The following is a 47,062-nucleotide window of genomic DNA, read 5'->3' on the forward strand; positions in this document are numbered from 1 at the left end:
AGAGGTATATATTATCAAGCTTCTATAGAGTATGTCAAAACAGCGGTGTAAATGCATTTTGCGTGCACTCTGCTTGTCGTTCTCTCTCGCTCGGGGGGGGGGGGGCAGTCGTCTAAGTGTTTTGACGCTCTCTGCGTTGTTGAAGCATCTCTCATTTCCAATCGAAAACATTCAGCGAAGGCTCTGCCTGCATCTTCTCTGTAAGGAGGTGCGGGCGGGGCCTTTTGCTTTGCGTGCCCTTTGCATTAAAGGTGAGCAAAGACAAACAAAATTATCTATCCAATTATCAAATATTAAAAACAAAAGAATTATGAAGAAAAAAGTATTATTTTCGCTCATTCTCGCCATTATGGCGACAATGTGGGCAGGTACTGCGCAGGCGCAGACAAAGTACTACCTTTGGGTTGCAGGTACGCAGGTAACTTCCGAAAATTGCGGAGACCTATCTGTAATTGATGGCGTATCGGGTACAGCAAAGTATGATGATGCCACCAAGACCCTCACCCTTGAAAATGCCACCATTCACAGCACGGCAGAAAAAAATGAAACTATAAATAGTGGCATCTGTAGTGGTATCAGTGGTCTGACTATCCGTCTCGTTGGCAATAACACCATTACAGCAGAGAAGAATATAGGTATGGCTAATAGTCATGAGAGAATTCTCACCATTATGGGTGAGGGTAAGCTCACAGTGAAAGGTTCGACCACGGCAAGCAATGAGTCCTACCAAGCTGGCATTTCAAATAGTGGTACCATTACCGTGAGCGGTTGCACTTTGGAAGTAAGCGGTGGTGCGTGTGGATTGGCTTATGGCTACTGGAAATTCGACCGCTGTACCGTGCGTGCCAAGGGCAGCGGTCGCAGCAATGATAGCGACGCAGGCAGTATCAACGCCCTATTTGGTAAGCCTGAATTTACCGACTGCGCCATTACCACTCCTGAAGGAACGTACTGGAGGCAGTCCCGTGGTGGTGGCAATTGCTATCTCTATGGTGCAGATGGTAAGCCTGTAACGGATTGGGTAACCATAGAGAAATCGGATGTAACCATCTATAACTTCAAGATTGCCGGCACACAGGTAACTTCAGCAAACTGTAACGACCTTTCCGTGATTGACGGTGTGTCGGGCAAAGTGAACTACGACCATGCGACCAAGACTCTCACGCTTGCCAATGCCACCATCAGCAATAAAGATACAGAAGATGAGCATGGTTGGGAAAAAGGCACTCTGGGAAAATCCGCTGGCATCTTTAACGAGGTCGATGGACTAACCATTCGTCTTGTTGGTAACAATACCATTACTTCTGAAAAGAGTATAGGCGTATGGAATGCTGACGGCAAAATTACTTTTATAGGTGACGGCAAACTCGCTGTGAACGGCTCAACCACATCGAACGACAATTTTTATAAAGCTGGTATTTTGAACAATGGTAGTATCATCGTGAGAGGCTGTACTTTGGAAGCGAGTGGCGGAGTGTACGGACTGACTCAAGGTGGCTGGAAATTTGACCATTGCACGGTGCGCGCCAAGGGTGGCGGTAGCAGCGATAATGAGAATGCGGGCAGTATAGGTGAGGTATATAGCTATTGGTTCGCTAACTGTGCTATTACAGTTCCAAAAGGAACCTACTGGAAGAACTTCCTTCTCGGTTACGCCTCTTTATCCTCTCTTTTCAGCGCAGACAACAAGGTTGTAACCGACTGGGTAACCATCGAGCCCATAACCGAGTACGAACTCTGGGTAGCTGGTACAAAGGTTACTTTGGACAACTGCAACAACCTTTCAGCGATTGATGGTGTATCGGGCACTGTGAAGTACGATGATAATACCAAGATTCTCACTCTTGAAAATGCCTCTATTCTGAACACGGCAGAGGAATACGGTGATGGTAGAGGTAGTGGTATCAACAGTGGAATAGACAACCTGCTTATCCGTGTCATTGGTAACAATACCATTACTTCTGAAAAGAGTGTGGGAGTATGGAATGGCAATCGCTGCCGACTTTTTATAGATGGTGATGGCAACCTCAAGGTGAACGGCTCAACCACGGAAAATAAAAATGACCTTTCAGTGGGTATTCTTAATCATGGCACCATTACCGTGCAAGGTTGCAGCTTGGAAGCAAGTTCCGGAACATGCGGATTAGCTGGTGGCAACTGGAAATTCTACCGCTGCACGGTGCGCGCCAAGGGTGGCGGAAGCAGCAATGATACGTATGCAGGCAGTGTGAGTTGCTTATACAAGAAACCTAAGTTTAAAGGTTGTGCTATAACCGCCCCCGATGGACTCTACTGGAAAGAGTCCTCAAAAGACAACGGCGACGTTCGTTATTCTCTCTTCGGTGCAGATGATAAGACTGTAACCGACTGGATAACCATTGAACCCATAACCGAGTATTACGACCTCTTTATTGCTGGCAATAGGGTACATCCTGGCAATCTCTCTTTGAATGATGGTATAATGGGCAAGGTAATGTACGACCATGCGACCAAGACCCTCACCCTTGAAAATGCCACCATTCACGACACAGAAAGATTTGGTACTGGTTGGTATGAACCATGTGGGATCGGAAACTATATCGATGGATTAACCATTCGCCTCATCGGAAATAATACCATTATCTCAGAGAATGGTGCGGGAATATTTAATAAAGGACGTAACGCTTTTCTCACCATTGTTGGCGATGGTAAACTTACAGTGAAAAGCTCAAACGAATACGATGTGGGAACCATTCGCAACTTGGGTACCATCACTATGAGCGGCTGTACTGTGGAAGTGAGTGGAACATCCTACGGAGTTACTGAGGGCTCCTGGAAGTTCGATCGTTGCTCTGTGCGTATTAAGGGTAGCACTCTTGGTCATGTGTTTCGCGATAGTTTCTATTGGATATGGGATAAACCAAAGTTTACTGGCTGTGCTATCACCGAACCAGTGGGAGCCTATTGGAATTGGGAAGAGGAGTATGGTGTCTACATTCTCCGTGATGAATTAGGCAATAGGGTAGCCGATTGGGTAACCATTACCCCCGACCCCAATGCCATCGAAACACCAACTGCCGACACTACCGCCAAGCAAGGCATCTACAGTCTTAGCGGTGTGCGCCTGCAAGGCGAACTGAACAACTTGCCGAAAGGTGTGTATATCGTGAATGGACGAAAGGTTGTGAAAAAGTAGCTGAAATACATCACTCGTGGTATGCGATTGTATACCACGAGTGATATACAGGCATATATCACGAGTGGTATATAAGAGGTACTATTATATAACCCGTTGGCGGAATTAATTTAAGTTGATAAACATAAATAAAAAGTTGTACATATCATTGATTTTTAGTAACTTAGTAGCATTAAAAACGTTAAGTTCAAACCATCGTATGTGCAACCTTTATACAAAATTCGTCAAAATACTTGAGATATACAAGCAACTCTCTGAAAATCTCGTCTACGAATCGGGTAACGTTCCACGCCGTGGTCCTGTTCCTAAATTTTCGGACTTAGAAGTGGTAGCATTGTCCCTGAAGGCAGAGGCAGAGAGCATTGATAGTGAGAAGTGGCTGTTCGACTATAAATTGCAAGAGTACAAGGATAGCATTCCCAATCTCATATCAAGGAGACAATTCAACCCAAATTGGTCGTTAGACTTCTTCGAGATTTGCGAGCTAATGGCCGATTTGGGTTAAAGGAAAAACCAACAACCTAAACAGAATAAATCTAAGCCATAAAAAACTACCATTAGAAAAGAGTAACTAAAAATAATAGAAAACTCTTGCATAAATAAAATAAAAACGCTAACTTTGCATCAGTTTTAAAATACCCAAGGTTTCCGTTCTGGAAACCAACAATATCACAACAACATTAAAAAATTCGCACACATATTAATTTATGTATAGTAAAGAAGAATTATTGAACAAAGATATTTCCGAATTGGAAAATATCGCTAACGAAATTGAAGCTGAATATAAAAAAAGCGATGATAAGGAATCTATTATCTACGCTATTTTAGATAGACAAGCTATTGATGCCGGAGCAACACACCCCCTTTCGACAGCAAAAAGAAAACGTACAAGGATAGCACGCAAAGAAACTGACAAGGTTTACACCGTAAAAGGCAAAGAAGGCGAAAACTTTGATGTACAAAAGAATAAGTCTGTAGGGACACCACAATTAGGGTTGTTCAAGGATATGCCAATAGAAGAAGCAAGCATAGAGGAACAACCAACAGAAGAACCTGTGGAAGCACCTAAGAAAAGAGGTAGAAAAAAGAAGGAAGAAACCACCGAAGAGCGTGCCGAACCAAAGAAAACAACACGCAAAAAGGCTGTAAAAGAAGAAGCAATAGAGCCTAAAAGCGAACCTATGGCAGAAGAAACAAGTGCTGAACCAACAGAAGCGGTGGCTGAACCAACCCAAATGGCAGAACCTTCTGAAGCATTTGTACAAGAAGCGGTAGCTGAAATGGCGGAGGGGGAAAACATAGAAAACGAAGCCCCTATATATAATAATGTGGAAGCGGAAGGAGCCGACTTTATTCCAGAAGCGCAATTTGCAGCACAATTAGAGACGGAAACAAATACTGCTGATGAGGGACTGATAGCCCAATTGCAAGCAAAAGTAAATGCACATAACGAGCAAAAAGAAGAGGCTCCTATGGCAGTAGCTGACGGTGTATGGGAGGGAGACCCAGGCGATGGAACCGATTTCATCACCGTTGTGGATATTCCAATCGAAGATCAAGGCGTAGTGCCTAACTATGATATGTTTGATAGACCAACCAATGCAATGGCGCAAGTTGCTCCATCATTCTATCAAGAACCTGCTCCACAAACTCCAGCCGAAGCTTACGACTTTGCTGATATTATCAAAGCCAATGGTGTGTTGGAAGTAATGCCCGATGGATATGGATTTTTGCGTTCAAGCGACTACAACTATCTTTCGTCACCTGACGATGTATATGTTGCAGCCAATCATATAAAGAGTTATGGATTGAAGACAGGTGATGTAGTAGAATGTCACGTGCGCCCTCCACACGAAGGCGAAAAGTATTTCCCACTCACAAGCATTGATAAGATAAACGGACGACTTCCTGCCGAAGTACGTGACCGTGTATCGTTCGAACATCTTACTCCGCTCTTCCCTGAAGAGAAGTTTACACTTTGTGGAGATGCTCGCACAACCAATCTTTCTACACGTATCGTAGACCTTTTCTCGCCTATCGGTAAGGGACAGCGTGCGCTAATCGTGGCACAACCTAAGACGGGTAAAACCATACTGATGAAGGATATTGCCAACGCCATAGCTGCCAATCACCCAGAGGCTTATCTGATGATGCTCTTGATTGATGAACGACCTGAAGAAGTTACAGATATGGCACGCACAGTCAATGCTGAAGTTATTGCTTCTACCTTTGATGAACCTGCTGAACGTCACGTGAAGATTGCAGGAATTGTATTGGAAAAGGCAAAAAGAATGGTGGAGTGTGGACACGATGTAGTCATCTTCCTCGACTCTATTACACGTCTTGCACGTGCCTACAACACTGTTGCGCCTGCTTCGGGTAAGGTGTTGACGGGTGGTGTTGATGCTAACGCATTGCAAAAGCCTAAGCGTTTCTTCGGTGCAGCTCGTAACATTGAGAAGGGAGGGTCGCTTACCATCATCGCAACCGCATTGATTGATACAGGTTCGAAGATGGATGAGGTTATCTTCGAAGAGTTCAAGGGTACAGGTAATATGGAATTGCAGCTCGATCGCTCATTGAGCAACAAGCGCATCTTCCCATCTGTCAACCTTGTACAGTCAAGTACTCGTCGAGACGACTTGTTGCAAGACCGCACAACCATCGATCGTATGTGGATACTCCGTAAGTACATCGCTGATATGAATCCTATCGAGGCAATGAACTCTATTCACGACAGAATGGTGGGCACACGCAATAACGATGAGTTTTTGATGTCGATGAACGGATAAGAGATACAAGTTTTTTTTAATAATATGATAGGCATTGACTGCTTGAATAGTAATCGCTGTTCGGTAGTCGATGCTTTTTTATAACCGAAAAATAGCGACCAACTGATGGAGGTATAGCGAATGAAAAACTAATATCAAAGGAGCATAGCGGGCGATATGACTGCGGAGATAGGTGAAATAAAGCCAAAATAAGGTGCAAAGACGAAGAAAAGCATAACATCTAAACGCTTTAAAAAGCCTTTGAGGGCTAATGACCGATTTGGGTTTAAATTGATATAGATTAAGAATATCTCCTAAAAGGGCTGAAACCGCTGCTTTTTACATATATTTCTTTAGAAACATTTGGTAGTTACATAAAAAATGACTACCTTTGCATCGCAATTCAGGAACAAGATAACATAAATGCTTATTTCTTTATTGTATGGTTAATATCGCGGGTTGGAGCAGTTGGTAGCTCGCCAGGCTCATAACCTGGAGGTCGCATGTTCGAGTCCTGCACCCGCAACTACTGATAAGATAAGTCACTCATTTGGGTGACTTATTTTTTTATCTATTCGTCAAATGCTGCGAATAGATTTAGCTGAGCTCTATTTGTAATTTGATTTGGTCTTCCACTTCTTATCAAATTGGTAAGCGAAGTATGTAATTGCTGCAATGCAGATAATATCTAAAGCAAAAACTAATGTGCTTTCTTGCGGCTGTAATATACTTCCATAAGATTGAGAACCTAAGACTTGAGTACATAAAAGAGAGACGATGGGGAAATGGAATATATAGATATACAGTAAGCATCCAATATTAGCCGACTTTCACACCAACAAATAACCCTTATATGTCTGGCAGCATATAAGGGTTATTTGTTATTTGAAGTTTGAAGGTAGCATTTTCGTGAGTTCCTCCTCCGTCATGTCGGGCAGGGGTCTTGAAAGAACTTCCTTCATCCATTTGTATGGCTCTNGTGAATTCAACAAGCAAGTGCAAATTTACTTAATTAGTTCGTAAAAGCACTCATATGGTGTTCTAAATTCTAATTTCTTTCTTGGTCTCATGTTAATTTTCTTTGAATACTTTGTTATTTGTTGATGACTGACATGTTCAAACGTTTCTTTTTTTGGCACGTATTGTCTAATCAGTCCGTTAGCATTTTCTATAGCCCCTTTCTGCCATGAAGCGTATGGGTCAGCAAAATAGACGGTGACACCAAGGCTTTTGCTTATCATTTCATGGCAAGCGAATTCTGTGCCGTTGTCCGTTGTAATAGACTTGACATACTCTTTGAATGGAGATAGCAAATGTATTACAGTGCGTGCTAACTCCTTGGCATTCTTTCCCTTTTTAAGTTTTCTCATAAATAGCATATTTGTACTGCGTTCTATCAGTGTCACAATAGCACCATGATTTCCTCTTCCAACAATTGTATCCATCTCGAAGTCCCCAAAGCGTTTTCCGTCAACTTCAGTAGGTCTCTCGCTGATACTTGTTCTATTGGGTATGGATATACGTCTGCTACCAACAGGCTTGGCACGATGCTTTAGCTTGTGACGACAGTGTTTATATAGTGTTCCACCTTTTGCCTTGTCCTTACGTATCGTACGATATATGGTTTCATGGCTAATACGTTTACCTTCCTTAGCCAACACGCCAGATATTTGTTCAGGAGACCATTGTTCTGTAATAAGAAGACGTATCGCTTCATCCATAACATCCTTTTTGATTGAATGATTGCCTGGCTTTTTTCGCTTTGTGAGAGCTGCATTTGCTTGGGCAGTTTCCCAATTATACTGTCCTTTGGTCCCACTATTACGTTTTATTTCACGAGATACTGTACTTGGACATACTTTTATCGCTTTCGCAATATCTTTTAATTTAATTCCATTTTGGAGTAGCACAGAAATTGTGTACCTTTGCTCCGAGGTTAATTGTTTGTACATAACAATGCAAAATTAATTAATCTTTGGGAGACAGAGGTCTCCCTTTTTTATTTTTTAAGCATTGCTTGTTGATTTTCCACTCATGGGGGCTGCTCGCCCCCAAACCCCTCGGTGTTTTCTGGTATAGATTATTAAGCTAAACCTACACCTGAAATTGCAGTTCTATGTTGAACTTGTGTTCCACCTGAGCCAGGGAACCCTCTTTGGCCCACTGCTCGTCAAAAAGCGTACCCGCCCAGCCGCTTGCACTCTCAGGCAGGCGTTTCTCGCTGCGCCTGCCAAATACCATGCGCTCAAGTTCAAGAATACGACGGGACTTTCGTTCCAGCTCAGCATCCTTAATCTTAAGCTCNTATACATGGATATATTGCCAAGGACAACAAGAGTTTGCGAGTGGAATAAGCGTGATAACTTTCCACCTTCAAATGCAAATACATAGAGCAAAAGGGCTGCAAAAAATATATCTAATGTGTATTTTACTTCTTCATAGCGTTCCCATAAAATAGCATTTCTGCCTATCCACCATCCTATGGCTAAGGCGAAGACCATAGTTTCGGCAAGCGTTCCATTTGTTTTCTTTGCTGTTATAGGGGCGTGTTGTGGGGCTGAAGTGTTGTAAACAAACAAGTAGCAAAGCAAAATTCCGATTTCAAAATCGAAGATACGGAAGAAAGGAGAGGCGTGTGCAAAGAGATCAAAACTACTATTTGCAGCTATGAAGCGGAAAGGAAAGAGCAATAAAAGACGGAGAACAAAAACGATTAAGAGGTATTTTTGTGCTTCTGAACGTGTTGTTATAAATTTTCTGTTAAGGTGTTCGAGCAAGGGATACAGCGCATAAAGAAGGAGTAGGGTGGACAAAAACCACCACGGATTGTTGAAGGCACAACTTATGCTCGACATACTTGAGGCACTTTGAAGTAAGGTAAGCCGAAACCATAAACTTAGCACAAGTGTTTGGAATAACCGTTATGCCCTGTGTGTGCCAACGAATGAGCAATGTAGATGGTAGCATTAAGAGAAGTGAAAGTACATACCACTTGTATAGTTTTTGCATCTTTCGCATACCAAATTTATAGCCTCTCCATAGCGTCCACGTTCTTTCCATACAAGGAGTGTGGGTTGTTTGGTATTTGTAAGTGAGCCCAAAACCCGACATAAGGAAAAAGAAATGGACGGCTAACGACCCATTATGAAAATAAGAAGCATATAGATTGGGAGTTTCTATGCCCAAAAACTCGAAATGAGAGATGACCACCGTAACCATCATAAGGAAACGTAATCCCGTTAACGCATCTATTCTTTTTGGGTGCATTGCTGTCTTCTTATATTCTATTGGCTAAATTTTATGCTTTCTTCAGTCGCATTAAGAAAGTATTTTTCTTAAGAATGGGGTAGTGTAGCTCACCTTGTTGGCTGCCACCTCTTCGGGCGTACCTGTTACCAATACTTGTCCGCCACCTCGTCCGCCTTCAGGACCGATGTCGATAATGTGGTCGGCAAGTTTTATAACATCAAGGTTGTGCTCGATAATGAGCACGGTATTGCCTTTATCAACAAGTTTTTGAAGCACACCCATTAGTACTCTAATATCCTCAAAATGAAGTCCCGTTGTGGGTTCGTCAAGGATATAGAGCGTTTTACCTGTATCTCTTTTCGACAATTCAGTAGCCAATTTTACACGTTGGCTCTCACCACCAGACAGGGTAGTGGAACTTTGTCCCAGTTTGATATAACCTAAGCCCACATCTTGTAAAGCCTTTATCTTAGGTAAGATGAGTGGAACGTTTTCAAAAAACTCTACTGCCATATTTACAGTCATGTCCAATACATCGGCAATAGATTTACCTTTAAAGCGCACTTCCAAGGTTTCACGATTGTAGCGTTTGCCGTGACAAACTTCGCAAGGTACCATTACATCGGGAAGGAAGTTCATCTCTATGGTACGATAGCCATTTCCGCCACACCCTTCACATCGTCCTCCCTTAACGTTAAACGAAAATCGCCCTGGTTTGTAACCACGAATTTTAGCTTCTGGAAGACTTACAAAAAGGCTGCGTATGTCTGAAAACACGCCTGTGTAAGTTGCAGGATTGCTGCGTGGTGTGCGCCCTATCGGGCTTTGGTCTACATTCACGACCTTGTCAATGTTCTCTATTCCTTCGATAGCATCGTAAGGCATAGGCTTTTTAAATGAGCGATAGAAGTGCTGCGAGAGGATAGGTTGGAGCGTTTCGTTGATGAGTGTACTCTTTCCAGACCCTGACACACCTGTTACAACAATAAGTTTGCCAAGCGGAAACTCTACATCTACATTTTTCAGATTGTTACCTTTGCAACCTCTCAGCCAAATGCTTTTGCCGTTGCCCTTGCGTCTTTCTGACGGAATAGCAATGCTTTGTTCACCATTAAGATATTGTGCTGTAAGGGTATGGGTAGCCATCATATCGGGATAAGACCCTTGAAAAACCACTTCGCCACCACGTCGTCCAGCCTTAGGACCAATGTCCACAATCCAGTCGGCAGCTTTCATCATATCTTCATCGTGCTCTACAACAATTACGGTGTTGCCAAGGTCGCGCAAGTCTTTAAGCGACTTGATTAGGCGGTCGTTGTCACGCTGATGAAGTCCGATAGAAGGCTCGTCAAGAATGTAAAGTACGTTCACCAATTGCGAACCTATTTGGGTTGCCAAACGTATGCGTTGGCTTTCTCCGCCCGATAATGTGGCACTCTGACGATTGAGTGCAAGATAATCTAAGCCCACATCTAATAGAAAATTGATGCGTTTACGAATTTCCTTTACTATCTCTGCAGCAATGCGTTGTTGCTTCTCGTTCATGTGTTCTTCTACCTCTTCCACCCACGCTTTTAGGTCGGTGATGTCCATAGAAGCGATTTCGGCAATGTTTTTATTCCATATCTTGTACGACAATGCTTCACGATTGAGGCGTTGCCCCTTACATTCTGGGCAAGTACGGTCGGCAATAAACTGGTCTGCCCATTTCTTTCCTGCTGCCGTATCATCGTTTTCCATTACGGTACGGAGATATTTTATCACGCCATCAAAGGCCACAAAGTAGTCGGAGTTGGTATGTACCAACTCTTTAGCTATCTTTACTTTCTCTAACGACCCATAAAGTATTTCGTCTAAACCCTCCTTTGGAATGTTCTTAATAGGAGTCTTTAGCGTGCAATTATATTTCTCTAAGATAGCCCTAATCTGCCAAAAAATCATTTGATTTTTGTATTTCCCAAGGGGTATAATACCGCCTTCGTGGATGTTTTGTTTTGTGTCGGGGATAACCTTATTTAGGTCTATTTCGCTGATGACACCCAAGCCTTTGCAGTGAGGGCAAGCCCCTTCGGGTGAGTTGAATGAAAAGATATTAGGTGCAGGGTCTTTGTAAGCGATGCCAGTTACGGGGTCCATTAATCGTTTAGAGAAATATTTTGCCTCGTTCGATTCTTTTTCCATCACCATAATGAGCGATTCGCCTTGTTTCATAGCTATTGCCACGGTGTGCGAAACTCGCTCTTTTATAGCGTCTTCTGCCGTTTCGGGCAGTTTCATTTTGTCGATTACTACCTCTATGTTGTGGTTTTTATAGCGGTCGACTTTCATTCCGCGCGTTATTTCCAATACTTCTCCATCTACCCGTATATACAAATAACCCTTTCTACGCATCTGTTCGAAGAGTTCACGATAATGACCTTTACGATTGCGCACCAAAGGGGCAAGAATGTAAATAGCCTTGCCTGCATATTCGGAACATATCATTTCCACAACACGCTCTTCAGTGTATTTTATCATTGGTTCGCCACTCATATACGAGTAGGCTTTACCCGCACGAGCATAGAGCAAGCGCAGATAGTCGTATATTTCGGTTGTTGTGCCGACAGTGGAACGTGGGTTCTTGTTTGTAGTCTTTTGCTCAATGGAGATAACGGGCGACAACCCAGTAATCTTATCTACATCAGGGCGTTCCATTCCTCCAAGGAAATTGCGCGCATAAGCCGAGAATGTTTCTATGTAACGGCGTTGTCCTTCGGCGAAAATGGTATCGAAAGCCAGCGAACTTTTGCCCGAACCAGAAAGTCCTGTAAATACAATCAAGGAGTTGCGTGGCATTGTTACATCTACATTCTTAAGGTTGTGCACACGTGCTCCCAATACTTCTATCTTATCGTTCATTCTTAAAGTCTAAAGTCTTAAATCTTAGTTGTAGCCAAAAGCCAATTGCAAACATTCAGAACGATGCTTACAACTTTGCTTTATTCTTCTTTTTTATGGCATACTATTTGTGGTTTCGGTGTATGAGCGGAGTAGATTTATATCCCGTTTGATGTGGAAATCTCTTCCATCTGCGCCCTTTGCTTTTACATTCACAAAGTAGACACCTTGCGCCACAGGTTTACCATTATATGTTCCGTCCCATCCTTTATTGGGGTCGTCCCATTCGTAAATCTTATTTCCCCAACGATTGAATATTACGGCGTGAAACTCTACAATACTCTTAAATCCCTTTTTGGCTTTATAAACATCGTTGATGCCATCACCATTGGGCGAAAATGCGTTAGGAAAAACCAATTCGCTTTCGCTAATTGATACCGTGATAGGGTCGTACACGTTCACCGTATCCGAGCCAAGTATCTCATACAGACGCACTTGGAACGAACCTGCTTGCGTGAATGTATAATCTGTATTTTCCTCATAGCGCACAAGAAACGCTTGCTGCATATTCTTTTGGTCGAAGAAATGCCATTCAAGTTGAGTACCAGCAGGCAATCCGTTAGTGGGGTTAGCGACAAAATGAACCTCTAATGGCGCAGACCCTGAGAACCCTTGCGCTGGAGTTAGCTTTTCTTCGTTTCCATCTTCAGTTTTGTACGTTCCGTATGGGTCGCACGATTGTGCCAAACTGCTATGTACAAAAAGCATTGCTACCATAGCCAAGGATATTTTGATGAATATTGATTTCATATTATGTTTATCTTATTGTTTCTAAGTTTTCTATCCATTGATTAAATCGTGGAGACTTGTTTCTTATCTTTTCTAATCCAATAGCCTCTGCAAGACAACATATAAGGAGCAAGCAATTGATTACAAAACTCTTGTTCTGTTTGCCCTTCGCAAATGATAATTAGTCGTTTCATAAGCTATAATTGGGTTGCCCTCCTGTTATCATATTACGTTTCCACAAGTCACCTATGGTGTAATAATCGTTCAACCACACACTTAATTGCTCCCTATTTTGTCTGCAAAAGCGTGTCTCTCCATTTATTTGGTCAACCGTAATAATATCTTCGGGTTCAAAATTGCTAATGAGCTCGGGCGATTGGGTAGCTACAATCACCTGACAATCACGTTTAGATGCCGACTTTATCATACCTGCCAATTTGGTTATGGCGAATGGATGCAAACCCAATTCAGGCTCATCAATAATAATAGTGTCAGGCAAATTGGGTTGTAAGAAAAGCACCGATAAGGCAATAAAGCGCAATGTACCATCAGACAAGTCGTTCACACCATATATGACATCGCTAAATTTATCACGCCACTGCAAGCGCAAGAGCAATTCGTCATTGGGAATAAGCTCAAAATCAGAGAAGTATGGAGCTATCGACTGAATGTTTTTAACAATTCTATTGTAAACTATCCGATTGGTTTCACGAATATGATATAGATAAGCTGCAATGTTTCGCCCATCTGTATAGAAATATGCTGTATCGTTTCTTACACTGCTATATTGTGTGAAAGGCGACTTAGAACTGGTATCGTGAAAATGGTATTTCCTAAAACCATTCAAGTATTTCATTACATACGGCGCACAAAAGTTATCTGTACTCTTTATTTTAGATTCTTTTGCTCCAACATTAATATTCCTCTTATTGCCTTCATAAATGAGATTTTCTTCAAGAAAGATGAAACCTTCGGTGCCCACCTTTAGCAATGCAGAATAGCCATTCACTTCTCCATTAAATTCTAAATGGAAATAAAGCTCGTCTGTTGTTTTTTTTCCTTGAAACAAAACTTTATCTTCTCCACCTTTCAAGCCCACGTAAATAGATAAGCTTTGATGGTATAAACTGTTTAAGAACTCGAAAAAGGACACGAAATTACTCTTTCCGCTGCCATTCGCACCTATTAGAATATTAATAGGAGAAATGTCTATTTTGGCATCTTTGATAGATTTATAACCTTTTATTTCTATATAGTCCATACGTTCTTACATTTATATTCTTTGCGGTTGATATGCTACAAAAGTACTGTTTTTTTTTGATATAAATGATGCTTTACGCATATAAAATTATGTTATTTAGGGCGTAATAAACATTTGGTAAGCTAAAATAGAGGTGGCTTCTTTCTTTATTTTATATTTTCAGACCATTTGGTTAGTGTGCCAATCATCACTTGTTTGGCCCCTTGTAAATATTGTTCTATTTTTCCTTTTACCATCTTAAAAACCAATACATCAATCTTTTAGTTGCAATACATATATGTTTGACACACCCAAAGTTCAACTTTGAGACCGTCAAACATATATGTTTTGGGTAGTGAAACATATATGTTTTGGAACGCATTTGTAATAACTTTATAATCAGATAGTTATATTTAGTGTTTTTCAAAGTTTTGCTAAAGTCTATATTGTTCTATTTTTCCATACTCCCTCTTGTAATGTTTTGTCCCTAAAAGACCTATAGCAGTTTATAGGATTGGGTTTAATGTACACTTTGTTGTAGTTTTTGTATTTCGTTTACCATCTTTCAGCCTCGTTATTTTGTGGTAGACTACTCAACTGCTCAATGAAAAATGGGCTCAAAAAACGTGTAAGATTTTCTTTTATGGGGCAAAGGAGCTGAATTTTTACTCGCATTTATCATCTTTTTACATTAAATATTGTACATTATTATCTCTTTTCTGCAAGAATTAAACAAATAGTTTGTATCTTTGCAAAAGATAGGTCGCACTCTGTAAAAGACGATAGGGGACTTGTTTTTGTTCCATTTTTCAGGGTTTAGAATAACTATCCATTTCGGGTTATGATACGGAATGCCATTCTCGACAACTATCTTGCGTAGTGTTAAACTTAGGACGTAAATTATGAAACATTATTTTAAATATATCGTTTTATTATTTGTTTTGGCATTTGCTGTTCGTGCTGCTGCACAAACCACAATATGGAGAGACATCCATAAAGTGAAGAAGAAGGAAACCATCTTTGGCATTGCTAAGGATTATGGTATCAGCATACAGGCACTGCTTGATGCAAATCCTGAAATGAAAAAGGAGGGCTATGAGCTTAAAAAAGGTACGTGGATATTTGTGCCTTTTGCAAAAAAAGGCGATAAGAAGTCGGAAACAAAACAAGTAGAAAAGGTAGCAACCACTGTTGCAAAAAACACAATAGCAGCTCCTGCAACAAATGTTATTCGTGTGGGGGTAATGCTTCCATTGCACAATCTTGATGGAGATGGTAAACGAATGGTGGAATACTATCGTGGTATATTGTTGGCTCTCAACCAGATGAAAGCCGAAGGCATAACAACCGATATTCACGCTTGGAACGTGCCAAAAGAGGCTGATATACGAACCACTTTGTTAGAAAAGAATGCAGCAGAACTTGACATTATCTTTGGCCCATTGTATTCTAATCAAGTAAAACCTTTGGGCGATTTCTGCTTGAAGAATGGCATTAAGATGGTTATTCCTTTCTCTATTGAGTCGAAAGAAGTGGAAACCAATCCTAACATCTTCCAAGTTTATCAAGACGATAATCGCCTCAATAATAAGGCAATAGCTTGTTTCTTTGAACGTTTCCAAAAGTCGCATCACCCTGTTTTCATCGATTGCAATGATGCCAATAGTCAGGTAGCAATATTCACAAGCGGACTTAGAAAGCAATTAGAGCTGGCAAATATAAAGTATGATTTGACCAATGTAAACTCTACACAGGCCGATTTTGTGAAGCATTTTACAGCCTCACAACCCAATGTTGTGGTGATTAATTCTGAAAAAAGTCCACAGCTCAATCGTGTTTTTGCAAAGTTGGATTCGCTTAGACGCACCAATCCTGGTATTGCCATCTCAATATACGGTTATAACCCGTGGTTTATTTATCAAGATTACAACCTCTCCAACTATTTTAAGTATAGCGTTTATGTGCCTTCCACCTATTATTATAATAAGGCTGCAAAGCGTACTGAAGCGTTAGAAAAGCTCTACATTGAAACCTATGGCGAAGCTATGAGCAACACCTATATACCTCGTTTTGCTATTGTGGGATACGACCAAGCACAATTCTTTGTCAGAGGTCTCAAGAGTAAAGGCAAGAACTTTAAGGGTATGGGTAACGAGGTAAAATATATTCCACTACAAACACGTTATAACTTTGAACGTATTGGACAAGGAGGATATGTGAACAATCATTTCCAGCTGATACACTTCAAAGTTGACCAAACATTAGAAAATTTGGTTTACTAAGATAAGTTTCAGCTTGTTACGTGTCGACCTTACACACCATCAATATCAATGTTAAAGAACATAATCTATACTTTGCTAATGCTCTTCCCACTTGTTGCTAATGCGCAGGTGGGCGACCATCGTAGCGATTTCTCCATAGGTGTAAATGGAGGATACGCCTTATCGTCTGTAGGTTTCGACCCAAAGGTTTCGCAAACAATGCACGGTGGGGTAACGGGTGGACTAAGTATGAGATACGTATGCGAGAAATATTTTAATACCATTTGTTCTATCTATGGCGAGGTAAACTATGCTTCCTTAGGTTGGAAGCAAGATATAAAGACCGCTACCGACCAAAAGGTGACCAATGTAAATGGAAATATCGAAGCGTATTCGCGCACACTGAATTATTTGCAAATTCCCGTTTTTGCGCATTTAGCTTGGGGACGTGAGCAGAATGGGTGCAACTTTTTTGTTCAAGCAGGTCCGCAAATAGGAATTATGCTTGGCGAATCGACTACCAAAAACTACGATGCTCCTAACCTCTCAACTGATGGTACAGGGCGTAGCAATCGTGTTGTAAAGCAAGAAGATATGCCTATTGAGAAGAAGTTCGATTATGGTATTGCAGCGGGATTAGGCTTAGAATATAACAACCGACACGTAGGTCATATTCTTTTAGAAGCGCGATATTATCTTGGCTTAGGCAATATCTATGGTAACACAAAGCGCGATTATTTTGGTCGTTCAAACTTGAGCAACATCGTTCTAAAAGCGACCTATCTATTTGATATAACGAGAAGTAAATAAATAAAAATTAATTAATAACAAACCAAAAATTTTAAAATTATGTTCGAAGGACAACCTAAAAGTCTTTATGCATTGGCTTTAGCCAACACAGGAGAGCGATTTGGTTACTACACCATGATTGCAGTATTTGCCCTTTTCCTTAGAGGAAATTTCGGGCTTGAAGCAGGTACGGCAGGTGCTATTTATAGTACTTTCCTTGGCTTAGTCTACTTTTTGCCTCTCGTGGGTGGTATTTTAGCAGACAAGTTCGGTTACGGGAAAATGGTAACAACGGGTATTATGATTATGTTCATAGGTTACCTCTTCCTCGCTGTGCCATTAGGTACAGGTACTGTAGCGTTTACAAGTATGCTTGCAGCTCTGCTTCTTATTTCATTGGGAACTGGTCTGTTTAAGGGTAATCTCCAAGTTATGGTAGGTAATCTTTACGAGTCTGCTGATATGGCTGACAAGCGCGACTCAGGTTTCTCTATTTTCTATATGGCTATCAACATTGGTGCTTTGTTTGCTCCTACAGCTGCTGTGAAAATTCACGATTGGGCTGTAACTTCATTGCAGATGGATCCAAATGCTGCTTACCACTTGGCATTTGCCGTAGCATGTGCTTCGTTGATTCTTTCTATCGCTATTTACTATGCTTTCCGCCCAGGATTTAAGCATTTGGAAGGTGGTGCTAAGAAGAAGGATGATAAGACAGCAGCCGATGTTGAAGAACTTTCACCAGCTGAAACTAAGGAACGCATTGTGGCACTCTGCCTTGTATTTGCTGTAGTTATCTTCTTCTGGATGGCATTCCACCAGAATGGTCTTACCCTTACTTATTTTGCTAACGAGTTCGTTCAGCCTACAGCTGAAGGCGTACAGAGTATGGCATTCGATGTTATCAACCTCTTTATGATTATCATCATTGTTTATGCTTTGTTCTCACTCTTTGGTGCAAAGACAGGCAAGGCAAAAGGTATTTCGGGTCTTGTAATCCTCGCAGCATTGGCAGTTATAGGTTATAAGTACAGCGTTGTAGAAGGTTCTGTAGAGGTTAGTGCTCCTATCTTCCAACAGTTCAACCCATTCTACGTTGTAGCACTTACTCCTGTAAGTATGGCTATCTTTGGTGCGCTTGCTCGCAAGGGTAAAGAGCCATCTGCTCCACGTAAGATTGCTTACGGTATGTTGATTGCAGGTTGCGGTTTCTTGGTAATGTTGCTTGCATCAATGGGTCTCAACTCTCCTGATGTTCAGAAGGCTGCAGAAGAAGGAACTAAGACTTTTGCATCTCCAAACTGGCTTATCGGTACTTATCTTGTACTTACTTTCGGTGAGTTGTTGCTTAGTCCTATGGGTATCTCGTTTGTATCTAAGGTTGCACCTCCTAAGTATAAGGGCGCAATGATGGGCGGTTGGTTCGTTGCTACCGCTTTAGGAAACTTCCTCGTAAGTGTTGGTGGCTTCCTTTGGGGCTCACTTCCTTTGTGGGTTGTATGGAGCGTATTTATTACCCTTTGTATCCTTTCAGCATTCTTTATGTTCGCTGTAATGGGCAAATTGGAGAAGGTTGCTAAGTAATAAGTATTAGAATTAAAAATATTTCCCTCATCTTATTGTTTTCGTAACAATAGGTTGAGGGATTTTTGTTTTGTAGGCGTAATATACAATTATTTGTATGACGAAAAACATTGATAATGGGTAGGTATCTATTCAATTAACAATGATTAATAGAATACTCAATCTCAATTGAGGTGTAGAATAAACGAAAGATTGTATCTTTGCAGAAGAATGAGAAAGCAAAATCTTTATCAACAGAAAGATAAGTACGACTATATGGTTGTACAGAATGAAGCTCCATTGTTAGAATGGTTGCTTGAGAATGTGAAGCAGAGTAAGTCTAAGATTAAGGCAACGCTGCAGAATAGAGGTATAAAGGTGAACAAGCGTATGGTGACGCAATACGATTTTGCGCTGAAACCTGGCGACAAGATAGCCATAAGCACATCGAAGAAGAATGATAAGTTTCAGAGTCGTCACCTGAAGTTAGTTTATGAGGATAGATACATTGTGGTGGTGGAAAAGAACCCTGGTATTTTGTCGATGGCAGCAGGACATTCGTCGCTCAATGTGAAAACCATTTTGGACGATTACTTTAAGAAAACTCGCCAGAAATGTAATGCTCACGTGGTGCATCGCTTGGATAGAGATACTTCAGGGCTGATGATTTATGCCAAGGATATGCAAACAGAGCAAATCTTAGAGCGTAATTGGCATAACATAGTTTACGACCGTCGCTACGTAGCTGTGCTGAGTGGGCAGTTGGAAGAAGAACAAGGAACAATAGCCAATTGGCTGAAGGATAACAAAGCATACGTTACCTACAGTTCGCCTGTTGACAATGGAGGCAAATACGCTGTAACTCATTTTTGTCTTTTAGATAGAAACGATACCCATTCGTTGGTAGAATTTAAGTTGGAAACAGGACGTAAAAACCAAATACGTGTCCACTCTGCCGATATGAGCCATCCCGTTTGTGGCGACATAAAGTATGGCAATGGCGACGACCCACTGCATCGTTTGTGTTTGCACGCTTATGTTTTGTGTTTCTATCACCCCATAACACACCAGCCAATGGAGTTTGATACGCCTATTCCAATGAATTTTAGAAAGCTGTTTAGTAAGCGTTAATCGTGTAGAAATGGAAAATATTGGTTATTATTTGTGCATCATTGCTCTTATCATCATTGGTGTAAAAGCTATCAAAGCCATCACAAGCTGCTTGTTTCGCATCGTGATAGGCATTGCAGTTGTGGGCATATCGCTTTACCTTTTATCCCAAATCGGTCGTTAGAATGAGAATGTATTTTGCGATTATTTTGGCTTTATTTTGCATATATCAAAGGAGCATAGCGGGCTATGTGATTGCAGATATAGGTAAAATAAAGCCAAAATAATCGCAAAAGGCATCTCATAAGTTTCAAAAGTAATAAAGTAAGCACCTAAACTGGTCTAATGTTCGATTTGGGTTTAATATCTTCGGGAATAATTAGCTTGTAAGAAGAAGGATTGTTCGTTAGAGGTTAAAAAAGTATTTTAGGAGTTAAAGGAGGTCTCTTTTATACTCGCTTTAACTCCTTATAATTTGTTTTCTCTTCTTTGCTATTGCAGATTAATATTCTGTCTTATCATCTTTCAGCTCCCACATTTTGAAGGCTTCGATAGCTTCGTTTCGCAATAATATTTCCGAAGGCTTCTTGCGATATTGGGGTTGGATAGCTATTTCTTCATAAATAAAGTCATCGTCAAATCCTATTTTGCCTGCATCTTTGCGGTCGTTAGCATAGTAAATCTTCTCTAAATGTGCCCAATAGATTGCGCCAAAGCACATTGGACAAGGCTCGCACGAGGTGTAAATCACACAACCACTTAGGTCGAATGTACCCAATTTCTTGCACGCTTCACGAATAGTAGATACCTCTGCGTGGGCAGTAGGGTCGTTGTCTATTGTTACCTTGTTGCTGCCTTCAGCTATTATTTCACCATCTCGAGCAATCACAGCACCAAATGGGCCGCCGCCATTGCGTACACTTGTTTTTGAGAGCTCTATTGCTCTGCGCATTAATTCTTCGTTTGTCATTCTTTTTATCAATTGTTCTTGGAGTTGTTCTCTTTACTCCTTATTCTTAATATCTTTATAAATTCTGTCGAAAATCTTCTTTAGTTCGCTTTCGTTTTCATATATTTTGCGAATGCTTTCTAAACGTTTTGCATTTGGAGAGTTAGGAATCCAAAGGCGAATATAACCATTTCGGCTATATTTTTCTTGTATATGGTCTCTAAAACGTTGCCATTGTTCGACATCATTCTTCTCTGGATAGTTTTCCAACCCATAAAGAATGGTGCGTGTAAATACAATTTCAGGCTCTAATTCACGGTCGGCTTCCGCTACAATCTTACCGTAAATGCTGCGTGGGGCACGTGAACTGCTGGCTCTATGGTCCTCTACCGCTTCCTTCATAATGCGAATTTGTTCGGGAGAGAACCATCTTTTTAGTCGTGCATCAGCAGTGAGTATCTTCCCACTTGTGATGTGGTGCACTGCGCGAGGTCCTTCCATTCCGAGGTCGTGATAAGCCGCTGCCACGTACACCATATTAATATCAGCACCCGTAGTTTGAACCAATTCGAGCGCATTGTGTATTACACGCTGTACGTGACCTAAGCCGTGCGACTTTCCGAAGGCGTTATATCTCGGTAGAATTTGCTGTTCTACAAATTCCATTAAGTCTAAGTTCACCTTGTTATCCATAAGTTTCTTATCTATTTAAAATCAATATTCCCACCGTTGTGAGCAGTCCGAAAACAAACATATTTCGAGCAGTGAGCCCTAATACTTTGTTCAATGCTTTGCCTTGCTTTATCTTTTTCATCTTATTTGCTGTGGTAATATGAAGCTGAAAATAAAAGAAGAGAAGGCAAATACTCAACTGTGGTTTGTCGGTATCTGAAAAAATGAAGATACCCCACATAAGGCTGCAAGCCAAAAGCCCTAACACTGCATAGAGTTGCTCGGCTCTTTTCTCGCCTATACGTACAATGAGCGTATTCTTTCCTACCAACTTGTCGTTGTCTCGGTCGCGATAATTGTTCACCACAAGTAAGGTATCAATTACCAACCCACAAGCTATCGAAGCCACAACTACTTGCCACGTAATACCTTGTAGGGCTTTAGGCATCACCACATAATAAGTTAGGCAAACGGGAACGGTACCAAAAAACACCAAAACAAGCACATCTCCTAAGCCAAGGTACGACAGCTTTGTGGTGTACAAGAAGCAAAAAGCCACACAAAGCACACCTACAATAATCATTTCCCACCCACCATAATAGACGAGCGGTAGACCTATGATGCACGCAAGCAACGTTGTGATAACCAATCCTTTGCGCATTGCCGATAATGTTATCCAGCCCTCGCTGCAAGCCCGTCGTGGTCCGAGGCGTGTATCGCTATCATCATTGCCCTTGAGACAATCGAAATAGTCGTTTACAAAGTTAGCATCTATCTGCATAACGAAAGCAAAGAGAAAACAAAGCAAAGCTGGAAGCCACTGAAAGGCTGACCATCCACCACCATCAACGTACGCCATAGCCGCCCCAATCATTACAGGAACGCTTGCACCTGTAAGGGTTTTAGGGCGTGCAGCCAATATCCAAGCGTTAAGCGAATTGGTCTTAACGTTTTGTTCCATTGCGTTGAGTATGTCTCTTTCCTCTGCCATTGGTTGTTAATCGTTTCTTCTATTCTACTTTTGGGCAGTGCTTTTTCTATTTTATTATTGCATTTATTTTTATTTCTTTGTTGCCGCTTTAATATTTAATTAAAGAAGTTCCAACTCACGCCAAGGCGTAAAATGCGCTCGTTGAGTGGATGGTGAGGCGTAAAGAAATATTGTCCGCCATTTCCTTGGTTGATGTGCGACATCATAATGAAGAACCTTGTGTTCTGCAAATGGAAGTTGGCATACACGTTTACGATAGGGTAATTGCCTATCTTTGTGCGACTTGCCTCTGTCTCTTGTATACCAAATGTACCCACACCTTGGAGGTATTCAGGGGCATAGTACGAGGTGAAGTAGCGCAAATCTGCACCAAAGTCGCATTTGAGCACACGTGCAATCTTGAATTTTATGAACAAATTGCTGTAAATGTTCAACAATGGAGTAGGGAGCACTGTTTCGTTGCTCGATTTCTGCAATGTAATAACATTTTGCCAATTGAACATTCCAAGTTTCAAGTCTTGTTGCAACTGAATGGTAAACAAACTTATTGCTCCCTTGTGTTGACGTACAGCTACTTGATAATTTTCTATTGAGTACTTATTATCGGCAAGTACACGATTGTTTTGTACACCGAAGTAAGTGTGATTTTTCAACATATCGTAGCCAACGCGCAACTTTGTCATTGTTTTCTTCAAACTAAATTCGCCCAAAATTCGTGAGTGAAGCTCTTTATCTAAACTATTGCTCCACGAGAAATGGCGTGAGCGGAACTCACTCATATAGAATGAAGGTGTATTACAATGGAAAAACGCTGTTGTAGCCAATTGTACGGTGTCGCCAAAGAGTGGGAAATTGACATCAACGTGTCCATCTATGTGCAGCTGACCTGCTCTGTTGCCTGCTACCCACGTTTCTGCTGCCACATCATAGTGTAAGGTTTTGCCCGCCGTTTTTAGCAACTGACCACCTACGGAAATATCGTTTTTATTTATCTTTTCATATCCTCCGAAGATGTTTTTAGGCTCTGCATTGTTCGTTGTGTAGGTCTGTGGCAATTCGTAATGGCGTAGTTCGTGCGATACAAATGCCTTTAGTCCAGCCTTTGCCCACTTGTTAAACCCTTCCAACAGCGCAATAGCAAACGTATTTTTCAATGCCCAATGCTTTGTTTGGTCGTATATGCTGTCGCTTGCTGCAGTAGATTGGTAATAGTAGTTGTTGGCATAGAAGTTTTTAGGTGTTTCGTATGCCTGATAAATGCGCTTAAAATGGTCAAACTTCACGGTATGAATAAAGCTTGTAACGGGTACATACTCGTCTTTTATCCATTGCTCTGTGGAATCGTTTGTTGCTGTTTTATCCTTATTAGCTAAAGCATCAGGACGCCCAATGAGTATCTGCCTGCGCTTAAATTCCTCTTCGTCAAATTCGTCGCCATTCTCTTCTGCTCGTTTCTTAGCCTCTTCGCGTGCTTTGTTTTCTTGTTCCTCCTTCTTTGCCTTAATAGCAAACTTCTTAGCCTCTATTTCGTCTTTGGTCATTGGCACTTTGCGATAGAAGCCAAGGCTGTATTTATGGTTGAAGAACACGTGTTGATTGTCGTTTCTGTTCCAGTTCTTTTGCAGCATTGTAGGTATTTCGCTGGTTTCGAAAGTTTCGCTAAACGACTCTGGGTGAGTGATATAAGCATCGTTAGCTATACCACCACTTTCAGCTACCTTTTGATGGTTGAGCGATAAGAGCAGATGTGCTTGATAGCGTTCGCCTAAGTAGGTAGCCCATATACCATAATTAATGTGCGATGCACTCTGGTTGTTGTAATAGCCACGCCCATAGAGATAGTCGAACTTGAAGCCAAGTCCCAATCGTTTGCCAGCATTTACGGCAAAGAAAGCCTTAAAGAAGTCTTCCCCATTCACCTTGTTTCCTGCCGAATTGTAGGTGAGATTGGTGATAGGCGAAAGAGTAGATGTAAATTTAAACTTATCGGTTGGGGTGATAACAAAATCGTATGGGTCGATGAAATAAAACTCCGAGCCTATAGTAGGACGGTCTATAAAGATGCGATTGATACGTGGCGACCCAAGATTGCCCAACGAGTTGTATTCGCCACGCATACCTGTATTGAACACAGTGTTCTGATACATGTGCGAAAGCGTGTCGGGTTGGGTGGGTATGCGGTCGCCAAATCGCTCGTCTATTGTCCACATCTTGATGCCCTTAGGCACTTCCTTGTGCTGTCCTTGAATAGAGTCAGACACCCCAAATCTTTTATTTGGAGAGTAGCCTTCAGCCGCAAATGTGCCATCATCATTTGTACCATTGATGTCTTGTGCACAGAGGGAAGTTAAGCCTACCCATAACATTGCACACGCTATAATATATTTCTTCATTAACGCATTAGTCGAAGTGCTGCCTCAATGAATTTGAAAACCATTGAAACTAAAATAACTATGATACCCGTATTCTGATTGTCTAAGGTGAGATAGAGCGTTACTCCGACAACTGCACCGAGCATAAAAATAACGTTCAACCACCAACGCAACATCTTAAAGCGGTCTGTCTTGGGATTTTCATTCATTCGTCTGCGAGGTGGACGAGCTGTACTATTTTGAAGTTCTTGGTTCATTGTTTTATTGTTTCAAAGCTGTTATTAATCCGTTGAATATCTCGTTTTTTCTGTCTATTGTAGCTCTACGAAACTTGCCTGTTATTGGCATTAGTCGTGTTCGTTTGCTGTTCAGTGCATTCTCGTCTGTAATGAGTTCCTCCGCTCTGTAGGTTGTTGTTTTACCATTGTCAGTGTTATTGTAAGTAATGCGGTGCATTGTCAGCATAACTGCCTCTTTGTTACACTTACATTCCAATACATAATTTAATTTTGTGATATTTTGAAAAGCTCCGTTTTTTGAAAGGGTTAGGCGTTCTTTCATTGTAGCAATAATGCCGTGTTCATCTATATTTACCAAAGCAATCTTGCTCTCTTTTTCTTGATTTTCTTCTGCTATCAAGTTGTTAAGATAGTTGGTAACGATGTTGTAAATATCGTCTGCCGAACGCCCTGGTGCACCGATAGTAGTTCGCCACACTACCTCTTCGCCCTCAATGGGTACAGCTCCTTCACAGATATATGCTTCGTTTTGTGTGTTTTCTTTTGCTTTGACAGCAGTTTTCTTGTCTGTTTTAGTCTCTGCTATGGGTTGTGTCCACTTGGGTGCGACTTCAGTTTTCTGCTCTTTGTCTTTATTTTTTTGTTTTGTTTTTGCATCATTTTTCGCCTCTTCAGCCTTTTTCTTTGCAGCTTCTAAGGCAGCTTTTGCCTGCTCCAATTGGCGTTCAGCCTGCTCTACCTGCTGTTCGGGCGTGAGCGGAGTTTGTGCCCAAAGGCTGAATGGGAGACAAACCAAAAGTGCTATAATAAGTTTTTTCATATTTTTATTCAATGCTTTAATTGAACAAAGTTACTAAAAAATACCCGATTACCTCTTTTATATAGGGCTTTTTAACGTTTCTATAGGGGAAATCCCTTCGATTGCTTCAACATAAAGAACAAGCCTTGTGATAATTAAACCCAAATCGGTCGTTAGACCAGTCGGACGTGTCCGACTAGTCCGACAAGTCCGACTGGTCTGACTTGTCTAACGACCGATTTGGGTTAAATGCGCTCGTAACTAATTCCGCCAACGGGTAAGTATAGATAAAAAAGAAGTTAGACATTCATAAAGGAAGTGCTCAAGCACGATGTTTCCTTTACAAATATCTAACTTTTTATGGTTTATCAAGAATTTGAAGTGATGGATGTATCAATATTCAAATTTTGGAAGACCCTTTTTTATGTTATGATGTTACAATTGATCGAACTCTTGGTGGAAGTTGATAACTGCTTCAATGCCCTTCCAGAAGATGTCCAATGACATATTTTCGTTTGGAGAGTGGATAGCGTTCGACTCTAAGCCGAAGCCCATAAGCACAGTTTTTACACCGAGTATCTTCTCAAAGGTTGAGATGATAGGAATACTACCACCACGGCGAACAGCCAAAGGACGCTTGCCGAAAGCCTTTTCGAAACCACGTTCAGCTGCCTGATATGCAGGAAGGTCGATAGGGCACACGTAGCCTTGACCGCCGTGGAGCGACTGTACGTTTACCTTTATAGTCTTTGGAGCTACCTTTGTAAGGTGGTCTACTACCAATTTTGCTATCTTTTCGTGATCTTGGTGTGGCACAAGGCGGCACGAAATCTTAGCGTATGCCTTTGAAGGAATAACGGTTTTAGAGCCTTCGCCTTGATAACCGCCCCATATACCGCAAACGTCGAATGATGGGCGGAAACCGTTACGCTCGATAGTGCTGTAACCCTTTTCGCCGAAAAGCTCTTCTACATCAAGCGACTTCTTGTAAGCTTCCTCGTTGAAAGGTATCTGTGCCACCATCTTGCGTTCGTTTTCGGGCACATCTTCTACATCGTCATAGAAGCCTGGGAAGGTGATACGACCGTCAGCGTCCAAGCAATTGGTTATCATCTTACAAAGCTCATAGATAGGATTTGCTACTGCACCACCGAAGTGTCCTGAGTGAAGGTCGTGATTAGGACCAGTTACTTCTATCTGCCAGTAAGCCAAACCACGAAGACCTGTGGTCAATGATGGGAGATCGGCTGCCAACATACTTGTATCTGATACAAGAATAACATCGCTCTTGAGCAACTCTTTATTTTCAGAACAGAAAGTGCTAAGGCTTGGAGAGCCAATTTCTTCTTCGCCTTCGAGGATAAACTTCACGTTATGTTTTAGCAAGTTGTTCTTTGTAACATACTCGAAAGCCTTTGCCTGAATGAATGATTGTCCCTTATCATCATCAGCACCGCGTGCCCAAATATGACCATCGCGCACTTCTGGTTCGAATGGTTCGCTCTTCCAAAGTTCGAATGGCTCGGCAGGCATTACATCGTAGTGGCCATAAATGAGAATGGTCTTTGCTGCGTAAGCATCCAATATTAGCCGACTTTCACACCAACAAATAACCCTTATATGTCTGGCAGCATATAAGGGTTATTTGTTATTTGAAGTTTGAAGGTAGCATTTTAATGAGTTCCTCCTCCGTCATGTCCGGCAGGGGTCTTGAAAGAACTTCCTTCATCCATTTGTATGGCTCTATGTCTGCTTCCCTGCAACACGCCATGAAGGTATAGAAGATGGCGTTGTTCTCTGCTCCCTCATTGTTACCACAGAACAGGTAGTTCTTTCTTCCAAGCGTGATGGGTCTGATGGCCTGTTCCATGAGGTTGTTGTCTATGTTGAAGCGTCCGTCTTGCACATACCTGCCAATGCGTATCCATACGGCGAAGGCATAACGCAGTGCCTTCTCCATAGCTTCGCCTGGGGTGTACTGTTTGTGTACATCCAACATATAGGTCTCCAAATACTTAAGAATGGGGTAAGCTTTAGCCTTTCGTTCTGTCTCCACTTCCTCGGGTGGTGCTTTCTTGTGTTTGAGGTTTTCCTCCAACTCATAAAGCGTGGCTATCGTTTCGATGATATGGGCGGCGTTCTTATCGTCAGCCGCCAGATGTTCGAACTTACGTCTCACGTGTGCCATACATCCTAACAGCACGATGCCCTGAACGTTCTCAAACCTGCTGTAGACCTCATACCCGTCAGACTGTATGGCACCCTGGTAGCCCTTGAAGAGCTCATCTGCCACAGCGCCCGACCGCGACCCGCCCTTCCAATGGAAGAACACACCCTGGGAGTGCATGGCGTCACGCACGCCCCACAAGTATCCCTTGCGCGTCTTTCCCTTGCGGTCGGCAACCTGTACGCTGGTCTCGTCAACTTGAAGATAAGGACTTTGCAGGATCTGGCTTACTTGAAGTTTGTAAAGTGGATAAAGTGCATCGGCGGCATCGTGAACCCAACTGTTGACGGTTGAGGTGGGGATGTTCACGCCCAGTTCCTTCCATCTTTCACATTGCCTATACTCGGGCTGGTGATAGGCGAACTTGGCGGTGATGATTTCGGCGAGCAGGGAAGCGTCGGCAAAACAATCCACCGCTTGCTTTTTCAAGGGGGCTTCCAGGATGTCAACCTTCGCATCCGTTGGCCGGGCTTCCTTCAGACGGCAGATGACACGGTCCTCCACCCTGACATAAAAGGATGAGGGACGCAGGCACAGATGCTCGCTCCTGTCATGCCCGATGATGACCATGCGCTCAGCGTCATAACCCTCTGGATATATCTCCGTCACCTGTCGCTCTATATTCTCGGGAACATAGGAGGCGTAGGCTCTACCCTTTCTGGAAGGACGGCTCACACGGCGTGATGACCTGCGTTGTCCGGCCTGCTGTTTTATCTCCTTGATGATGGGAAGGGCTTCCACCTGAGCCAGGGAACCCTCTTTGGCCCACTGCTCGTCAAAAAGCGTACCCGCCCAGCCGCTTGCACTCTCAGGCAAGCGTTTCTCGCTGCGCCTGCCAAATACCATGCGCTCAAGTTCAAGAATACGACGGGACTTTCGTTCCAACTCAGCATCCTTAATCTTAAGCTCAGCATCCTTGTTCTTGAGTTGAGTATCCTTGTTCTTAAGCTCAGCATCCCTTTGCTCAAGAAGTTTAACAACAGCTTCCCGAGTGAGAGAATGGTAGTCAGATGTCATTGTGCAATAAGGCATATCCATCACATTATCAGTTCTTTATACGATGTAAAGTTACAAAAAATATCTGACACTGGCAAGAAAATACTAAGATTTATTGTATCTTTTTCTTCGGTAGCAATTAGGATTTATACCCTCTATATAGAGTACCAATTCGTCCCAGCGAAGTTCATAAAATCCAGTTCTCGCCCGTATGATTTTAGGACTCAGGCAACCCTGTGCCATCTGTTTATGATAGACGACAAAACCACAGCGTTCCCAGTGCAGCAATTTAATTCGGTTACGGGATCGATTGTAGAAAACGTAGACAGCACCATCAGAAGGATTGAAGTTATTGCTGCGTACCAATTGGGACAGGCGAAGAATACCCTGACGCATGTCCACAGGAGTGCAACAAACCCGAAAAACATTTGTTTCGTTGAGTACAAACATAAGTTTTTCGGGCAAAGGTAGTAAAGCAAGAATGTTACACAAAGGCGGCTAATATTGGATGCTTACTTTGCTGCTGGGTCGATGATTTTCTCACCATATACTACAGGGTTGCCCTCAGTAGGCATAATTTCGGCTTTGTCGACACCAGCCATAAGGAGCAGTTCCTTCCATCGTTCTGCACAGCGTATCATATCTTTGCCGTGCTTCTCTGGTTGTGCGCTCACGCTTGGTATGCGTATCAAGCTGAAGAGTTCTTCTAAGATGCGTTCTTGATTGTCGTTAATATATTCTTTAATCATACTTTTGGTTTTTAAGTTTTTAATCTTATAAGTGCAAACTTACATAAAATTACTGAGAAAGGGAAATAATACGTACAAAATCGGTCAATAGTAATTCTTAAAAATACTTATTTCAGGCCATTACCCATATAGAAAGGGCTGACAACCTGTGAGGTTTCTCACACGTTTGTCAGCCCTTTTAGGTTTCAAATGCTTTGGAATGTTACCAAAACGTTTGGTATTTTATCTTACCACAATCTTCTTTCCGTTAACGATATAGATACCGCTTGGGAGTTTTACACCTTCGTCCATCTTCACACCTTGGAGGTTGTAGATGCCCTTCTTTACACGCTTTTCAGCAGTTACTTCTACGGTTTCAATACCATTAGCAACTGGTATTTGTTCGTAAAGCATAGGGAAGAGCGACTGCTCCTTAGGTTGTGTTGAGTAGTTGGCAAATGTTTTATACTTTGTATTGTACATTATTACATTACCACTGTCGTTAGCCTTGATGCTGTATGTGCCGTCAGTATTCTTTGTCACTGTCCATACATCAGCTTGCGAGCCGTCTGTTGTCACATTAAACGATGCGTGCTTATCTTCTTGATAGATGTAGTTGTTGTCTGCGTCTTTAATCTTATAGCCACCTGCTACAGATTCGAAGTTATAGAATACCTTATTATTCTTAACAATTACAACACTTTCAGACTTTTCAACACTCTCTGTTGGCAAATAGCCATACTTTTGACCTTTTTGGGGCTTCATTGGGAGGGCAGCTTTCAGTCCGTCTTTGTCTATAACGATGATATAGTTGAGTCCCTCTTTCACTTCACCTTCCAATAGCTTAAATTTGTACGAATTGGTTTCAGTACCAAATGTATAAACAGCCGTTGTTGTATGGCTTACTTCGCTGCCTTTCACTGCGATAGCCTTCAATGTTGTTGTCTTATCTATGTGGATAGCAGTTGTATATGGTGTACTTGCTGTTGTTGGGTTCGTACCATCAATCGTATAGTAAATCTTTACATCATCTGATGAACCCTTGATTTCTACATCAATAGGCTCTGTGTATGTTCCACTACCTGGATTCATTGTAGGTGCGTCAACAGCAGGTGCAACTTGGTTGCGATAACGTGGGTCGTCTTCAGCTGTAGTGAGAGATGTAGCAGGGTCAAAGTCAACGCTATCACCCCAAATATATTCAGCAAGGTTAGGGTAATCGATAAAGAGATTGCGGTTTCCTTGTATTTTGTAAACTTCGTTGTTACGTACAATTTCTAAATCATCTACTCTGTCATTGCGACTCCATCTCATATAAAGATCAATAGCCCAATCTTTAAATTCTTTCCAAGAATCATTGGTTAAGGTTGTAAGTCCTTTGTTTTGCCAAGTTTTATCTTGATAGATTGTAGCCATATACATATAAGCACGGCAAAAGTCACCTTTGTATTTGTCATTTGGCTCCCAGCAAGTTGTCATTTTGTTATCAACCATACCTTTGCCAAATTTGAATTGGCCAATAGTAGTAGCCCCTGTTTCTTGAGTTACTTCTGCCATTGGGTGATTATTCTTTCTGGTGTTATCAGTCTTGCCCGATGGATAAAGGTGATGCAAGTCGCGTGCAGGCATAGTCTTTGGTTTCTTCCCTTCTCCCCACCAACTCTTTGGCATAGAGTGCTCTATGTTAGTTCCAGGAATGCTTTTACGTGGATTTATAGTGCTACTTTCAAAAAAGAACTCTAAATCGCTGTATCTATTTACGCATTTAGTAGTTCCTACTACACGGTCTGTTGTCCAAAATGCCTCCCAAGTACTATTTGTTCCTTTTCCATATTCTGGTGTTTTAGGTTTTTTAAGATTGAAAATAGCATCTTTCAATTCTTTTTTCGATTTACCTTTTAATGTTTTTGCATACTCTGCAAGTTGTTCTCTTTTGATAGCGTGTGCGCCGAAACTAACGCTTAGCATCATCACTGCCATCAATGATTTCAGTAGATTTTTGTTCATTACTTTGTTTTAATTAATATAAATGTTAGTTTATATGGGGTATAGTTTTTTTATCTTAAAAACAGGTTTGTAGCGTTTTCCGCTCGTTTTTTTATGCGTTAAAGTAGTATAAGAAGGTGGCTGTGCCTTCAAGTGCAGGTTTTTTCTCACCTTCTATTTCTATTTGAAATCTTATAGCCGTCTTGCAAATGCCTCTAAGATTTTCTATTTTTGCCAATGTGGTTACAAGTCGTATGCGTGAGCCTGTAAGTACTGGCTTGCCAAAGCGCATATCGTCCATTCCATAGTTCACCATCATCTTGAGGTTGTTTACCTCGATGATTTGGTTCCACATATATGGAAGGAGCGAGAGTGTGAGGTAGCCGTGTGCGATGGTGCTTTTGTATGGACTTTCCTCCGCTGCTTTCTTTTCATCAATATGAATCCATTGATGGTCTAAAGTTGCATCTGCGAATAGGTTTATTCGTTCTTGGTCTACCAATAGCCATTCGCTTTCGCCAAGCTTTTGACCCAAATGCGATGCCATTTCATCATAGCTGTTTACGATAAGTTTTCCCATTGATTTTAAATTGTTTTGATATTTAGGCTACAAAGGTAGTAAAAAAGGGGAAGTAAAAGGGCTTAAAAACAAAAAAAAGCGTAATTCGTACTTTTTAAAAGTAGAATTACGCTTTTTTTTGCGTATGTGTTTTGTGTTTATCTTACAATAGTTTTCTTTCCGTTAATGATATAGACGCCTTTTTGGTTGACCATCTTTGAAGCCATTCTTTTACCATTTAGGTTGTACGTCGTTTTTATTTCGTTGGTATTGTTTTTGTCTTTTTGAATACCTTGAATAAGTGTTGCGTCAAAATCTACTGCAATGACGAGTGGACTTGTGTTCGAAATTTTGCTCAATACGTATGCGCGGAATGGGTTTATGGTATTGTTTTCAGCATATACAAACTTTGTTCCCTCGGTATTGATGGTATAGCTTTTTGCCACATTTTGTTGCATCATTACGCCTTGGAAGCTACATATTGGGAGCGAAGAAGCACATATAAAGTCGGCATTGGTTTCCATCTTAACATTGCTTGCACGGAATACTATTTCTTTGTTTTTCAGTGCTTCGGGCACTGCCATAATGTATGGACGGTTGGCTACAAACTGACTTTCTGCATAATTGAATATAAGGTTGTCTTTGTAGAAGTTAGCCATCTCCATTAGCCAAAAGTCTTTATTGGTATCGGTAGACGATGTGTACCATGCCAACTCTTTATTTTCCGAACTTATTGATGTAGCATTAAATGGCAAACTAAGGGCTTCGTATCCGCTCTTTCCGTCAGCTGTAGCCATTCTTGGTATGCGTGTATAAGTGATGTTGTTGGCTGTAAAGCTCATTGGGCACGCATATCCGTAGGCATCGTTTAGCGTAATGTTGTCAGCCACATCGTTTACAATTACGTTCTTATTGGCAAGTCCGTTTTCGTTGGTTGCAGCCACCTTACTATAATATAAGGTGTTAGGATTGCTATTAGGCTGCACCCTTGTGATGTCGCCTTGGGTCAAGTCTACTGCCACAGCTTCTTCGGGCACAACGATAGGTGTAGTAATTGGTTGTCCACGCCGAGTTCCGTCTGCACGATAGTAGGTGTATCCTTGCTCCACATTGACAACAAGTTGGGCTTTTAGTTGTTCGTCTCCGTTAAATCCTACGAGGAGATACTTGCCGGGTTTCAATCCATCGAAATCGAAGTCTACCTTTCCTGTTTCATCTTTTTTGAGTGATAGATGGTTGTACCATTCATACACGCCTTTCCAGTTATCGCCTGAAGGCACATAGAGCACCACATAGGCATAGCCGTCATACATGTTTCCATTGTTCTTTACGTTCATTGTGCCCATAATGCTATTGCCGTACACAGTGCTTTCGGCAGATAGGTCTTGCACAATAAAGTGGTTTTCAAGCATATCTTCAGCAGGTTTGTCTATAATGTCTACCGTAGTTTCGCCCAATACATATTTGCCCTGATAGTCGGACGCAATCCATATCTTATAAGTGCCTTTTACTTTTGGAAGAAATTCCATTGTTACTTCTTGCGATTCGTTAGGACGTAGCGAAGGAGTAGTTTTCGACTTGTATCTTCCTTTTACTGAACTTGTGCTTGCAAAGAGATACAGATTAGTATACTTGTCTAATGCTTTTCTGTTGTTCACCCTAAACTTCACCGTTTGCCACTGCTTATTGAAGTGTGTTCCAGTGCAAGATATGTTGTCTACTGTGATGCCCGATGGCGATGCTATAGATTCATAGCTAACCTTCATCGACCCATCTTCGCCACGTGTAACCTGTGCCACATCGTATGGTTCGCACAACCACGCTTGAGTACCTTTTACACGATTGACAGCCATCACGTTGTAAACGCCTGCTTCCATAGGGATATTTGTCAGCTTGAAAGTCAACCATTGCCACCCATAATAGTTGCCTACATTGTCTTCCGAGTAGATGTCGCTTACCAATTTTAGTTCGCCATCGGCTTGCTGAATGGCCAAGGCTATATCCCACGAGTGGGTAACGCCCGTATAGTTCCACGCCGAAATAGCTATCGAGTCATCCCACGCATCCATCATATAGGTTTGCAATTGGTCGGGTGTAGCTATATTATCGGTGTTGGGCTCAATACCTAATGTGGCTGTTTGGCTCATAGCGTAACCATCTGGCGAAGAACTTGCGCCTATCCCACTCATATTGTTAGGATTGAGAATAGAAACCTTAAAGTAGCCATTGCTATCGCCACCCCAACCCCAGTTTACGTGAAATAGTCCGTTGCCATCGTGTCCGTCAATAACAAAGCAATGACCACCTCCTGTAGAGTGTCCACAGAGAATAATGGGTCGACCAGCTTTAAGTTCGTTATAAAGCACCTCTTCATACTTGTCCAACGGGTAGTTTTCGCGCTGAATGGTGCGTGCATCGTAGTTGAAATAGTGTTTCAATGCAGGGGCAATGGAATTGTCTGATGCGCCTGAACCATCTTTAGAGTAGCTCATTGTTACAGCTGTGCCGAGGTACGACATTAGTTTTGAAATAGCTGTGCGGCTCTCTTGGTTTTGGGTCATACGATAGTCGTCCACCATATTGTTCCAGTCGATAGGGCTATTGGCTGGAATTTCAGGGCGAATAACCGAGTCGGTCTTGCTGAAATAGCAGATGTACGAAGGTATGGTAGCTGTGGTTTGTGCTGGCCACTTATACTTGTACATCACTTGTGCCATTGCTGTTGCTACACATCCCGATGGGCATCGCTTGCCTTGATGGGTAGGACATAGCAGATTGTAGGGTGCTCCTTGGTTCCATACGGCTGTAAGAAGGGGCTTAATAGGGGTTTGTGCCACATTCATAGCAGGCATTTTTGCACGAGCAGCATTAGGGGTAGCCTTGCTCATTATAGTAACCTCAGCTGCCAAGGCTTCCAAAAAGCTCTGAATGTTGTCGGGCAGATGAGTGGTGTCGAACGAGCCTTTGTCGCTATAGCCTAACACCTCTGATACATTGTCGTCGCCTGCGATGATAACAAAACCATTGTTATTTTCGGCATTAAAAACATAGTAGGGGGTAAAACTACTGTACCTGCTGGGGGCTTTGGCAGTGTAGGCCAACTTAGGGGTAATTACTTTCTTGCCTTTATGTTGCAAGAATGTTGTTGCCTTCTTCAGTGCTGTAGCCTTGTTGATAGGCATTGCCGAAGCTCCACTAACTATGGCGAGCAGTGCGACAATTGATGTGAGAATTTTCTTCATATAGTCATTACGTGATAAAGTTTATTAGACGAGTTTTTGCTTGTTTGTTAAATCTATTTGGCAAATTTATCGTTTTTATTTTAAATATCGTGAATTTTATCCAAAAAAATAAACAGTTGGTGTAAAATATTTTTGTTTTGAAACTTCTTACGCCTTACTTGTTGAGTGCAAGATTTTATTGTTCTGTTTTTCCAAACCTCATTTGTTCATCAATGATAGCCGAACGATGAGGCTGCCAAAGTTCAACTTTGACGGTGCAAAACATATATGTTTGAGTTGCAACTAATCAAGGAAAATGAAGATAAATCTAAGTTTGTGTAAACTGATTGATAATGAGCAGGATATGAAATGATTTGCATAAAAATGATCTATTCGTAAAAGGCAGGAAAGTGCGGATTTAAGCAGAAGTTCAGTTACTAAATCATTACCAAGATTGGGAATAGGTAACGAAATGCAGATATAGGTAACTGAAATTATTTGGTTCGTGTGTTTGTTGCTTTGGTCGGCAGTTTTCTGCATAAGTGAGGAACGCTTTAATTCGGGTAACTTTGCCCATAAAAATTAAAGCGTATGCAAACAGAAAAGATGAAGGTGTTGCTCTACCTCAAAAAGAGCGGTATGGACAAGTCGGGAAAGGCTCCAATCATGGGACGTATCACGCTTGGAAGGAGTATTGCACAGTTCAGTTGCAAACTGTCTTGCAACCCCGATTTGTGGAATCCCCGTGAAAGCAGAATGGACGGAAAGAGTCGTGAGGCAGTGGAAGTGAATGCCAGATTGGAAAGTCTGCTGCTATCCGTCCAAGCAGCCTACCAATCTCTGCTGTCCAAAGGTTGCCCATTTGATGCAACTGATATAAAAGAGGAATTTCAAGGTAAGCATCCAATATTAGCCGCCTTTGTGTAACATTCTTGCTTTACTACCTTTGCCCGAAAAACTTATGTTTGTACTCAACGAAACAAATGTTTTTCGGGTTTGTTGCACTCCTGTGGACATGCGTCAGGGTATCCTTCGCCTGTCCCAATTGGTACGCCGCAATGACTTCAATCCTTCTGATGGTGTTGTCTACGTTTTCTACAATCGATCCCGTAACCGAATTAAATTGCTGCACTGGGAACGCTGTGGTTTTGTCGTGTATCATAAACAGATGGCACAGGGTTGCCTAAGTCCTAAAATCATACGGGCGAGAGCTGGATTTTATGAACTTCGCTGGGACGAATTGGTACTCTATATTGAAGGTATAAATCCTAATTGCTACCGAAGAAAAAGATACAATAAATCTTAGTATTTTCTTGCCAGTGTCAGATATTTTTTGTAATTTTACATCGTATAAAGAACTGATAATGTGATGGATATGCCTTATTGCACAATGACATCTGACTACCATTCTCTCACTCGGGAAGCTGTTGTTAAACTTCTTGAGCAAAGGGATGCTGAGCTTAAGAACAAGGATACTCAACTCAAGAACAAGGATGCTGAGCTTAAGAACAAGGATACTCAACTCAAGGATAAGGATGCTGAGCTCAAGGATAAGGATGCTGAGCTCAAGGATAAGGATGCTGAGCTCAAGGATAAGGATGCTGAGCTCAAGGATAAGGATGCTGAGCTCAAGGATAAGGATGCTGAGCTNGATGTACACAAACAGTACACCCCAGGCGAAGCCATGGAGAAGGCACTGCGTTATGCCTTCGCCGTATGGATACGCATTGGCAGGTATGTGCAGGACGGACGCTTCAACGTAGACAACAACCTCATGGAACAGGCCATCAGACCCATCACGCTTGGAAGAAAGAACTACCTGTTCTGTGGTAACAATGAGGGAGCGGAGAACAACGCCATCTTCTATACCTTCATGGCGTGTTGCAGGGAAGCAGACATAGAGCCATACAAATGGATGAAGGAAGTTCTTTCAAGGCCCCTGCTAGATATGACGGAGGAGGAACTCACGAAAATGCTACCTTCAAACTTCAAATAACAAATAACCCTTATATGCTGCCAGACATATAAGGGTTATTTATTGGTGTGAAAGGCGGCTAATATTGGATGCTTACGGAACTCACGAAAATGCTACCTTCAAACTTCAAATAACAAATAACCCTTATATGTCTGGCAGCATATAAGGGTTATTTGTTGGTGTGAAAGGCGGCTAATATTGGATGCTTACATTACATTTTAATCCTATTTTTTTGCTAGTTCACTAATATCATACATAAAAACTCCACCTTTTGAACTTTCTAAGCTCTTTGATATTTGTTGTAGAGAATATTTTTTGCCATAGAAATGGCATAACATTACTAAGCATGCTGCTCCACATTGCATAGCGTCATGTTGCTTTATAAAAACAAAACCTGCCATTCTTATTTTGTTAATGAAATAGTAAAAAGCAACTCCCTTCCTCTCATGTGATAACTGTAAGCGTAGGTATTCACCATGTTAAAAATGGTGTAACTATAATACTGTTGATTGAAAATATTTCTCATATCAATACTGAAACGAAATGCTTTGTGTCTGTAACTGACCCCTGCATCGAAGATAGCCATAGTCTTGGTAAGATCTTGATACATTTCCTTTGTTGAAATATCTGCCATTGCCTTGAATTGCAGATTTTTTACAGGCTGTAATACCAAGTTGATATCATGTGTTTGCGATAAGAAAGATTTTGACACGTTTTGTACCTTTGTAAAGTTCTTTGAAAAGCTATAAGTATAATATAACTCCATAAAAGAAACAGGTTTGAATGAAACAGATGGAGCAACATTTAGACTGTTCCACGAATAGCTGTAAATCATACTGTTTTGCATCATCAAGCTCTTGCTGTGCATATAAATTCCGTACAGCGAAAACTTGGTGTTGATAGCTTTTACCTGTTTTGTAATATTGAAATAGGTATTAATATTGTCAGTGCCGTTAGGACTTAGTACCGGACATTCCTTAATCAATGTTTGCGACACATTCTGCGCCGACAATAAATTGTTATGCTGATGTGTGTAGCCTATACCAAAATTAAGAAAAAACATTTCTATTGGATATTTTAAATCGTAAATAGCATTGAGCGTAACACTCCTATTCTCACTCAAGATCCCTAAACTGTAACTTTGATAGTTCAGACTGGTTTGTATCGGTGCTGTTATAAAATCAGCCAAATCACCTATCTTGTTTGCAAAAGCCCCTTGAAGCCTTATCGTAGCTCTTGATGTAACATTGTATAGAAAATAAAATGAAGGATTAATTACAAAGCTCCATTTCTGCTTCTTTAATGGAGTTGTTCCCTCGTTTTCAAAATCGATTCTTGTTGTAGCCAATGATACGCTTGCTTTGAAATTATATTTCCGTTGTGGGTGGGTATATTCATATTGTGGAGAGAATGAAAAATCTAATTCATTTCCCTTCACGAGGTTAAAGCCTGAATAGTCATCAGTTATCAAAGCTGAATTAACCCTATCGCTACGATATTGGAATGAAAGAGGAAAATAAAATCGTGAGGCTCTTCTTTCATAAGTGGCAGAAATAGTTTCCTGATTCGTAAACTGTTTGCTGTCTGCACTTTGCTGAAAAGAGGCTACTCCTACGTCTGAAACGTGAATAGTGCCATTAGGCATAGTAATATAATTGAGAAGAGAAGAAAGACTCCAGCGAAACTTATTTGTTTTCCAACGTATGGAAAGGTTGTTGGAAAACCCTAAATCGTGATATTTCTCATTTTGAAAGACCGAATTGCTATTGTTTTCAACTGTTGGCAATTCCGATTTTACGAACGAAGTCACTGATGAAAACCGATTGGTGATATATCGTTTATCGCTATTGTCCTTGTATTCGATAGTCAGGGTAGGCTTGTGAAGTGTGAAGGCAGGCTGGTATTGATAATCTTGCACTAATTCGTCCAAACCATTACCAAAAAACATCTTATGATTGTAAGCATAGTTACATTGGGAATAAGCATAGCCTACATTTGTTCTTAACGACTTGTTTTCCGACAGTTTGTTGAGTAGATTGAAACTAACGGAATAATCTTTGGGATGGATATACCTTTCTCTTTTGAGTGGTGCACTAGAAGAAGATAAGTTGCCCAATAGTTTTACACCGAAAGATTCTAACTGGTCGTTTAGAAAGTGATTGATATTTTCATCGGTAGCAAACTCCCTTATGTTCCCTATCTTAAATGTTCCCAAAAGTTGCATACGCGATTTGAAGAGCATACCAGCTCCATTAGTTTGGTAAAGTCCTCCATTACTGCCTAAACCTCCAATGGCTTCATATGTCCCGACTGGTTTAAACTTGGCGTGCTTTGAAAGTTTTATATTTATTGCCACATCATCAGATAGCACGTCTTTGTCCATTTTGGCGTCTTTATGATTATTCAACACCTGCACAGATGTAACGTAGTCTGCTGGGATATTGTTTGTGGCTACATTATATTGTCCACCAAGAAGATCCATTCCCTCAATGTAAAAATTGGAAATATCCTTTCCTAAATATTTTATACTTCCCGAACTAGTTACTTCTATACCAGGCAATCGCTTCATTGCATCTCTAAGCATGTAATCGCCCTTCCCTGCGAAAGAACTCAACCGATAGGAAAGTGTATCGCCGCGCTGAATTATTTGTGGAGCCTTTACAACAACTTCCCTTAACTGCGTCTTTTTTTCAAGTAAAGTAATGTTCTTTTTTGTTTCTTTGCTATCTATTACTATCTTGGTTTTCTCAAACGATATGTGTCCGATAGAAAGTAGCATCTGCGTTTTAGAACTATTGTAGCTTAAAGCATAGCCACCCTTCTCATTGGTAAAGGTATAGGCAATGGGCTTGTTATTTTCTAAAATCTGCACATTGGCATTGCTTATTGGCATACCATTAGAGTCCGACACAATTCCAGTCAACGTATAGTTTTTTTGAGCTTGTGCTTGCATCCAAACGAAAAGACAGAGAATATAAAGGAGTAATCTTTTCATCATTATTTAATCTCTAAAGGCACATAGCCATTTGTCCGTAGGCGTACTTGTACCCCATTGATAAAAACAGAGTTGCTTCCACCGTCGCCTTTTTCCACTCTCATATCCGTAATGCTCTCAGTAGGGATGTTGGCTATCGGGTTTTCTTCAAAGTGATTTTTTGCCTTGATAAATTTTTCACGGCTGGTAGTAATGCTATTAGATATTTTAGGCGCAGTGATTGGCGTAGTACCTTGTCTAAACGTAATAGCTTTAAAGCGGTGGATTTTCTCGGTATCATAAGCATACATTATCAGTCCAGGCAATCCACCAAACTTCCAAGGTCCGAATTGGGATGGAATTTCTGATGAGAACCAGACATTCCAAGTACGTCCGCCATACTCTCCTACCGCTTTATTACATAGATAGCCGCATATAGTATCGATCTCTTCGGTAAGTTGCCATGAAATACCGTTCACCCCCTCTTGATAAAAATAAAGACTTGGAGGGATAACACTATACACGGAGATTGATTTGTCTGCTACATTTACAAAGGTAGTTTGGTCAAAGTAGTAGGCTGTTTTCACCACGCGCTCTTCTGCTTTCTTTACCTGCTCTTCGGTTGCTTGTCCTGTCTGCATCAAAGAGTCTAACTGAAAAGTAGCATAGTCGACAAACTTAGCGTGAATAGCATCAAACTGCAATATCGTTGTAAAAGTTTCTGTTTCGGCATTCGCTGTTTTTACAGTGTATTCGTAAATACATTCATAATTATTATTTGTTTTCTGAGCGAAAACTTGTAAAGGAATGAGTAAAAAGAGGACTAAATAATTCTGTTTCATAACTAACATGCATTAATAATATCTAATATCGTTATTCCTGATGGAATTTTTTCTCCATTTAGGATATATGTAGGAGTTTCTCCTATATGATTATTTTTAAACCATTTATAATGTGATAATATTATATAATTTTTTGTGCTATCTTTGCTCCTATTTTTTTTGCAATAATGTTTTATAAACTTTTCTCTTCCAAAATAAAACCAATCAAAAATAAGTTTATCAATAGGAAGGGTAGGAGTCTGAAGTGATAATAAAATACTGAAATCATATTTTTGCTCTTTTGACCAGCAAGCTACCACAAATTTCGTTTTAACAGTTTGGCTAAGTTTTAATAAATTATAAGATTTAATGAATTCAACTCCACAAGAGTGACAATGTAGATTGATAACTATGGTTAAGTTGTTACTGGCACATTCCATTCCAAGTTCAATATCATGAGGAGCTTCGTCATAGATAGGACCTTGTCGCTTATCATTTAACTTTTGCTTTATTAATTTTGTTTTACAGACATTTAAATTATATGTGTTCTCAAAGAGGGCAATAATATTTTCATAATATGGTCTATATAATGTTTCTATTAGAAGCAATAAAAACATAAAAATAACCACTATCGCTATAACATCTATGATTCCTATACATCCTCCAAAAGCAAACTCTAAATTATAAAGAGCAAGAAATAAAACTAATATTTGAATAATTGTACAATAAGGGCATATTTTTTTTATCCATATCCACTGATAAAAAATGCTCCATAAACTAAATGGTATTGCAAAAATATAATATACAGAAAGTTCTGGATATAAAGTAGGAAAGAGCAGTGATACTGCTATAGCTGTTCCAAAATATGAGATTCCTATATCTGATAAGTCTATCTTAAATATATTCTTTTTCGGTAAGTTACATTGAAATATATTTAAGATAGAACAGATATTAGGTTTCTCAAATGGAATAAAAGACTTATTGAAGAGTGTAATAGACGCATGGCATGCTATGATATTTACTCCAATATTTATTAACGTTTTTATTGAAAAGATAACCGAATGTTGCGCTGCTACTAAAATTAAAATTAAAACAAAGAAAACAAAAAAAAGTACGACTTTTTCAAATGCACGTTTCCTGTTTTTTTGATAAAAAGGCTCAATTGCTGTTTCTGTTTTTTTTAGTTGTAATACAACTCCGTTCCATTGATTTATAAACTTTGTTCGCGATAGCCTCTTTTTACTAAAACCATCATGAATTAATACATCTGAGTATGTAAAATTTTCAATTAAAATGAACTTATAGTCAGTTAAATATGAAAGGTATGGAAGTTCTTGTTTGTCTATAGAATCTAAACTATCGATTTTTTTTGCATTTATTTTAATCCCATAATAAGATAATATCCTTGCATACCCTAATAGATTATCCCTATCAGGGTGAGTCCAAAAAATCCCTCTCAAATTCTTATTTGTAAAGGGTACTTTCAGTAGTCTAAGAATATAAGCTATTAATGTCACTTTTGAATTTCTTTTATTACAAGATTCTTGCACAAGTCAAAGGCATTATTTTCTACTTCCACCTTTGGGGGTAGGATAACTAATCTTAATGAAGTGCAACCAATAAAAGCTTGTATCCCTATCTTTTGAATAGATGCAGGTAAGGAAATTTCATCCAAACTTAAACAACGTGCAAAAGCATATTTCTCTATAGTTTGCAGAGAATTGGGAAGTTTTATTTTTTTCAATCCTTTACAACCTGCAAAAGTGCGTTCTTTTATTTCTATGATAGAATCGGGCAATACCAATTCCTGTATGCTTTCACACAATGTGAATGCCTTACCCCCTATATAAGTAACAGTATTTGGTATTTTTGAAATTGTAATCCTACAACAATCCCAAAATGCCCCATATTCTATCCTTTTAAGATTTGGGGGCAGTGAGTCTAAACGTAAATTTTCGCACATATTAAAAGAATTTTGTCCAATAATTCTCAGAGAATTTGGCAGATATATATGATGTAGATTTTTACAAGTATCAAAAGCTCTTCCATTGATTATTTCCACCCCTTCGGGAAGTATGACCGTTTTAATGTAATCGTTAAAAACAAAACAGCAATTTCCTATAGCCTTAACCTGTTTTAAATTTTCTTCTTTAGTTAAATCCACAATACTATCTTTTCTTTCCCATTTTACAAGTTCAAGGACACCTGCAGAGTCCGAGACCTCATATCCAAGTTTAGAGGTCTGACCTTTGACAAATTCAAGTGAAAAAAAAAATAACAAAAGGACAATAAATATTTTTTTCATAAAATGTATAAATTGAGAAAAACACGAAAACTGGTCAATAATTTAGTACTGACCAGTTTTCGTTACCTTGTCATTAACACATTCCTGCAAACTCTAAGCATTCTTGAACGGAAGAAACTTGCTTTGTGCGTGTTGAACCATCTGTCTCTCTTACTGTGCATGGAAAACTTGCTTCACTTTCATGGTTATTACTTGTTAAATTTTCTGCACTTCCACCACGAATTGCACGCAAATCTTCGGGTTGCAAACATAAGTTTTCGGATTGTTTTTTGAATACTTCCATACTATTAATTTTTAGATAGACTCGAATATTATACATTCTCATTGATTCACCGAGTCTGTTAACCGAAACAACAAGTTTTTATTTTTTTCTATACAATAGAACCATTTGATCAATTCATTTTTTATTCTAATTATATTTTGCAAATATACATATTTATATTGTTTATAACAAGAAAAATCAGTATTTTTTTTAAAAAAAAATTGTATTTTATGAGTATTTGCGGTATATTTGTAGTATCGTTTACTATTTACACATTATTTATTGTCTATATGGATACAAAATTAATTTCATTAAAAGATTTTGAAATTTCTCCTAACGAGAATGTCATTGAACGTAGCCAAAACTTCCAAAGTTATATAGACCAGATGGATCAGTTCGGCTGCAAGAGCTATTGGGTCATGGCAAGAACAGGAGTTGGAGCCAAGATGCAGATCGAGGGCTATGACGGTGAGGTTTCCGCATACATTTCTAATGATTACCTTGGTATGTCGCAAAGGACTGAGACCAAGGAGGCTGGTATAAATGCCGTCCTGAAATACGGTACAGGGGCAAGTGCCGCTCAAGCCATAGGAGGCTATTTAGACATCCATCAGCAGTTGGAACAAGGCATTGCAAAGTTTGTAGGACAAGGAGATGCCATTCTATTTTCATCAGGTTTTGGTGCCAACGCAGGTCTGCTTCGTGCTATATTGGGAAAAAATGACATAGCCTACATTGATTCGTATATCCATACCAGTGCCACAAGTGGTTTAATAGGAACCAATGTAAAGCATATAGGACACAACGACATTGACTATCTTGACATGATCCTTGAACGGGAAACGGGAAAATATCAGACTCGATTGGTCATCATTGATGGGGTCTATTCCCAAAATGGAGATTTATCAAAACTTCCAGAGTATATTGCAGTCTGCAAGAAACACAATTGTCTTCTTATGATGGATGATGCTCACGGCATTGGTGTTATGGGAGAAAGCGGCAGGGGAACTGCCGAATATTATAATTGTCTAGGGCAGGTTGATATTATTACAGGTACTTTCAGTAAATCTTTCGGTTGTGTCGGCGGTTTCGTTGCCGCGTCAGAAAAACTGATTCAGTATCTGAGATATTATGCTGACAGTAATGTCTTTTCCGCAGCAATGACTCCACAGGTTGCAGCATCTTCACTGAAGGCACTGGAACTCATACAGACACAACCAGAGATTCGCAAGAAGTTGTGGGCTAATGTCAATTATCTGCGCAAACGACTAACAGAGGAAGGCTTTGATATAGGCTGCTCGGTATCAGCCATATTTCCTATTATGGTAAGAGACAATAGAAAAGTATATGAAATAGCACGTGAATTACAAAAAAGATGTATCTTTGTAAGCGGTATCACATATCCTGCGGTAAGAACCAAAGAAGCACGGCTTAGAGTTAGTGTATTGGCTTCTCACGAGATAGAACAGTTAGAGCAATTAGTGACTGCTCTTTTGGAAATCAGAAAATCAATTCCTTTTTAGATGGCAGAAGAAGAAAATAAACCCAAAAGATACAGAAGGACAAACGTCGATATACAGGCAGACATTATCAAGGCAGCAGAAAGTCTGATTAAGAAAAAAGGCTTTGCATCAATGCTGGTGACAGAGCTTATCAAGAAAGCCAGAATAGAGCCGCTTGTGTTCTATAACAGATATGACAATCTTAGCAAATTTTATGATGAATTCGTTAAGAGGTATGACTATTGGTTTAAGGATGTGCTCACTGGTGTTCAATTTCCTACAGATTCAGAATTGGGCTATATCAGTATTTTCAAGGATGTACAGAAAGCACTTCAAGATAAATCAGTGATGTTGGAACTGTTACGCTGGGAGATTGCTGAAGGAAATGAGACCACAGTCCGTACGGCCATGCTCAGAGAAATGCACACTTTACCTCTTGTCAATATCTATGAAGAGAAATTCAAGGACACTGGTATTGATATATCCGCCATATCATCCCTGATAATCGGTGGCATTTATTACCTTAACCTTCACAGAGAACGTTCCAAATTCTCAGACATTGACTTGAACACGGCTGAAGGGCAGCAACGCATCGAAAAAGCCTTGGATACATTTGGTAAAATGATTTTCCATTTTCACGAACAGGTCAATTATAAGAGAGTGATTGCCAAACGTCTTAAGGAAAAAGGAATAAGTGATGAGATTATAAAAGAGTGCCTGATTTAATGAATACTTTTCATAATATCGAAGATGTGTCAAAACTAAGATATTACTGTCACAGTCTTACAATCTAAAACTAAACCTCTCTTAAAGACAATGAAAAGAGGAAGGAGCCATATCAGCACTTGAATGCAGCGTTTGATATGGCTCTTTTATATTTAACAGTTACAATTAGTATTACCGGGCAGCCCCTATTTTAGTTTTGACGCATTCTCTTTTTGTATCTTTACCTTTTGTACCATCACCGACAGAACTCTTTTCTCATTTTACACATCAAAATGATTAATTATGAGCCTTTTTGATAGCATAATAACAGCACTAAAACTTGAACAAATTACTTCCATTAGAATTAGATGTGACTAATTTAAGGTGTATCTACGATTTATTTCCATAAAACCCCACTGTTTTCATCAGAATATATTATCTTTGCATTATCGAATTGATGTGTTCCTTGAGGCATTGCAGGATAAAGAAATGGAAAGAAACTCGCTCGTTTCCAAGTCGTAACCCATTTATCCTTTATTCGTTCTTAGTTTGTTGATTATCTGAAAGATACAAAATTCTTGAATCTTTTGCGGGCATAGTCTGTTGCAATGAGCATTTTTGCCCTTTCCTCGCTCTCACTTAGTGGCGCACGTCCCAAAAGCGTGGCATCACCACTCTTGGCAAACTCCATCAGCTTACCGATAAAAACCTCCTGCTCGGGCGTGGGCGGTATGTTGTGTAGTATCTCGTTCTTCTCTGGACGGTCTATACCGATGTCCTTGGCTGTACGAAAATCGCAAATCTCCGCATAAAAGTAATGGGGGTGAATGTAATCGACTGATTACTAATAAAAAGCAGAATATATAATCTGATAAGGTGAACGACTAAGAAACGAGCGAGTTTCTTTCCCTTTCTTTATTCTGCAAAGTCTCAAAGAACTCTCTGTTTGATGTTG

At 40.5% G+C, this 47,062-nt stretch carries 35 protein-coding genes, 1 tRNA gene and 5 pseudogenes; 14 read left to right on the forward strand and 27 right to left on the reverse strand.

What is annotated here, in order from left to right:
- Nucleotides 1-310 precede the first annotated feature (310 nt).
- The 4 genes and pseudogenes from CZ367_RS09705 (at nucleotide 311) to CZ367_RS09720 (ending at nucleotide 6,472) form a co-directional block, all read left to right on the forward strand.
- Nucleotides 311-3,175 (forward strand): hypothetical protein, encoded by a 2,865-nt coding sequence (locus CZ367_RS09705; RefSeq protein ID WP_144005977.1) that lies wholly within the window; start codon nucleotides 311-313, stop codon nucleotides 3,173-3,175.
- Between the two features lie 124 nt (nucleotides 3,176-3,299).
- Nucleotides 3,300-3,623: pseudogene (locus CZ367_RS09710) on the forward strand (IS982 family transposase); the annotation flags it as partial.
- A gap of 259 nt (nucleotides 3,624-3,882) precedes the next feature.
- A complete protein-coding gene (gene rho, locus CZ367_RS09715) occupies nucleotides 3,883-5,967 on the forward strand; it encodes a transcription termination factor Rho (protein ID WP_077196703.1) in 2,085 nt (694 codons plus the stop codon).
- A 432-nt stretch (nucleotides 5,968-6,399) separates the two neighbouring features.
- A tRNA-Met gene (locus tag CZ367_RS09720) sits at nucleotides 6,400-6,472 on the forward strand.
- Nucleotides 6,473-6,827: 355 nt separating this feature from the next.
- Here the strand turns inward: CZ367_RS09720 and CZ367_RS16570 are convergent.
- The 7 genes from CZ367_RS16570 to CZ367_RS09750 form a co-directional block, all read right to left on the reverse strand.
- Nucleotides 6,828-6,938 carry a hypothetical protein gene (locus tag CZ367_RS16570; protein WP_317041828.1) on the reverse strand — a complete coding sequence of 37 codons (111 nt, stop codon included), beginning with the start codon at nucleotides 6,936-6,938 and terminating at the stop codon, nucleotides 6,828-6,830.
- 12 nt (nucleotides 6,939-6,950) lie between these two features.
- The gene (locus tag CZ367_RS09725; RefSeq protein WP_077195399.1) at nucleotides 6,951-7,898 is read right to left on the reverse strand and encodes an IS30 family transposase; all 948 of its coding nucleotides are present in this window, start codon (nucleotides 7,896-7,898) and stop codon (nucleotides 6,951-6,953) included.
- A 142-nt stretch (nucleotides 7,899-8,040) separates the two neighbouring features.
- Nucleotides 8,041-8,187, reverse strand: a complete 147-nt coding sequence (locus CZ367_RS16290; RefSeq protein ID WP_237581669.1) for a hypothetical protein — start codon at nucleotides 8,185-8,187, stop codon at nucleotides 8,041-8,043.
- A 519-nt stretch (nucleotides 8,188-8,706) separates the two neighbouring features.
- Nucleotides 8,707-9,213, reverse strand: a complete 507-nt coding sequence (locus CZ367_RS09735) for an acyltransferase family protein (RefSeq protein ID WP_077196705.1) — start codon at nucleotides 9,211-9,213, stop codon at nucleotides 8,707-8,709.
- A 51-nt stretch (nucleotides 9,214-9,264) separates the two neighbouring features.
- Complete coding sequence (gene uvrA / locus CZ367_RS09740) at nucleotides 9,265-12,093, reverse strand: excinuclease ABC subunit UvrA (protein ID WP_077196706.1); 2,829 nt, start codon at nucleotides 12,091-12,093, stop codon at nucleotides 9,265-9,267.
- A gap of 93 nt (nucleotides 12,094-12,186) precedes the next feature.
- Nucleotides 12,187-12,882 (reverse strand): T9SS type B sorting domain-containing protein, encoded by a 696-nt coding sequence (locus CZ367_RS09745; protein ID WP_077196707.1) that lies wholly within the window; start codon nucleotides 12,880-12,882, stop codon nucleotides 12,187-12,189.
- A gap of 169 nt (nucleotides 12,883-13,051) precedes the next feature.
- On the reverse strand, nucleotides 13,052-14,122 hold the full coding sequence (locus CZ367_RS09750) for an AAA family ATPase (RefSeq protein WP_077196708.1): 1,071 nt from the start codon (nucleotides 14,120-14,122) through the stop codon (nucleotides 13,052-13,054).
- 881 nt (nucleotides 14,123-15,003) lie between these two features.
- On the opposite strand from CZ367_RS09750, the gene CZ367_RS09755 reads away from it, so the two are divergent.
- The 5 genes from CZ367_RS09755 to CZ367_RS15940 all read left to right on the forward strand — a co-directional run bounded on the left by CZ367_RS09755 (nucleotide 15,004) and on the right by CZ367_RS15940 (nucleotide 20,008).
- Nucleotides 15,004-16,383 carry a LysM peptidoglycan-binding domain-containing protein gene (locus CZ367_RS09755; RefSeq protein ID WP_077196709.1) on the forward strand — a complete coding sequence of 460 codons (1,380 nt, stop codon included), beginning with the start codon at nucleotides 15,004-15,006 and terminating at the stop codon, nucleotides 16,381-16,383.
- 48 nt (nucleotides 16,384-16,431) lie between these two features.
- Nucleotides 16,432-17,172, forward strand: a complete 741-nt coding sequence (locus tag CZ367_RS09760; RefSeq protein ID WP_077196710.1) for a porin family protein — start codon at nucleotides 16,432-16,434, stop codon at nucleotides 17,170-17,172.
- A 39-nt stretch (nucleotides 17,173-17,211) separates the two neighbouring features.
- Entirely contained in the window at nucleotides 17,212-18,735 is a 1,524-nt protein-coding gene (locus CZ367_RS09765; protein ID WP_077196711.1) for a peptide MFS transporter, read from the forward strand.
- Between the two features lie 210 nt (nucleotides 18,736-18,945).
- The gene (locus CZ367_RS09770) at nucleotides 18,946-19,845 is read left to right on the forward strand and encodes an RluA family pseudouridine synthase (protein WP_077196712.1); all 900 of its coding nucleotides are present in this window, start codon (nucleotides 18,946-18,948) and stop codon (nucleotides 19,843-19,845) included.
- A gap of 10 nt (nucleotides 19,846-19,855) precedes the next feature.
- Nucleotides 19,856-20,008 carry a hypothetical protein gene (locus CZ367_RS15940; RefSeq protein ID WP_202613124.1) on the forward strand — a complete coding sequence of 51 codons (153 nt, stop codon included), beginning with the start codon at nucleotides 19,856-19,858 and terminating at the stop codon, nucleotides 20,006-20,008.
- Between the two features lie 318 nt (nucleotides 20,009-20,326).
- Here CZ367_RS15940 and CZ367_RS09775 read toward each other — a convergent pair whose 3' ends face one another.
- From CZ367_RS09775 to CZ367_RS09835, 13 genes and pseudogenes are all read right to left on the reverse strand, one after another.
- Complete coding sequence (locus CZ367_RS09775; RefSeq protein WP_077196713.1) at nucleotides 20,327-20,794, reverse strand: nucleoside deaminase; 468 nt, start codon at nucleotides 20,792-20,794, stop codon at nucleotides 20,327-20,329.
- A gap of 33 nt (nucleotides 20,795-20,827) precedes the next feature.
- A complete protein-coding gene (locus CZ367_RS09780; RefSeq protein WP_077196714.1) occupies nucleotides 20,828-21,466 on the reverse strand; it encodes an HD domain-containing protein in 639 nt (212 codons plus the stop codon).
- A 7-nt stretch (nucleotides 21,467-21,473) separates the two neighbouring features.
- Nucleotides 21,474-22,436: a 1,4-dihydroxy-2-naphthoate octaprenyltransferase gene (gene menA / locus CZ367_RS09785; protein WP_077196715.1), complete on the reverse strand. Its 963-nt coding sequence runs from the start codon at nucleotides 22,434-22,436 to the stop codon at nucleotides 21,474-21,476.
- Nucleotides 22,437-22,531: 95 nt separating this feature from the next.
- Entirely contained in the window at nucleotides 22,532-24,829 is a 2,298-nt protein-coding gene (locus tag CZ367_RS09790; RefSeq protein ID WP_077196716.1) for a putative porin, read from the reverse strand.
- A complete protein-coding gene (locus tag CZ367_RS09795) occupies nucleotides 24,829-25,065 on the reverse strand; it encodes a hypothetical protein (RefSeq protein ID WP_077196717.1) in 237 nt (78 codons plus the stop codon). Before CZ367_RS09795 ends, CZ367_RS09790 begins: the two co-directional genes overlap by 1 nt.
- Nucleotides 25,066-25,069: 4 nt before the next feature.
- Nucleotides 25,070-25,867 carry a DUF4468 domain-containing protein gene (locus tag CZ367_RS09800; RefSeq protein ID WP_077196718.1) on the reverse strand — a complete coding sequence of 266 codons (798 nt, stop codon included), beginning with the start codon at nucleotides 25,865-25,867 and terminating at the stop codon, nucleotides 25,070-25,072.
- A 414-nt stretch (nucleotides 25,868-26,281) separates the two neighbouring features.
- A pseudogene (locus CZ367_RS09805) lies at nucleotides 26,282-27,418 on the reverse strand (dipeptidase); the annotation flags it as partial.
- 76 nt (nucleotides 27,419-27,494) lie between these two features.
- Entirely contained in the window at nucleotides 27,495-29,090 is a 1,596-nt protein-coding gene (tnpC, locus tag CZ367_RS09810; protein ID WP_237581671.1) for an IS66 family transposase, read from the reverse strand.
- Nucleotides 29,091-29,174: 84 nt separating this feature from the next.
- A complete protein-coding gene (gene tnpB, locus CZ367_RS09815) occupies nucleotides 29,175-29,519 on the reverse strand; it encodes an IS66 family insertion sequence element accessory protein TnpB (protein WP_077196720.1) in 345 nt (114 codons plus the stop codon).
- A 65-nt stretch (nucleotides 29,520-29,584) separates the two neighbouring features.
- Nucleotides 29,585-29,818: pseudogene (locus CZ367_RS09820) on the reverse strand (peptidase M20); the annotation flags it as partial.
- Nucleotides 29,819-30,040: 222 nt separating this feature from the next.
- Complete coding sequence (locus CZ367_RS09825) at nucleotides 30,041-31,804, reverse strand: endonuclease (protein WP_077196721.1); 1,764 nt, start codon at nucleotides 31,802-31,804, stop codon at nucleotides 30,041-30,043.
- A 91-nt stretch (nucleotides 31,805-31,895) separates the two neighbouring features.
- A complete protein-coding gene (locus CZ367_RS09830; RefSeq protein ID WP_077196722.1) occupies nucleotides 31,896-32,363 on the reverse strand; it encodes a MaoC family dehydratase in 468 nt (155 codons plus the stop codon).
- Nucleotides 32,364-32,500: 137 nt separating this feature from the next.
- Nucleotides 32,501-35,584: a C10 family peptidase gene (locus CZ367_RS09835; RefSeq protein WP_077196723.1), complete on the reverse strand. Its 3,084-nt coding sequence runs from the start codon at nucleotides 35,582-35,584 to the stop codon at nucleotides 32,501-32,503.
- Nucleotides 35,585-36,154: 570 nt separating this feature from the next.
- Between CZ367_RS09835 and CZ367_RS09845 the strand changes: the two are divergent.
- From CZ367_RS09845 to CZ367_RS09855, 3 genes and pseudogenes are all read left to right on the forward strand, one after another.
- Nucleotides 36,155-36,460: pseudogene (locus CZ367_RS09845) on the forward strand (Arm DNA-binding domain-containing protein); the annotation flags it as partial.
- A 64-nt stretch (nucleotides 36,461-36,524) separates the two neighbouring features.
- Complete coding sequence (gene tnpB / locus CZ367_RS09850) at nucleotides 36,525-36,869, forward strand: IS66 family insertion sequence element accessory protein TnpB (RefSeq protein WP_077196725.1); 345 nt, start codon at nucleotides 36,525-36,527, stop codon at nucleotides 36,867-36,869.
- An 84-nt stretch (nucleotides 36,870-36,953) separates the two neighbouring features.
- Nucleotides 36,954-37,559 (forward strand): IS66 family transposase, encoded by a 606-nt coding sequence (locus tag CZ367_RS09855; RefSeq protein WP_237581673.1) that lies wholly within the window; start codon nucleotides 36,954-36,956, stop codon nucleotides 37,557-37,559.
- Between the two features lie 203 nt (nucleotides 37,560-37,762).
- On the opposite strand, the gene CZ367_RS09860 is transcribed toward CZ367_RS09855, so the two are convergent.
- The 6 genes from CZ367_RS09860 to CZ367_RS09885 all read right to left on the reverse strand — a co-directional run bounded on the left by CZ367_RS09860 (nucleotide 37,763) and on the right by CZ367_RS09885 (nucleotide 43,921).
- Nucleotides 37,763-37,939, reverse strand: a complete 177-nt coding sequence (locus tag CZ367_RS09860) for a cysteine peptidase family C39 domain-containing protein (protein WP_077196726.1) — start codon at nucleotides 37,937-37,939, stop codon at nucleotides 37,763-37,765.
- A 2-nt stretch (nucleotides 37,940-37,941) separates the two neighbouring features.
- The gene (locus CZ367_RS09865; RefSeq protein ID WP_077196727.1) at nucleotides 37,942-40,536 is read right to left on the reverse strand and encodes a carboxypeptidase-like regulatory domain-containing protein; all 2,595 of its coding nucleotides are present in this window, start codon (nucleotides 40,534-40,536) and stop codon (nucleotides 37,942-37,944) included.
- Nucleotides 40,536-41,354, reverse strand: coding sequence for a GLPGLI family protein (locus CZ367_RS09870; RefSeq protein ID WP_077196728.1), 819 nt, complete (start codon nucleotides 41,352-41,354; stop codon nucleotides 40,536-40,538). The genes CZ367_RS09865 and CZ367_RS09870 overlap by 1 nt, the downstream gene beginning before the upstream one ends.
- 2 nt (nucleotides 41,355-41,356) lie before the next feature.
- The gene (locus tag CZ367_RS09875; RefSeq protein ID WP_161942333.1) at nucleotides 41,357-42,850 is read right to left on the reverse strand and encodes a cysteine peptidase family C39 domain-containing protein; all 1,494 of its coding nucleotides are present in this window, start codon (nucleotides 42,848-42,850) and stop codon (nucleotides 41,357-41,359) included.
- On the reverse strand, nucleotides 42,847-43,638 hold the full coding sequence (locus CZ367_RS09880) for a leucine-rich repeat domain-containing protein (protein WP_077196730.1): 792 nt from the start codon (nucleotides 43,636-43,638) through the stop codon (nucleotides 42,847-42,849). Before CZ367_RS09880 ends, CZ367_RS09875 begins: the two co-directional genes overlap by 4 nt.
- 73 nt (nucleotides 43,639-43,711) lie before the next feature.
- The gene (locus tag CZ367_RS09885; RefSeq protein WP_025064831.1) at nucleotides 43,712-43,921 is read right to left on the reverse strand and encodes a hypothetical protein; all 210 of its coding nucleotides are present in this window, start codon (nucleotides 43,919-43,921) and stop codon (nucleotides 43,712-43,714) included.
- 269 nt (nucleotides 43,922-44,190) lie between these two features.
- Here CZ367_RS09885 and CZ367_RS09890 point away from each other — a divergent pair, with 269 nt between their 5' ends.
- Nucleotides 44,191-45,423 (forward strand): aminotransferase class I/II-fold pyridoxal phosphate-dependent enzyme, encoded by a 1,233-nt coding sequence (locus CZ367_RS09890; RefSeq protein ID WP_077197422.1) that lies wholly within the window; start codon nucleotides 44,191-44,193, stop codon nucleotides 45,421-45,423.
- Nucleotides 45,424-46,128 (forward strand): TetR/AcrR family transcriptional regulator, encoded by a 705-nt coding sequence (locus CZ367_RS09895; RefSeq protein WP_018028761.1) that lies wholly within the window; start codon nucleotides 45,424-45,426, stop codon nucleotides 46,126-46,128. It begins immediately after the preceding gene.
- A 535-nt stretch (nucleotides 46,129-46,663) separates the two neighbouring features.
- Here CZ367_RS09895 and CZ367_RS16660 read toward each other — a convergent pair.
- Nucleotides 46,664-46,921, reverse strand: a pseudogene (locus CZ367_RS16660) (helicase); the annotation flags it as partial.
- Nucleotides 46,922-47,062: the final 141 nt, after the last annotated feature.

Source organism: Prevotella ihumii, from assembly GCF_900155655.1.
Taxonomy (GTDB): domain Bacteria; phylum Bacteroidota; class Bacteroidia; order Bacteroidales; family Bacteroidaceae; genus Prevotella; species Prevotella ihumii.

Excerpts from the sequence above, each read along its gene's own strand:
- CZ367_RS09865 (WP_077196727.1), bottom strand. The coding sequence starts at position 40,536 with ATGATGAAAAGATTACTCCTTTATATTCTCTGTCTTTTCGTTTGGATG.
- CZ367_RS09760 (WP_077196710.1), top strand. The coding sequence starts at position 16,432 with ATGTTAAAGAACATAATCTATACTTTGCTAATGCTCTTCCCACTTGTT.
- CZ367_RS09895 (WP_018028761.1), top strand. The coding sequence starts at position 45,424 with ATGGCAGAAGAAGAAAATAAACCCAAAAGATACAGAAGGACAAACGTC.
- rho (WP_077196703.1), top strand. The coding sequence starts at position 3,883 with ATGTATAGTAAAGAAGAATTATTGAACAAAGATATTTCCGAATTGGAA.
- CZ367_RS09795 (WP_077196717.1), bottom strand. The coding sequence starts at position 25,065 with ATGAACCAAGAACTTCAAAATAGTACAGCTCGTCCACCTCGCAGACGA.
- CZ367_RS09830 (WP_077196722.1), bottom strand. The coding sequence starts at position 32,363 with ATGGGAAAACTTATCGTAAACAGCTATGATGAAATGGCATCGCATTTG.
- CZ367_RS09860 (WP_077196726.1), bottom strand. The coding sequence starts at position 37,939 with ATGGCAGGTTTTGTTTTTATAAAGCAACATGACGCTATGCAATGTGGA.
- CZ367_RS09725 (WP_077195399.1), bottom strand. The coding sequence starts at position 7,898 with ATGTACAAACAATTAACCTCGGAGCAAAGGTACACAATTTCTGTGCTA.
- CZ367_RS09775 (WP_077196713.1), bottom strand. The coding sequence starts at position 20,794 with ATGACAAACGAAGAATTAATGCGCAGAGCAATAGAGCTCTCAAAAACA.
- CZ367_RS09765 (WP_077196711.1), top strand. The coding sequence starts at position 17,212 with ATGTTCGAAGGACAACCTAAAAGTCTTTATGCATTGGCTTTAGCCAAC.
- CZ367_RS09835 (WP_077196723.1), bottom strand. The coding sequence starts at position 35,584 with ATGAAGAAAATTCTCACATCAATTGTCGCACTGCTCGCCATAGTTAGT.
- CZ367_RS09890 (WP_077197422.1), top strand. The coding sequence starts at position 44,191 with ATGGATACAAAATTAATTTCATTAAAAGATTTTGAAATTTCTCCTAAC.
- CZ367_RS09755 (WP_077196709.1), top strand. The coding sequence starts at position 15,004 with ATGAAACATTATTTTAAATATATCGTTTTATTATTTGTTTTGGCATTT.
- tnpB (WP_077196720.1), bottom strand. The coding sequence starts at position 29,519 with ATGTTTGTACTCAACGAAACAAATGTTTTTCGGGTTTGTTGCACTCCT.
- CZ367_RS15940 (WP_202613124.1), top strand. The coding sequence starts at position 19,856 with ATGGAAAATATTGGTTATTATTTGTGCATCATTGCTCTTATCATCATT.
- tnpC (WP_237581671.1), bottom strand. The coding sequence starts at position 29,090 with ATGACATCTGACTACCATTCTCTCACTCGGGAAGCTGTTGTTAAACTT.
- CZ367_RS09705 (WP_144005977.1), top strand. The coding sequence starts at position 311 with ATGAAGAAAAAAGTATTATTTTCGCTCATTCTCGCCATTATGGCGACA.
- CZ367_RS09790 (WP_077196716.1), bottom strand. The coding sequence starts at position 24,829 with ATGAAGAAATATATTATAGCGTGTGCAATGTTATGGGTAGGCTTAACT.
- CZ367_RS09825 (WP_077196721.1), bottom strand. The coding sequence starts at position 31,804 with ATGAACAAAAATCTACTGAAATCATTGATGGCAGTGATGATGCTAAGC.
- CZ367_RS09885 (WP_025064831.1), bottom strand. The coding sequence starts at position 43,921 with ATGGAAGTATTCAAAAAACAATCCGAAAACTTATGTTTGCAACCCGAA.
- CZ367_RS16290 (WP_237581669.1), bottom strand. The coding sequence starts at position 8,187 with ATGGTATTTGGCAGGCGCAGCGAGAAACGCCTGCCTGAGAGTGCAAGC.
- tnpB (WP_077196725.1), top strand. The coding sequence starts at position 36,525 with ATGTTTGTACTCAACGAAACAAATGTTTTTCGGGTTTGTTGCACTCCT.
- CZ367_RS09880 (WP_077196730.1), bottom strand. The coding sequence starts at position 43,638 with ATGAAAAAAATATTTATTGTCCTTTTGTTATTTTTTTTTTCACTTGAA.
- uvrA (WP_077196706.1), bottom strand. The coding sequence starts at position 12,093 with ATGAACGATAAGATAGAAGTATTGGGAGCACGTGTGCACAACCTTAAG.
- CZ367_RS09750 (WP_077196708.1), bottom strand. The coding sequence starts at position 14,122 with ATGGACTATATAGAAATAAAAGGTTATAAATCTATCAAAGATGCCAAA.
- CZ367_RS09745 (WP_077196707.1), bottom strand. The coding sequence starts at position 12,882 with ATGAAATCAATATTCATCAAAATATCCTTGGCTATGGTAGCAATGCTT.
- CZ367_RS09870 (WP_077196728.1), bottom strand. The coding sequence starts at position 41,354 with ATGAAACAGAATTATTTAGTCCTCTTTTTACTCATTCCTTTACAAGTT.
- menA (WP_077196715.1), bottom strand. The coding sequence starts at position 22,436 with ATGGCAGAGGAAAGAGACATACTCAACGCAATGGAACAAAACGTTAAG.
- CZ367_RS09735 (WP_077196705.1), bottom strand. The coding sequence starts at position 9,213 with ATGCACCCAAAAAGAATAGATGCGTTAACGGGATTACGTTTCCTTATG.
- CZ367_RS09800 (WP_077196718.1), bottom strand. The coding sequence starts at position 25,867 with ATGAAAAAACTTATTATAGCACTTTTGGTTTGTCTCCCATTCAGCCTT.
- CZ367_RS09780 (WP_077196714.1), bottom strand. The coding sequence starts at position 21,466 with ATGGATAACAAGGTGAACTTAGACTTAATGGAATTTGTAGAACAGCAA.
- CZ367_RS09770 (WP_077196712.1), top strand. The coding sequence starts at position 18,946 with ATGAGAAAGCAAAATCTTTATCAACAGAAAGATAAGTACGACTATATG.